The 57,671-nt window shown below is 34.9% G+C and carries 47 protein-coding genes and 1 pseudogene; 16 read left to right on the plus strand and 32 right to left on the minus strand.

Going from position 1 to position 57,671, the window contains the following annotated elements; translation table 11 throughout:
* Positions 1-444: 444 nt before the first annotated feature.
* The gene (locus tag Q0K76_RS07895; RefSeq protein WP_294613976.1) at positions 445-2,427 is read right to left on the minus strand and encodes a TonB-dependent receptor; all 1,983 of its coding nucleotides are present in this window, start codon (positions 2,425-2,427) and stop codon (positions 445-447) included.
* 171 nt (positions 2,428-2,598) lie between these two features.
* Here Q0K76_RS07895 and Q0K76_RS07900 point away from each other — a divergent pair, with 171 nt between their 5' ends.
* A complete protein-coding gene (locus Q0K76_RS07900; protein ID WP_294613979.1) occupies positions 2,599-3,525 on the plus strand; it encodes an ABC transporter substrate-binding protein in 927 nt (308 codons plus the stop codon).
* A gap of 96 nt (positions 3,526-3,621) precedes the next feature.
* On the opposite strand, the gene Q0K76_RS07905 is transcribed toward Q0K76_RS07900, so the two are convergent.
* Positions 3,622-4,698 (minus strand): SEL1-like repeat protein, encoded by a 1,077-nt coding sequence (locus tag Q0K76_RS07905; protein ID WP_294613982.1) that lies wholly within the window; start codon positions 4,696-4,698, stop codon positions 3,622-3,624.
* 190 nt (positions 4,699-4,888) lie between these two features.
* On the opposite strand from Q0K76_RS07905, the gene rimO reads away from it, so the two are divergent.
* Positions 4,889-6,211, plus strand: a complete 1,323-nt coding sequence (gene rimO, locus Q0K76_RS07910) for a 30S ribosomal protein S12 methylthiotransferase RimO (protein WP_294613985.1) — start codon at positions 4,889-4,891, stop codon at positions 6,209-6,211.
* A complete protein-coding gene (locus Q0K76_RS07915) occupies positions 6,177-7,610 on the plus strand; it encodes an MATE family efflux transporter (RefSeq protein ID WP_294613987.1) in 1,434 nt (477 codons plus the stop codon). Before rimO ends, Q0K76_RS07915 begins: the two co-directional genes overlap by 35 nt.
* A 135-nt stretch (positions 7,611-7,745) precedes the next feature.
* Here Q0K76_RS07915 and Q0K76_RS07920 read toward each other — a convergent pair.
* The 4 genes and pseudogenes from Q0K76_RS07920 to Q0K76_RS07935 all read right to left on the minus strand — a co-directional run.
* Positions 7,746-7,862, minus strand: a pseudogene (locus tag Q0K76_RS07920) (IS30 family transposase); the annotation flags it as partial.
* Between the two features lie 145 nt (positions 7,863-8,007).
* Positions 8,008-9,339, minus strand: a complete 1,332-nt coding sequence (locus Q0K76_RS07925) for an MFS transporter (protein WP_294613990.1) — start codon at positions 9,337-9,339, stop codon at positions 8,008-8,010.
* 127 nt (positions 9,340-9,466) lie between these two features.
* Positions 9,467-10,714 carry an enolase C-terminal domain-like protein gene (locus Q0K76_RS07930; protein WP_294613993.1) on the minus strand — a complete coding sequence of 416 codons (1,248 nt, stop codon included), beginning with the start codon at positions 10,712-10,714 and terminating at the stop codon, positions 9,467-9,469.
* Positions 10,715-10,833: 119 nt separating this feature from the next.
* Positions 10,834-11,538, minus strand: a complete 705-nt coding sequence (locus tag Q0K76_RS07935; protein ID WP_363322439.1) for a FadR/GntR family transcriptional regulator — start codon at positions 11,536-11,538, stop codon at positions 10,834-10,836.
* Between the two features lie 264 nt (positions 11,539-11,802).
* Here Q0K76_RS07935 and Q0K76_RS07940 point away from each other — a divergent pair, with 264 nt between their 5' ends.
* Positions 11,803-12,570, plus strand: a complete 768-nt coding sequence (locus Q0K76_RS07940) for an SDR family oxidoreductase (RefSeq protein ID WP_294613997.1) — start codon at positions 11,803-11,805, stop codon at positions 12,568-12,570.
* 16 nt (positions 12,571-12,586) lie between these two features.
* Complete coding sequence (gene idnD / locus Q0K76_RS07945) at positions 12,587-13,639, plus strand: L-idonate 5-dehydrogenase (protein WP_294614000.1); 1,053 nt, start codon at positions 12,587-12,589, stop codon at positions 13,637-13,639.
* 299 nt (positions 13,640-13,938) lie between these two features.
* Here idnD and tkt read toward each other — a convergent pair whose 3' ends face one another.
* From tkt to Q0K76_RS07985, 8 genes are all read right to left on the minus strand, one after another.
* Positions 13,939-15,945 (minus strand): transketolase, encoded by a 2,007-nt coding sequence (tkt, locus tag Q0K76_RS07950; protein ID WP_294614002.1) that lies wholly within the window; start codon positions 15,943-15,945, stop codon positions 13,939-13,941.
* Between the two features lie 131 nt (positions 15,946-16,076).
* A complete protein-coding gene (gene tal, locus Q0K76_RS07955; RefSeq protein WP_294614005.1) occupies positions 16,077-17,027 on the minus strand; it encodes a transaldolase in 951 nt (316 codons plus the stop codon).
* 550 nt (positions 17,028-17,577) lie between these two features.
* The gene (locus tag Q0K76_RS07960; RefSeq protein WP_294614008.1) at positions 17,578-17,811 is read right to left on the minus strand and encodes a FeoC-like transcriptional regulator; all 234 of its coding nucleotides are present in this window, start codon (positions 17,809-17,811) and stop codon (positions 17,578-17,580) included.
* A 68-nt stretch (positions 17,812-17,879) separates the two neighbouring features.
* Positions 17,880-20,201: a Fe(2+) transporter permease subunit FeoB gene (gene feoB, locus Q0K76_RS07965; RefSeq protein ID WP_294614010.1), complete on the minus strand. Its 2,322-nt coding sequence runs from the start codon at positions 20,199-20,201 to the stop codon at positions 17,880-17,882.
* Positions 20,198-20,440 (minus strand): FeoA family protein, encoded by a 243-nt coding sequence (locus Q0K76_RS07970; RefSeq protein ID WP_294614013.1) that lies wholly within the window; start codon positions 20,438-20,440, stop codon positions 20,198-20,200. Before Q0K76_RS07970 ends, feoB begins: the two co-directional genes overlap by 4 nt.
* A 684-nt stretch (positions 20,441-21,124) precedes the next feature.
* The gene (locus Q0K76_RS07975) at positions 21,125-21,430 is read right to left on the minus strand and encodes a hypothetical protein (RefSeq protein WP_294614015.1); all 306 of its coding nucleotides are present in this window, start codon (positions 21,428-21,430) and stop codon (positions 21,125-21,127) included.
* Positions 21,431-21,574: 144 nt separating this feature from the next.
* Positions 21,575-21,877: a hypothetical protein gene (locus Q0K76_RS07980; protein WP_294614017.1), complete on the minus strand. Its 303-nt coding sequence runs from the start codon at positions 21,875-21,877 to the stop codon at positions 21,575-21,577.
* A gap of 285 nt (positions 21,878-22,162) precedes the next feature.
* Positions 22,163-22,456, minus strand: a complete 294-nt coding sequence (locus tag Q0K76_RS07985) for a hypothetical protein (protein ID WP_294614020.1) — start codon at positions 22,454-22,456, stop codon at positions 22,163-22,165.
* Positions 22,457-22,679: 223 nt separating this feature from the next.
* Between Q0K76_RS07985 and Q0K76_RS07990 the strand changes: the two genes are divergently transcribed.
* The 3 genes from Q0K76_RS07990 (at position 22,680) to Q0K76_RS08000 (ending at position 24,490) form a co-directional block, all read left to right on the plus strand.
* Positions 22,680-23,036 carry an ArsC family reductase gene (locus Q0K76_RS07990; RefSeq protein WP_294614023.1) on the plus strand — a complete coding sequence of 119 codons (357 nt, stop codon included), beginning with the start codon at positions 22,680-22,682 and terminating at the stop codon, positions 23,034-23,036.
* Between the two features lie 14 nt (positions 23,037-23,050).
* On the plus strand, positions 23,051-24,190 hold the full coding sequence (dapE, locus tag Q0K76_RS07995; RefSeq protein ID WP_294614025.1) for a succinyl-diaminopimelate desuccinylase: 1,140 nt from the start codon (positions 23,051-23,053) through the stop codon (positions 24,188-24,190).
* A gap of 108 nt (positions 24,191-24,298) precedes the next feature.
* Positions 24,299-24,490: a hypothetical protein gene (locus tag Q0K76_RS08000; protein ID WP_294614028.1), complete on the plus strand. Its 192-nt coding sequence runs from the start codon at positions 24,299-24,301 to the stop codon at positions 24,488-24,490.
* Positions 24,491-24,492: 2 nt separating this feature from the next.
* On the opposite strand, the gene cysZ is transcribed toward Q0K76_RS08000, so the two are convergent.
* The 7 genes from cysZ to Q0K76_RS08035 form a co-directional block, all read right to left on the minus strand.
* Positions 24,493-25,296, minus strand: a complete 804-nt coding sequence (gene cysZ, locus Q0K76_RS08005; protein ID WP_294614112.1) for a sulfate transporter CysZ — start codon at positions 25,294-25,296, stop codon at positions 24,493-24,495.
* A gap of 140 nt (positions 25,297-25,436) precedes the next feature.
* Positions 25,437-27,374 carry a GNAT family N-acetyltransferase gene (locus tag Q0K76_RS08010; RefSeq protein WP_294614031.1) on the minus strand — a complete coding sequence of 646 codons (1,938 nt, stop codon included), beginning with the start codon at positions 27,372-27,374 and terminating at the stop codon, positions 25,437-25,439.
* Positions 27,375-27,377: 3 nt separating this feature from the next.
* Positions 27,378-27,833 carry a DUF441 domain-containing protein gene (locus tag Q0K76_RS08015; protein WP_294614034.1) on the minus strand — a complete coding sequence of 152 codons (456 nt, stop codon included), beginning with the start codon at positions 27,831-27,833 and terminating at the stop codon, positions 27,378-27,380.
* Entirely contained in the window at positions 27,833-28,543 is a 711-nt protein-coding gene (gene purC, locus Q0K76_RS08020) for a phosphoribosylaminoimidazolesuccinocarboxamide synthase (protein WP_294614037.1), read from the minus strand. The genes Q0K76_RS08015 and purC overlap by 1 nt, the downstream gene beginning before the upstream one ends.
* A 230-nt stretch (positions 28,544-28,773) precedes the next feature.
* Positions 28,774-29,508, minus strand: coding sequence for an outer membrane protein assembly factor BamC (bamC, locus tag Q0K76_RS08025; protein WP_294614040.1), 735 nt, complete (start codon positions 29,506-29,508; stop codon positions 28,774-28,776).
* A 39-nt stretch (positions 29,509-29,547) separates the two neighbouring features.
* A complete protein-coding gene (dapA, locus tag Q0K76_RS08030; protein ID WP_294614043.1) occupies positions 29,548-30,426 on the minus strand; it encodes a 4-hydroxy-tetrahydrodipicolinate synthase in 879 nt (292 codons plus the stop codon).
* Positions 30,427-30,523: 97 nt separating this feature from the next.
* A complete protein-coding gene (locus Q0K76_RS08035) occupies positions 30,524-31,282 on the minus strand; it encodes a Nif3-like dinuclear metal center hexameric protein (RefSeq protein WP_294614047.1) in 759 nt (252 codons plus the stop codon).
* Positions 31,283-31,922: 640 nt separating this feature from the next.
* Between Q0K76_RS08035 and Q0K76_RS08040 the strand changes: the two genes are divergently transcribed.
* Both Q0K76_RS08040 and rnt read left to right on the plus strand, forming a co-directional pair.
* Complete coding sequence (locus Q0K76_RS08040; protein WP_294614050.1) at positions 31,923-32,681, plus strand: tetratricopeptide repeat protein; 759 nt, start codon at positions 31,923-31,925, stop codon at positions 32,679-32,681.
* Positions 32,682-32,803: 122 nt separating this feature from the next.
* A complete protein-coding gene (rnt, locus tag Q0K76_RS08045) occupies positions 32,804-33,439 on the plus strand; it encodes a ribonuclease T (RefSeq protein ID WP_363322440.1) in 636 nt (211 codons plus the stop codon).
* 86 nt (positions 33,440-33,525) lie between these two features.
* On the opposite strand, the gene Q0K76_RS08050 is transcribed toward rnt, so the two are convergent.
* On the minus strand, positions 33,526-33,852 hold the full coding sequence (locus tag Q0K76_RS08050) for a Grx4 family monothiol glutaredoxin (protein WP_294614115.1): 327 nt from the start codon (positions 33,850-33,852) through the stop codon (positions 33,526-33,528).
* Positions 33,853-34,119: 267 nt separating this feature from the next.
* Here Q0K76_RS08050 and yccS point away from each other — a divergent pair, with 267 nt between their 5' ends.
* The gene (yccS, locus tag Q0K76_RS08055; RefSeq protein WP_294614056.1) at positions 34,120-36,264 is read left to right on the plus strand and encodes a YccS family putative transporter; all 2,145 of its coding nucleotides are present in this window, start codon (positions 34,120-34,122) and stop codon (positions 36,262-36,264) included.
* A gap of 30 nt (positions 36,265-36,294) precedes the next feature.
* On the opposite strand, the gene nfo is transcribed toward yccS, so the two are convergent.
* The gene (gene nfo, locus Q0K76_RS08060; protein WP_294614059.1) at positions 36,295-37,140 is read right to left on the minus strand and encodes a deoxyribonuclease IV; all 846 of its coding nucleotides are present in this window, start codon (positions 37,138-37,140) and stop codon (positions 36,295-36,297) included.
* A gap of 21 nt (positions 37,141-37,161) precedes the next feature.
* Entirely contained in the window at positions 37,162-38,166 is a 1,005-nt protein-coding gene (gene yejK / locus Q0K76_RS08065; RefSeq protein WP_294614062.1) for a nucleoid-associated protein YejK, read from the minus strand.
* A 181-nt stretch (positions 38,167-38,347) separates the two neighbouring features.
* On the opposite strand from yejK, the gene Q0K76_RS08070 reads away from it, so the two are divergent.
* Positions 38,348-39,724, plus strand: coding sequence for an MATE family efflux transporter (locus Q0K76_RS08070; RefSeq protein WP_294614065.1), 1,377 nt, complete (start codon positions 38,348-38,350; stop codon positions 39,722-39,724).
* Between the two features lie 127 nt (positions 39,725-39,851).
* On the opposite strand, the gene Q0K76_RS08075 is transcribed toward Q0K76_RS08070, so the two are convergent.
* From Q0K76_RS08075 to Q0K76_RS08095, 5 genes are all read right to left on the minus strand, one after another.
* Entirely contained in the window at positions 39,852-41,396 is a 1,545-nt protein-coding gene (locus Q0K76_RS08075) for a tetratricopeptide repeat protein (protein WP_294614067.1), read from the minus strand.
* A gap of 130 nt (positions 41,397-41,526) precedes the next feature.
* A complete protein-coding gene (locus tag Q0K76_RS08080; RefSeq protein WP_294614069.1) occupies positions 41,527-44,799 on the minus strand; it encodes an SEL1-like repeat protein in 3,273 nt (1,090 codons plus the stop codon).
* Positions 44,800-45,003: 204 nt separating this feature from the next.
* On the minus strand, positions 45,004-46,212 hold the full coding sequence (locus Q0K76_RS08085) for a sel1 repeat family protein (RefSeq protein WP_294614071.1): 1,209 nt from the start codon (positions 46,210-46,212) through the stop codon (positions 45,004-45,006).
* Between the two features lie 824 nt (positions 46,213-47,036).
* On the minus strand, positions 47,037-47,930 hold the full coding sequence (locus tag Q0K76_RS08090; RefSeq protein ID WP_294614074.1) for an EamA family transporter: 894 nt from the start codon (positions 47,928-47,930) through the stop codon (positions 47,037-47,039).
* Positions 47,931-47,932: 2 nt separating this feature from the next.
* A complete protein-coding gene (locus Q0K76_RS08095) occupies positions 47,933-48,799 on the minus strand; it encodes a YicC/YloC family endoribonuclease (RefSeq protein WP_294614077.1) in 867 nt (288 codons plus the stop codon).
* A 158-nt stretch (positions 48,800-48,957) separates the two neighbouring features.
* Here Q0K76_RS08095 and rph point away from each other — a divergent pair, with 158 nt between their 5' ends.
* Together rph and pyrE are read left to right on the plus strand one after the other, a co-directional pair.
* Positions 48,958-49,674, plus strand: a complete 717-nt coding sequence (gene rph, locus Q0K76_RS08100; RefSeq protein ID WP_294614080.1) for a ribonuclease PH — start codon at positions 48,958-48,960, stop codon at positions 49,672-49,674.
* A gap of 13 nt (positions 49,675-49,687) precedes the next feature.
* Positions 49,688-50,335, plus strand: coding sequence for an orotate phosphoribosyltransferase (gene pyrE / locus Q0K76_RS08105; RefSeq protein WP_294614083.1), 648 nt, complete (start codon positions 49,688-49,690; stop codon positions 50,333-50,335).
* A 74-nt stretch (positions 50,336-50,409) separates the two neighbouring features.
* On the opposite strand, the gene Q0K76_RS08110 is transcribed toward pyrE, so the two are convergent.
* On the minus strand, positions 50,410-51,114 hold the full coding sequence (locus tag Q0K76_RS08110; RefSeq protein ID WP_294614086.1) for a GntR family transcriptional regulator: 705 nt from the start codon (positions 51,112-51,114) through the stop codon (positions 50,410-50,412).
* Between the two features lie 177 nt (positions 51,115-51,291).
* Here Q0K76_RS08110 and Q0K76_RS08115 point away from each other — a divergent pair, with 177 nt between their 5' ends.
* Together Q0K76_RS08115 and Q0K76_RS08120 are read left to right on the plus strand one after the other, a co-directional pair.
* Positions 51,292-53,160 (plus strand): glucose PTS transporter subunit IIA, encoded by a 1,869-nt coding sequence (locus Q0K76_RS08115; RefSeq protein WP_294614090.1) that lies wholly within the window; start codon positions 51,292-51,294, stop codon positions 53,158-53,160.
* Positions 53,161-53,176: 16 nt separating this feature from the next.
* Positions 53,177-54,613 carry a 6-phospho-beta-glucosidase gene (locus Q0K76_RS08120; protein WP_294614093.1) on the plus strand — a complete coding sequence of 479 codons (1,437 nt, stop codon included), beginning with the start codon at positions 53,177-53,179 and terminating at the stop codon, positions 54,611-54,613.
* Between the two features lie 57 nt (positions 54,614-54,670).
* Here Q0K76_RS08120 and dinB read toward each other — a convergent pair whose 3' ends face one another.
* A complete protein-coding gene (dinB, locus tag Q0K76_RS08125; RefSeq protein ID WP_294614096.1) occupies positions 54,671-55,726 on the minus strand; it encodes a DNA polymerase IV in 1,056 nt (351 codons plus the stop codon).
* A gap of 83 nt (positions 55,727-55,809) precedes the next feature.
* Complete coding sequence (gene cptA / locus Q0K76_RS08130; protein WP_294614100.1) at positions 55,810-57,516, minus strand: phosphoethanolamine transferase CptA; 1,707 nt, start codon at positions 57,514-57,516, stop codon at positions 55,810-55,812.
* Positions 57,517-57,671: the final 155 nt, after the last annotated feature.

The raw sequence follows: 57,671 nt of genomic DNA on the forward strand, positions 1-57,671 counted from the left end.
AGACGCTTTATAATATCGCCGAAAAATTAGTAAACGAGAAAGCTAAAACCAGGGGGTTTCGTAATATGTCTCTTGAACAATACTGCAACGCATATAATAAGGCTATTTAAGTTATTATAATTGATTGAAAAACATCTAAATTACAATATCAAAGCCAATATTGTTAACCATATAGACGTTAATTCAAATAGAAATTAGAAACCAATCATTACTTCACTAAACAATTGAAACTCAGTCAATATTAATTATTTTCCAATGAATTCTTAAATTTAAATATTTAGTACGAATTTTAATAAAATTATAGTGATAATAAAAAAAATAAAACAATAAAAGGAAAATTGCGATAATAAGGTGACCACTCAAATTGTCACCTTATTATAAAAGCAAAATTACCGAAAATTTGTTATAAAATTCATAAACTAATGTTATTAAAATCTAATGTTATTAAAAATTAATTTCAGTACCAACAAAATAACGTCGCCCTTCAAGGGTTTTACCAAAATCTTCGTTATTTACATCTTTGTCAAATAAATTGTAAATACCAGCATAAACTTTAGCTTGCTTATTAATCTTGTAAGAAGCACCTACATCCCAAAACGTATAGCCAGCATAAGTGACATATTTAGTCTTTTTGCCATCTCGTTTAGTCGCATTTTCTTGACCATAATATTCCACTTTGGTCCATAAATCCCAATTTTGGTTTAACAAACAGTCCAGTTGAGTGTTAAATTTTTGCTTAGGGGTTCGGTTCAAGGCTTTACCTTTATGTTCACCACTTTTTTGCTCTGTTTTTGTCCAAGCATAATTTGTCGTTAATAAGAAATTAGTAAATAATGGTGCTTTTAATGCAAGTTCAATACCTTTTAGATCTGCTTTATCAACATTTTCACGCGTTTGAACTAAATCATATTTTTTCTTAACACTAGCTACTTCACATTTTTTACTACCTGGGGCTCCTTGACAAATAGTTTGTGCCTGAATTTTATCTTTATATTTAGTATAAAAAGCGGTAGCTGAGGCATCAATTCCATAATCATTAGTATAGCCAAGACCAATTTCAAAGTTATTTGATTTTTCAGGTTTTAAATTAGGATTCCCCAAAACTATACCATCATACTTCCATCCACCAGTACCTTGTCCCCAGTCTGATACCACTGACCGTAAATTTGGTGTAGCATAACCAGTTGAATAACCACCTTTTAGAGTAAAGTTATCATCGATATTCCATACACTATAAACTCTTGGATTCCAGTTACTACCATAATTCTCATCTTTGTTATAACGTAAACCCAAAGTTAATGTCCAGTTTTCTAATATTCTCAACTCGTCTTCACTAAATAGCGCATAATTCCAGCGATCGATTTTGGTTATACCTTTTTCAAGTTTATTACCTTTATCATGTAATTCTTGATAATTATATTTGCCACCAACTGTAAGCATATTAATGCTAAATGGAATGGTTACTCGGGTATCCACATCGGTATTTCTAATCTTCATTTTACGGTCTGGATTGTTATTTTCCTCATAGGCAACAAAAGAGGTAGTAGATACATCGTTAAATAGCCCATTATGAGTTAATGCAAATGAATTACGATGATTATCTCGTTCGTAGACTCCTTGTTTAACAGTACGAGTCTTATCTGGGCTTGCTTTACTGTTTTGTAAAGCTCGTCCAAAATCAAAATCAAATTTTTGTGTTTCAGTAGCATTTAGAGATAATTTACCATTTAAACTACGTAATTTTTGTGCAGCATGACCATTTAAAAACTCATCTTCATGGCGATTAGAATACTGACCATAAAGTTGAATACCAAGAATATCATCAATAATTGGGCCTAAAGTAGAAAAACTCGTAGTATAGGTATTTTTTTCATTAGAGCGATATGGCATAACCGATTCAACCCGGATACCACTATGCCATTTATCTGTTACTTTTTTAGTAATAATATTAATTACCCCGCCCATCGCATCTGAACCATATAATGAGGACATAGGTCCCCTAACAACTTCAATACGTTCTATTGCGGTTAACGGTGGCAACCAGCCTTGTTCAAAACCTGAACCATCACTGTTTGGTCTTGTTTCACGAGTACTAACCTTTTTACCATCAATTAGTATCAATGTGTATTTAGCATCCATACCACGAATACTAATATCTGTCGAATCACCACCGCCAGTAATCGTTACACCTGGTATATCTTTTAATGCATCAGTCACATCCCGATAAGGTTTATTGTTAATTTCTTCTGGGGTAATCACTGAAATTGTAGCTGGAGCTTCTTTAATTTGTTGTGAAAATCCTGAAGCTGTTATCACCATGGTATCAATATCCGGATTAGATGCAGCCATCGCTGTTGTAGATAACGAAAGTAGAATGCTTGAATTAAGCACATATTTTGCTAATTTTAATTTTCTATTTTGTATCATTTACTATAACCTTATTATTTATATTGATATTTATCAAATTAACGGGGCAAGCAACAGTACACCATATGAGAATAATTATCAATATCTTTACTTGATATTATTTATTACTAGACAATTATTAATCAATAAATAATAATTATTATCATTTAGTGCAGGGAGTAAGAAAACCGTATGAATAAGCAGAAAAAATTATTACTAAGTAGCTTAGCGGCATTAATATTAGGTTTAACTGGATGTCAATCAACTAATACGATGACAGTAACCACAGAAAGTCAAACTGTTGTGGTACCTAAAGTGCCGAACAAAGTGGTAGTGATGAATTATGGTGCCTTAGATACGTTAGATGCCCTAGGTAAAGGTTCGATAGTTGTAGGTACCCCATTATCTGTTATTCCTTCATATTTGCAGCAATATAGCAAAGCTCATATTACCGATACAGGAAATATGAAAGAACCTAATATTGATGCCATAAAACAAGCTAAACCTGATTTAATCATAATTGATGGGCGCCAAGCTAAAAGAACCGAAGAGCTATCTAAAATTGCGCCAGTACTTAATTTAAGTGTTGATACTAAAAATTATCTGGCTTCAACTAAAAATCATATCAATATATTGGCTAATATGACAGGAACAGATAAAGTTGCAACTGACTTGATTCAATCACTTGAAACAAAAATTAATAATACACAAGTTTTAGCTCAGGCTAGTAATAAAAAAGCGATTGTCGCAATTCACAATAATGGAAAAATGATCCTAATTAATACCAGTTCTAGTGCAGTACTTATTCATGAGGTATTAAAAGTCAAACGGGCTGTACCAGTAGTAGCAACAATAAATCCTGATCCAAAAGTAAGACCTAAACCAGTATTTATTGATAGTCAATTTATCAATAAACTCAAGCCTGATATTATTTATATTGTGGATCGCAGTAAAGCCATTGGTCAACAAGCCATGGTAACGAATTATTTTGATCAAAAACTATTAAAGAAAAATAAAACACATATAGTTTATTTAACACCAGATCTTTGGTATTTATCTGGAGGTGGTGCGGAAAGCTTAGATCGTCAAATCGATGAAGTTATTAATTCATTAAAATAATGTAATTGTAATAACCATTAAGTTTAATTTATTATTTTTGAGCCCTATTAATTAATAAGGGCTTTTTATTTTCAATCAAATTTAAAACTATAAATTTTATTTATTCTCAGCAAGATATTCTAATGCTTCCTCTTCACCTTGTTCTGCGGCAAGTTTATACCAATAATTTGCCTGTTGGATATTTTTATCGACGCCTTCACCATTGAGATATAAATACCCTAACCAAGCTTGGGCTTTGGCATCACCTTGCTGAGCTGATTGATTAAAGCCATTAAAAGCTTGGATAAAGTCTTCAAAACAATAATAGTAAACTTCAGCTAAATATAATTGCCCCTTTTTATCACCTTGCTCTGCTGCCAGTTTTGCCCAATATAATGCTTGATCGGCGTTTTCTTCAATTCCATAACCTATCATATAGCAATGAGATAAAAAACATTGGGCTAACGAATGTCCATTTTTAGCTGACTTCTTTGCCCACATAATAGCTAATTCCATATTAACATCAAGACCACCGAGTCCATTTCGGTAAAAATCAATTCCTAAGAAAAACTGTGCATAAGCATTATTTTGCTGAGCCGCTCGTTCAAACCAATGAATAGCTTTGGTTAAGTCAACTTCTAACAAATCAGTTCCATTCCAATATGACAAAGCAAGATCTAATTGAGCATCAACATTACCCCTTTCTGCACTTACCTCTGTCCAGTAGAGTGATTTTCGGCTATTTTTTTCAACACCATAACCTTCTTCATAAAAGCACGCCATTTTATATTGAAAATAGCTATTGCCTTGTTCAGCCAGCTTCAAACACCAGTAAACAGACTCAATAATTTGATTTTTACAACGATAAAGTTCGACTAAATTCATTTGTGCAGTGTCATTACCTTGTTCAGCGGCCTTTTTATACCAAAAAATAGCGTGGTCATCATTTTTTGCTATTTCAGTATTTCCATCGAAGTAGATATGACCTAATTGGAGCTGAGAATAAACATTGCCCTTTTTAGCTGCTTTTAAATAAAATTTGAATGCCAACTGATGGGCATTTTGTTTAGTATAATTATCTGCTATTTCGTTCAGTGCTTTTACTTTGTTTTTTTTTCGCTGGGCAAATTGTCTAGTCAATTCAACAGATATTTGTTTATATATGGATTGGATTAGGTAAGTAACACGTCTCATAATAAATAAAAAATAACTTATGTGAGTAAAATTATATCATTATATTTTTTAGAATTAAGAAATTTAAAATCTATATCTCAACCTCTTTTAAATATGATAAAATGCTCACCTGAAGTAATCCTTAACAAATTAAAATTAATTGATTTCTCAAACTATACCTCTTTTACTATAAAACACTATTATAAATAATATGAATATATCATCCCCAACAATTGGATTTGTGAGCCTTGGTTGTCCTAAAAATTTAGTTGACTCTGAACGAATTTTAACTGAGCTGCGTACTCAAGGTTATCAAGTAGTATCAAATTATGATAATGCTGATCTTGTAATTGTTAATACTTGTGGTTTTATTGACAGTGCTGTACAAGAATCGCTTGAGGCTATTGGTGAAGCATTAAACGAAAATGGCAAGGTAATTGTGACCGGTTGCCTTGGTGCTAAAGAAGATCAAATTCGTAATGTACATCCCAAAGTACTTGAAATTTCAGGACCCCATAGCTACGAAACTGTACTTACCCACGTTAATAAATATGCACCAAAACCAGCTTATAACCCTTATACCAGTTTAGTGCCTGAGCAAGGGGTAAAATTAACACCTAAACATTATGCTTATTTAAAAATATCGGAAGGTTGCAATCATCGCTGTACATTTTGTATTATACCCTCTTTACGAGGTGACATGAGTAGCCGCCCTATCGGTAATGTGCTTGATGAAGCTAAACGCTTAGCTGATAGCGGAGTAAAAGAGTTATTAGTTATTGCACAAGACACCTCTGCCTATGGCATAGATATTAAAAATCGCACTAATTTTTGGAATGGTATACCTTTAAAAACTAATATCCAGACACTTTGTGAACAATTAGCGACTTTAGGTATTTGGGTTAGGCTACACTATATGTATCCTTATCCTAGTGTGGATGACTTGATACCATTAATGGCGGAAGGAAAAATCCTGCCTTATTTAGATGTGCCATTACAACATGCAAGCCCAGCGGTTTTAAAATCAATGAAACGACCTGGTACCATTGAACGGACGCTCGAACGAATTCACAAATGGCGTGAAATTTGTCCAAATATCACCTTACGTTCAACCTTTATTGTAGGTTATCCTGGTGAATCGGAACACGATTTTGAAATATTACTCGATTTTTTATCACAAGCACAATTAGATCGTGTTGGCTGTTTTCCATATAGTCCGGTTGAAGGTGCAGCAGCAAATCAACTTGCTAACCAAATTCCTGAGAAGATCAAACAACAACGTTTTGATCGTTTTATGCAATTACAACAAACTATTTCAACCCAAAAATTACAAGCAAAAATCGGTAAAACCTTATCTGTCATTATTGATGAAGTTGATGAAGAAGGTGCCATTGGTCGTAGTATGGCCGATGCACCAGAAATAGACGGTGTAGTTTATCTAAATGGGGAAAAAGAAGTTAAAGTTGGTGATATTGTGCAAGTAAATATCGAACATTCCGATGAATATGATTTATGGGGAACTGTTAAACAGTAATTACACACCAATGAAATTACATTATCAACGAGAAGTTAAAAATATTATCAAGTTAGCTGTTCCTGTGATTCTTGCGCAAATATCACAAACAGCTATTACCTTTGTTGACACTATAATGGCAGGGCACTATAGTGCCACAGCTTTGTCTGGAGTTGCAATTGCCGTATCTATTTGGTTACCGACTATTTTATTTGGTCAAGGCCTACTTAGTGTATTAACCCCAATTATTTCCAATTTAAATGGCGCAGCAAAACGAGATCAAATCGCTGATCACACACGCCAAGGAATGGTAATTGCCACTATATTATCTATTATTATGATAATATTTTTATATCATGCTGATGTTTTGATTAATTTAAGAAGTACTGCTGAGCATCCAATAGATTCGGAAATGGTAGAGGTGGCAGTAAACTTCTTACGAGCCATTATGTGGGGAGCGCCCGGATTTTTGTACTTTTTAGTCTACCGTAATCAATGTGAGGGTCTATCAAATACTAAACCAGCTATGGTGATCATGTTTATTGCTTTATTGGCTAATATTCCAATTAATTATGTTTTGATTTATGGAAAATTAGGATTACCAGCCTTTGGTGGAGTAGGTTGTGGTATTACCGCAGCTATCATTTTTTGGTTAATGTTTGCTTTGATCAAAATATTTACACTAACTACACGCACTCAAAGTGATATTCGCCAAACGCCAATCACACAAATCATAAATGTTGTTGTGATTAAACGAATTTTTGTACTCGGCACGCCTCTAGCTCTGGCTTATTTTTTTGAAATCAGTTTATTTGCAGTTGTGGCTTTGCTAATTGCGCCTCTAGGTCAAACAACAGTAGCAGCTCATCAAATAATTTTTACCATCAGTAGTATGGCTTTTGCTATTCCACTATCACTTGGTGTTGCAACTAGTATTCGAGTTGGTTATTTACTTGGTAACAATAAACCTATTCTTGCCAAACAAACTGCTTATGTTAGTTTAGCCATTTCATTAACTGCAGCAATTATTGTGGCATTACTGTTACTTTTATTTAAATCTTTCATTCTTATGCTTTTCACAACTGAGGATAGTGTTACGGTAATTGGTCTGCAATTAATTATTTTATTGGCTATTTATCAAGTTTCTGACTATATACAAGTTGTAGCTAGTAATGTGCTTCGTGGTTATAAAGATACCAAAAGTATTTTATATATTACTCTGATTTCTTATTGGGTATTTGGTTTACCTGTTGGTTATATTCTAGGATTAACCAATATTGTTATCGAACCTTTAGGTGTAGCTGGATTCTGGATTGGTTTTATTTCTGGTCTTTCAATTGCTGCACTATTACTAATTAGTCGGATGATATATATACAAAGACAACCAATTAAAACAATTTTAAAACGCGCATCAAGTTAAAGTAACAGTAGTATTTTGTAAAGAAGTTTCAGGTTAACCATACGTTTAAGTATAAGATAGGATTGCAGGTTCAAAAGCCAAGTGTGAATCGAGCTGGTAAATAAGGCGTTTTATACTTAAGCGTTTGCTTGAAGGATGATTTAGCCGGTGTTCAACCGCTATAATATCTTCATCACTGATGCTATCAAATACCATTCTCTTTGGAAAGTATTGTCTGATTAATCCATTTAAATTCTCATTACTTCCTTGCCAATTAACTATACGTATAGGCATAATAGCGTTAGATATTTTCATAAAAATATCTAACACTTTGTCGTCATGATCATTTTCTATTATAAGTTAAATTAATTTTCATTCACCAATATAATAACTAAACTCGTCATTTTTAGAATATCAATTATTTTTCAGCAGCATCTTTAGGATCTTCTAAATTACGATCAGCTACCTCAGGCATAATAATTGCTGATATTAAACCGATTCCTGAATAGAAAATAATCATTGCCACAATAGGCCACCAAGAATCAGCAAGTTTACAGAAAATCCCTGCAAATAAAGGGCCTAATCCTACTGCTAATAATCCCCCTATTTCATTTGCTACAGCCATAGAAGCAAATCGACTTCGCGACCCAAACATTTCAGCCATGGTTATTGCCTCTATAGCCGCTTGTCCTAATACTGCTATATTATGGATAATAATTAAACATAACATAATAGTCGTTGGTTGATAACTTTTATCTAAAATAATGGATAACATTGGGTAGGCAAGAATAATTGAAGCAATATTTAATAAAATATAAATAACTTTGCGTCCAAATTTATCTGACAGCCAACCTGACAATGGGATAATCAAAAATCCGATAAATGAACTAATAAGCATCGCATCTGTTGGAATCGCTTTACTAAATAATAAGGTCTGAACCATATAACCAGCTAAAAAAGTCTGAATTAATCCAGAATTTCCTGCTTGACCAAACCTTAATCCTGTGGCTAACCAAAACGATTTACCACTGAATATTTCAAAATATGATTTATTTTCAACTACCTCTTTGCCTTCATTAATACCTGCAAATACAGGGCTTTCTTTTAAATTTAAACGTAACCAAATAGCAAATAACATCACTACTGCACTTGCTAAAAATGGAATTCTCCAGCCCCAAGCTAATAATTGTTGATTATCAAAAACAAAAAACATAATAGCCCAAATAGCTGTTGCCGATAGTGTGCCACAATTGGTTCCCATCGCCACTAATGAAGCGATAATACCTTTTCGCCCTTTTGGAGCATATTCTGCCAGCATCGTTCTGGCACCTGAAATCTCAGCACCTGCACCTATCCCTTGAACTATTCTTAATAAAACTAGTAATAAAGGTGCTAAGATACCTACTTGCGCATAAGTTGGTAAAACACCAATTAGTGTGGTACAAAGTCCCATTAAAGTAATAGTGATAAAAAGTATTTTTTTTCTGCCTATTTTATCGCCCATGCGACCAAACAGAAATGCACCAACGATTCGTGCTACATAACCTGCACCATAAGTCCCCATAGCGAGGATTAATGCCATTGCTGCTGATTGTTCAGGGAAGAAAACTTGATGAAATACTAAAGCTGCACCAAGTGAATATAGTTGAAAATCCATAAATTCTAAAGCGGTACCTAGCCATCCTGACATAGCTGCCCTGACTAAATCCGCAGTGTTCCTTTCCGTATTTAGCATTATTGATCTGTTCATACTGTGTTACCTTTCGTTATGGTATTTTTGGATATCTTTTACAAGGATTAACTGTATTTTTCAGCAATTGTTTGTCGTCAATATTCACAAACATCCAATTAGCAAAAAATGTGTTAATCCTTATTAATTATGGACGGGCTGCTGTTCCATCTGGCGTACGAGCATTTGTCCATGATGGTAAACCACCTGCTACTGGGAATTTCTTAGCTTTTAGTTCATCAAGATCAATACCAAGACCAGGTTTATCATTAAGATAAGCATAACCTTGTTCGATTTCTGGACAGCCAGGAAATACCTCTCTCAATTCATCATTCATTGGTGTATATTCTTGAATACCTAAATTGGTAATACTCAAATCAATATGCATATTAGCTACAACGCCAATCGGTGAAATATCACCAGGGCCATGCCAAGCAGTACGAACACCATGAAGTTCACAAAGGGCCGCGAGCTTTTTAGCCGGTGTAATACCACCAATCATACTGATATGACAACGAATGAAATCAATTAAGTGTTGGGTGATTAAATGTTTATATTCTGCGAGATGCACAAACAATTCGCCCATTGCAATTGGGGTTGATGTTTGATGTCGTATAATAGTTAAGAAATCGACATTTTCTGGCGCGACAGGATCTTCAAGATAAAATAATCGATAATCTTCAAGACTTTTGGCCATTTGTAAGGCAGTAATTGGTTGAACTCTTTCATGAATGTCATGAATAAACTCAATATCAAAACCGATTTTATTACGTAAATGTTCAAAGAACTTAGGAATACTACGTGCATAGGCCTCAGGATCAAAATAGATACCTGAGGTTTTATTACGCGGGGAACGTTTAGGATGAATATTTTTAGCTTTATCATACTGAGTATTAATTAATTTAAGATCCTCAGTACCGACGCCACCATACATACCCATTTGACAGCGAACATATTGATAGCCTTCTTCAATAGCTGCACGAATATTGTCTTCGGCAGCAATTGCATCGCTACCATCACAATGACGGTAAAGTGGAATTCCATCACGGCATTTACCACCAAGTAATTCATACACCGGCATGTTAGCCATTTTGCCTTTAATATCCCATAAAGCCATATCCATTGCCGATATAGCATTATTTATTACAGGACCATTGCGCCAATAACCACTGACAACAGCTGACTGCCAAAGATCTTCAATACGGCAAGGATTTTTGCCAATTAAGAAAGGTTTTATATAATCATTTATTGCGGCTTGAACGGCGAAAATACGTTGGGTGAAAGTTGCACAGCCTAAACCATAGAGGCCATCTTGATTAGTTTCAATCTTAACAACAACCAGATCAATACCACCTGGTGCTGTCAAAATCGTTTTGACATTTGTTATTTTTATCATGGAATTCTCCGATGTATACTAGTGTTTTTGAATAAACATAGTTGTATGACATCGTATTTCGCCAGATCAAAATAACATTATTTGAATAAACTAGGCAAGCTTTTTTTCGAAATTAAAATTTATAATTCTTCTTTTAATTTGTTTATGGCTATGGTATTGGTTTTCATTGCGTTATTTAATGATAATTTTGCCGTTTCAACATCGTGCTCTTTGATAGCCATAAAAACTTTAATATGTGCATCAATACTTTCAAGTGTAGGGCCAAACACCCGATTGAGTTCTTCAAGATAATAATAATAAATATCTTTAATGCCATGAATAATATTAATAAATATTTTATTATGTGATGCTTTTATTATTGAGATATGAAAATCTAAATCAGCCTGTGAGTATTTTTTATAGTCATTTTTATTAATTAACATACGATTAAGTGCATCTTCAATTGCCAGAATATCATCTTCATTAGCATTGGTTGTAGCAAGTTCTATACATTTAAATTCAACTGTTTGCCGAAATACCATCATATCGATAAATTCTTCTTGGCTCAAATGCATAATGGGTTGATTCATGCTGATAATTCGACTTTTATCCAAATTTTTAGAAACAAAAGAACCCATACCATGTTTCGTGTAAATAATGCCTAAATCCCTAAGTTTTTGCACAGCACTACGAATACTTGTACGACTGACATTAAACAGATCGGTTAGTTCAAATTCGGACGGCAATTTACTCTCTTGCGGCCAGCTATTATCAAGTATTTTTTCCAACATTTGCTCATAAACCGCATCAACAATATTATTTTTAGGAATCGATTTAATCATTATTTTTAATCATCGTTAAATTAATACTTATCATATTACAACTTATCTTATCTATTTTATCAATGTCTTTAATAATTTAGTTTCAATATAAATTGCAACAATTTTTGTTGCGTAGATCACAAAATTAAACATTAGTTATTGCTCAATACCTCAAAAAAGTGCATTTTACCCAGTATCTTGTAGGTTGTATTACAAGTTATTGTATGACAATGTATTTCGCCAAAATTATTAAATACACTAACTTTGATTCTAATAGGATTTTATATTATGCATAAACTATTTGATTTAACAGGAAAAACAGCATTAATCACCGGTTCTGCCCGTGGTTTAGGATTTTCCTATGCTGAAGGATTAGCTTCAGCAGGGGCTAATATTGTTTTAAGTGACATTAACCAACAAAACCTTGATGAAGCCGTAAATAAATTAAAAAACAAAGGCTATCAAGTTACCGGAATTGTCATTGATGTTTCTAAAGAAAAACAAATTATTGATGCTTTTGACCAATTGGATAATCAGAATATTCATATAGATATAGTCATTAATAATGCTGGAATTCAACACCGTCAAGCGTTGGTTGAACTCGAATTAAAAGATTGGCAACGAGTAGTCGATATCCATTTAACCGGCACTTTTTTAGTTTCACGGGAAGCTGCAAAACGAATGATAGCTCGTAATTCAGGCGGCAAGTTTATTAATATTTGTTCATTAACCAGTGAGCAAGCTCGCCCTACTGTCGCACCTTATACCGCAGCGAAAGGCGGAATTAAAATGTTAACCAAATCCATGGCTGCCGAATGGGGACAATTTAATATTCAAGCTAATGCCATTGGTCCTGGCTATATTCTTACTGATATGAATGAAGCATTAATTAAGGATCAAACATTTGATACTTGGGTAAAAAATAGTAATCCAGCTAAACGTTGGGGAAAAACAGAAGAGTTAATTGGTACAGCTATTTTCCTTTCTGCTCCATCATCTAATTATATTAATGGTCAAGTAATTTATGTCGATGGTGGTTGGTTAGCTGTTTTGTAAATATATGGAGTTAAATATGAGTCAAAAATTAACGTGCAAAGCATGCTTTGCTCATAGCAAAAAAGATATTCGAGTCGAAGATCGTGAATTAACTTACAACGATAATGAGGTAATAGTCAAAGTTGAAGCAGGAGGAATTTGTGGCTCAGATATCCATTATTATCAAGAAGGGCATGCTGGATTATCTATATTAAAACATCCTATGGTTATTGGTCATGAGTTTGCTGGTCGGGTATATAAAGCGCCTACTAATTCCAAACTAAAAATAGGCCAAAAAGTCGCTGTTAATCCTTCCCAGCCTTGTAATCATTGTGAATTTTGTCTTAAAGGTAAACAAAATGAGTGTCCAAACATGCGATTTATGGGAAGTGCTCAATTCAATCCTCATGTACACGGTGGATTTTCCCAATATGTTGTGGTTTCAGAACAACAATGTTTTCCTTATGATGACAACATTCCTGCTCAAATTATGGCTTTTAGTGAACCAACTAGCGTTGCTATCCATGCCATTAATGTTGCGGGTTCATTAGTAGGTAAAAAAGTAATGGTTATTGGCGCCGGACCAATTGGTGGATTAATTATTGCTGCCGCAAAAGCATCAGGTGCCATTGAAATTATTGCCTCAGACATTAGTGAACGATGTCAGCAAATAGCATTAGAAATGGGCGCAGACCAAGCCGTAAGTCCGTTGCATGACGAGATCTACCAAAAGTTTGCTGATAACAAAGGCTATTTTGATGTTACTTTTGAAGCCAGTGGTGCAACAGCTGCTATTGAATCAACCGTTGCAATCACCAAAGCAAATGGTACGATGGTACAAGTCGGAATGGGACCTAGTCCAATCAACTATCCAGTTGCTCAAATGTTAGCTAAAGAGCTATCATGGAAAGGATCATTTAGATTTATCAATGAATTCGCAGTAGCTGTGAGTTGGTTAGAAAAAGGATTAATTAACCCAAAACCACTTATTTCAAGTGAATTTGATTATCAAAAAATAGAACAGGCTTTAATCACCGCTACGGATAAAAATATATCTTCAAAAGTTATCGTGACGTTTTTTGATAAATAAATATATGCTATGTGTTAACACAAACTAATTATCATCTCGATTACTTATTCATCGAGATGATTTTACTAAAAGTCAAAATTTAACTAATAAGCTATTAGTCATAATATATTCAATAAATAAAATATCTTGCAAGTTGGTAATTGACCTTATAATTATTGACTCATTATATTAATTCATCATTTGAAATAACATCAACAATGAAAAGGAAATATATTGGTTGACTCATGTACTACCTAAAACAAAATAACAAAACTCCATCAATAAAAACTGACGGAGTTTTGTTTGTTGCACATGCATTATTAGTTTAATAAGCTTTTAGCTTGTGCTAATACATTTTCTAATGTAAAACCATATTCCTTAAATAATTGTTCTGCCGGACCTGACTGCCCAAACGTTGTCATACCAATTACTTTACCATTTAACCCAACATATTTATACCAATAATCGCTAATACCTGCTTCGATGGCAATTCGAGCAGAAACAGACGATGGTAATACTGATTCTTTATAAGTGTCATCTTGTTTATCGAAGGTATCAGTTGATGGCATCGAAACCACTCGAACCTTTTTACCTGCTTGTGTTAGTTGTTGAAAAGCTTCAACCGCTAATTCAACTTCAGAACCTGTCGCAATGAAAATAAGTTCTGGCATACCTATGCAATCATTTAAAATATAACCACCACGATAAACATTAGCCAATTGCTCATTGGTACGGTCTTGTTGTTTAAGATTTTGTCTGGAAAAGATGAGTGCTGTTGGACCATCTTTACGTTCAATTGCATATTGCCAAGCAATAGCAGACTCAACTTGGTCACATGGGCGCCAAGTACTAACATTTGGTGTAACTCTTAAACTGGCCATTTGTTCTACTGGTTGATGAGTAGGCCCATCTTCACCTAATCCAATTGAATCGTGAGTATAAACAAATATTGAGCGAATTTGCATTAATGCTGCCATACGAATTGCATTACGTGCATATTCCATGAACATTAAGAAAGTAGCACCATAAGGAATAAAACCTCCATGCAAAGCAATACCATTCATAATTGCTGACATACCAAATTCACGAACACCATAATGAATATAATTACCATCTGGATTGGCTAAGATCTCTTTTGAACCTGACCACATAGTTAAATTACTTGGAGCTAAATCAGCAGATCCCCCTAAAAATTCAGGTAGGGCTGGTGCAAAAGCTTCAATTGCATTTTGTGATGCTTTACGCGTTGCAATTGTAGCTGGATTGGCTTGCAATTTTTCAACAATTGATTTGGCTGTTGATAACCAATTTGCCGGTAAATCGCCATCAATACGACGTTTAAACTCTTTAGCTAATTCTGGATAAGCTTTTGCATAAGCAGCAAAACGAATATTCCACTCAGCTTCGATCTGTTTACCTTGCTCTTTAGCATCCCACGCATCATAATATGCTTTCGGGATTTCAAACGCTGGCGATGTCCAGCCTAATGCTTGGCGGGTTGCGGCAATTTCAGCATCACCTAAAGGCGCTCCATGGCTTTCATGACTACCTGCTTTATTAGGTGAACCAAAACCAATCACTGTTTTGCACATTAGTAAAGATGGCTTATCAGTTACTGCTTGCGCTTGTTCAATGGCATATTTTAAAGCTTGTGCGTCATGACCATCAATATCACGAATAACATGCCAGCCATAAGCTTCAAAGCGTTTAGCTGTATCATCAGTAAACCAACCTTCAACTTCACCATCAATTGAGATGCCATTATCATCATAAAATGTAATTAGTTTACCTAATTTAAGAGTCCCTGCTAATGAGCAGACTTCGTGTGAAATCCCTTCCATCATACAGCCATCACCCATAAATACATAAGTGTAGTGATCGACAATTGTATGTCCAGGCTTATTGAATTGTGCGGCTAAGGTTTTTTCAGCAATTGCCATACCCACTGCATTAGCGATTCCTTGCCCTAGTGGACCTGTTGTGGTTTCGACGCCCGGTACATGACCATATTCAGGATGACCGGCTGTTTTTGATTGCAATTGACGAAAATTTTTCAAATCATCAATTGTCAAAGCATAACCTGTAAGGTGTAATAAACTATACATCAACATAGAAGCATGACCATTTGATAACACAAAACGATCACGATCTGCCCAAAGTGGATTAGTTGGATTATGTTTTAAAAAACCTCGCCATAGTACTTCAGCCATATCTGCCATACCCATTGGCGCACCAGGATGACCTGATTTTGCTTTTTGTACACCATCCATGCTTAATGCTCTTATCGCATTCGCCAGTTCGCGGTGAGATAGTGTTGTTGCATTCATATTGTTATCTCCAGAATTATTTCCAATTAATCATTTTTTTATCCACAAATATTTTCAATATGTAGATTTCGATAGTTAAACTAACGACAAAAATACAAAATAGTAAAAAGGGAGCATCGCTCCCTGTAATGTTATAGTAAGGTACCAATCATCTCTTCTAATTTACCTTGATCGACAGCGAATGCACGGATACCTTCAGCTAGTTTTTCAACAGCCATCGCATCGCTATTATGTTGCCATCTAAATTCGGCTTCGGTCATCAATGCTGGGCGAGCCACTATAGTTTGATTTGGATTGAGTTTTTGTGCCACTGAAGCATTTGATTGTTGCATTTCGGCTAACAAATTAGGGGAAATAGTTAATCTATCACAACCAGCTAATGCTAAAATCTGATCGATTTTACGGAAACTTGCTCCCATAACAATGGTTTTATAACCATGTTGTTTGTAATAGTTATAGATATTACGCACTGAAACTACACCAGGATCTTGATCTGCTACATAAGGTTCAATTGGTTTTTTAGCTTGATACCAATCATAAATACGCCCAACAAATGGAGAGATTAAAAATGCATTCACTTCAGCACATGCACGGGCTTGTGCAAAGGAAAACAATAGCGTCAAATTACAATTAATGCCTTCTTTCTCTAATACTTCAGCTGCTTTAATCCCTTCCCAAGTGGAAGCAATTTTGATTAGAATTCTTGATTTATCAATACCTTTATCTTTATAAAGCGCAATAATACGACGTGCTTTTTCAATACAACCTTGTTTATCAAAAGATAAACGCGCATCAACTTCGGTTGAAATTCTTCCCGGTACCGTTTTTAAAATTTCAGCACCAATATTCACGGCAACTTGATCACAAGCATTAACTAACTGTTGTTCTTTACTTCCACCCAATTTTTTGGCAGTTTCAACAGCAGAATCAATTAAATAACGATATTGAGGAAGTTGGGCAGCTTTTAAAACAAGAGAGGGATTGGTGGTTGCGTCTTCTGGTGAAAATTGTTTAATGGAATCGATATCACCTGTATCAGCGACTACAACGGTTAATTTTTTAAATTCATCTAATTGACTCATACTTCTTCTTCCTTAACAACTATAGATTAACTTTGACTTATAATAACATTTATTCAAAAATAAAACGACTTTGGCATTAAGGTAGTTAACATATAATCTTTATAATAAAAACCTTAAAAACTTATTTAATATAGCAGAAAATCTAAACAGTAAATATATTTAATCAAAAAAACACAAGGAAATAATAGATTATTCATAACTAACATCGATAATCGGTGATTAAATGAAGTTAGTCATCTTACAATTTAGTCGATTGTCAATACACTAATAACTGGAGCAAGAAATATCTTTAATTTAGGTATTGATGACAAATAAGCTAAACCACAATTACCAATAGAAGCCACCTTTTGCTCTGAAAACACAACTAATATTAGTGTAATTAATACCAATAATTAACCTACGGATTAATAACATAAAATTAATTATATTATTTGCTTCGCTTATTAAATGACTCATGATCTACCAGATAGTAATTTACATTGCCACCTTAGCAATAATTATGGCTGGATTCAATGATATACAATAAAGTCAAATATTAATTTATTATCAATTATAACCAAGCATAAATAACTGTAGACATTATATGACAATCACTACAACTAGTGCATTTCTTCTGTCGACACATACCCTCATCCAAAGTTATACGCTTGATAATACCTTTGCTCACCCAAAAACTTAACATTTGAGTAACCGCGCTTTCAGGCAAGCAAAAATGACGAGCAATATTTTGTAAATCAACTCGTCCTTTTAATTGAATATAATCACGTAGTGAAGTCATTAACATAAATTGTACATGAGCAGTAAGGTTATCCTGCTACTTTCTCTTACTTTTAAATATAAAAAAATTAAACTTTAGTCACAGCATTTTGACTTAGTAACAGTGGATTTTTGGCTGGCAATGGTTTGATTAAACAGCAAATAACGAGTTAATAATCGCATCAAACCTAACAAAACAACGATTGATATTGCACACAGTATTAACCAATAACTTGCCGAACTTGATTGCCTTAATAAAGTAAATTGATAAAAAATAGTAGCCGTTAGCCATGCCACAATAAAAGTCCAAACTGCGACAAATATCATCCATTTATAACCTGCTTCACGGTAAATAGTACCTAACGCCGCAACACAAGGTGTATATAGCAAAATAAAAATCACATAAGCTAGTGCTGCACTTGCGGTCACAAATGAAATTCTTATTTGCGAAATCGTCACCGAATCAACAACCAAATCAGATTGTAACGAGCTAGTATTTTTATTAACAGTTGTCAGTCCAAGTGGATCTAAAACAGCATCAACCAAGCCACTTAAATTTTGGGGTATTGTAGCTAATGCCTCGAACATACCTTTAGTTAAACTAAAAGGCTCACTATGCTGATCATCGCTCATTGAATAAAGTGAATTCAACGTAGCAATCACTGATTCTTTAGCAAACATACCAGTAAAAATCCCAACTGTAGCAGGCCAGTTTTGTTGATTAATTCCCATAGGTTCAAAAATAGGTGTAATTTTCTGGCTAACCGCTGACAAGACTGAGCTATTAGAATTATCATGACCAAATGAACCATCTGTACCCCATGAATTGAGCACACTTAATAATGTAACCATTATCACAATCGCTTTACCGGCTTTGAAAATAAAACTCTTTAACCGTTGCCAAGTTAATGTAAGCATGTTAGTTAAAGTAGGGATGCGGTAAACTGGCATTTCCATGATAAATGGTGTTAATTGACCTTGCAATAACGTGAATTTTAAAATAAAACCAGTAATTATAGCTACCAAAATCCCTAATAAATACAAGCCAAAAACCACCATAGAAGCATGCTTAGGGAAGAATATAACCGCAAATAATGTATACGCTGGTAACCTAGCACTACAAGACATAAATGGAATCATACAAATGGTCATTATCCTATCACGGGAACTTTCTAATGTACGAGTACCCATAATGGCTGGAACACCACAACCAAAGCCAACTAGCATGGGCACAAAGGCTTTACCCGGTAAACCGATACAACGCATACCACGATCCACCACCATTGCCGCTCGAGCCAAATAGCCCGAATCTTCCAAAAAAGAAAGGCAAAAAAACATCATCGCAATAACCGGAATAAAGGTTGAAACGGTTTTAATACCCGTACCTATGCCATTAGCTAAAATAGCTCTCAACCAATCAGGGCTATTTAACAATTGCAAAACATGTGATAGCCCATTGACAAAAAGGGTGCCACAAAGCATATCAAAAAAATCAATAAATACTGAGCCAAAATTAATAGCCACCATAAACATGGCATACATTACTAGTAAAAACAACGGAATACCTGTTATGCGTCCAAGGGCAATTTTGTCAAGTTTTTCAGATTTACCCTCGCTGATTTCGCGGGGTTTATCGATCACCTTTTGACAAATTTGATCGATTGTTTCATAACGGGCACTAACCAATGCCACATCAATTTCATTATCACATTCAGTAGCTAATAATATACGGCAAGCAGTTAGCTTTTCTAATTCAAGTTGATTAAATGAATAGTGGGAATCATCCAGTAAAGCTTCGATTATTTGCCAACGATTGAAGTCGCGTAACCTACTTTCTGTAGGTAACTGATTAATATAACGATCAATTACTGCTTGCTGATCGGCACCTAACGTATCTATCGACGGTTTAGCAATAGACCGCGTTAATACTGCCTGTGCAATTTGTTGATAAAGATTATTGATTCCTATTTTTTTACTTGCTGACACGCCAATTACCGCACAACCGAGTAAGTGAGCCAATGCTTGTTGATTAATCACTTCACCAAGGGACTTAACCGTATCAATCATATTAAGTACCACAATCATCGGCACTTGCAAATCGATTAGTTGCATGGTGAGGTACAAACTACGTTGCAAATTAGTTGCATCAATAATATTAATGATCAGGTTGTCTTTTTCAGTTAACACAAACTCACGAGTGATCAACTCATCTTGAGATACCGACAGCGGATCGATCTCAATTGAATAGGTACCGGGTAAATCAATAATTTCATATTGAATATTTTGATAACAAAAAATACCGGTTTTACGCTCAACCGTCACCCCTGGCCAATTCCCCACACGCTGCTTAGCACCAGTAAGTAAGTTAAATAAAGTCGTTTTACCACAATTAGGGTTACCAATTAATGCAATCTTCACGCAATTATCTCCAAAATTTCGATCGATGCAGCTTCGCTCCTTCGTAAACAAAGACGAAATCCGCGAATTTTGATTTCAAGCGGGTCGCCAAATGGAGCAAACCGCACTACAGAAACCTTACAACCGGGTGTAATGCCCATAGCGAGTAATTTGCGACGGAAAGGTAACGATTCGGGTAATAAACGTGCAATAACCGCCTCATGACCTAAAGGTAGGTGATTAAGTGTGTTAAATGACATTATGCTTCCAAAATATTGCTTACTAAATTTATGGTTTATATTATAAAAACACGCAATACTATCACATATTGACTTTTTAAATGCGAATAATTTGATATTATTATATGTAATTAAACAAAAACACATTATAATAACAATTATTAAGCATAAAAACGCTTATTTTATAAAGATTTTCGATTATTTTTAACAAATTTACTTTGTAAATTTAAAAAATTTGCCTAATGTGCTAATCATTTGATTAGCACATTTTGATAAACATAAACCCTATACGCTCATTCTCTTTATAAAATAATTTATCTATTTTAATGAGACTGAGATAGTGTTAAGTGAGAAGACATAAACTTAAGATTCAAATCTGTCGTACAAATAGACAAATAAGAGAAGAAAACTAATCATTAATTGATTGACGCATGATTTTAAATCATTAAACAAATGTCTTATAAACCATGATTAAATTAACGCATAGCCTTAATACATTAATACGATAATGCTGTTAACTAAGTACTAAAACAAACGAACAATTATTATATTAAAAGAAAATAGTCTGAATAGATTGTTTTTACTCGATTCAATATTTATCACACTATTGTAAAAGGACTAACTAATTATCCAGCCATATTGTTTCTGTTATCTGTTACAATAAAAGAACGGGTAAAACCATTGAGATTATTTCCGGATTTTTCGTTAAATAACTTCAACAATAGCAACAAACTTTGGGCCTTCATAAACTTTTAAAGAAAAGCCTTTTACCAGTAATTTAGATGGTGCATCTTCAACCAAAAAATAGGCTTTCCCTATTCCAACTCTTTTTATATCTTTTTCATCATTAGTATCTATTTCTAATACCAGGCTCCAGCGAATTTCTTCATTTGATAAGCCTTTGAAAGGATCGGTGATTACATAATATGGAACATTGATTGGCAAATTAGTTTTACCGCCATCATCTATATTTACCCAATAAACAATAACACTAATTTTTGACTTTTCCATATTATTACCCATTTTATACGATACGGCGATTCCAATTGGGTATTAACTTGAACTAGTTAAAATCATCGTTCTTAATATATCAAGCATTACCTAGATTGGCTTTCATCTAATCTGCATCGGCTATATTATCAGCAGCTTTATTTATTATTCTAAAGTTGAATAGATCTCATCTTTCAATAGATCATTTTTTGATAACGTTTCTAGCTTCCTAATATCATTTATTATTCTACCTAAAGCACTATAAATGCCTTCCAATTCATTGATATTGAAGTCATAAACCGTTGCATTATCTATTTTTTCAAATAAATTCTTAGCTTTATCATTTAAATAGAGCATTATTTCTTTCTTATAATCAGGTAGTTTTATCCTGCATGAAACTCCACCAAAAGCAGTTTTTCCGTTAATTTCACCAAATAAATAGAGCCCTGTATAAATTTGTTTTGGCATATTTCACTCCATAACACGTATATTTTTTATATTAATTACAAGTAGATCAGACGAAAGCAGGCAAGCCCTTCATCATTAAACTTAATGGCTGACTATATTATTACCACACTGCAGGATTTGCGCAAACTGTGATTTTTAATGCAGATACTCAGCAAGCACCCGTTTGATGAACACTCCACCGTCCACTGGCTGACACAGTTTTCCGGTGGCATCGATATAACGGGTAGATAAGGACGATAAAAATGGGAAGGATGGTGATATTAAGATCGCTTCCGGCTTTATTTATTACTCTAACAATGAGAAAGCAGTATAAAACTCTTCATTTTTTAATAAATCTTGTATTGTTTTATTTATTATATTTTCATCTAAACTTTCAACAATAATCATATCTGATGCCCAAAAATATAAGCCATTACAGCATTCTTTTGTTTTTTTATAACGGTCCAAAATAGAAATTATATTTTCAATAGTAAAAAATGTTGCAGCATATCGTTTTCCATTGTCTAAAAGAACTTCAACATCAACATTATCATTTATCAGATTAAGTTCTTCACTACCTTTGAAGATTGTAATATTCATGGCTATTAACTCCCTCATCCAAATACCTTAAAAATTGAATAACGACAAATGCCACTTAGAAGCAATAAGTAGCAAACTTAAACTATTGTAAAGATGTTTCAGGAATACTATACGTTTTAGTATTTGAATTTACCCACCACTCATCCACATTTAACACTTAATTGCTGACATTAATCGTTAACTGTTATAATTAGCTACTATAGACTAAATTGGAATCGTCATTATGTATATTATTTATGGCATTAAAAATTGCGATACGATGAAAAAAGCCTTGGCATGGCTTGATGAGCATCAGGTTAAGTATCAGTTTCATAATTATAAAACTGATGGTATTTCAGATGATCTGTTGCGTTCTTTTTTGCAATTAGTTGATTGGCAAAATTTGCTTAATACGCGTGGCACTACTTGGCGCAAACTGGATGAATCGGTGCGTGCTCAAATTAATAATCAAGATGCCGCGATAAAAATTATGTTAGCTAATCCATCTATTATAAAACGCCCTCTATTAATCGAGAATGATAGAGCTTTGTTAGGATTTTCAGACCAAAGTTATGCCCAATTTATTACACACCAACAATGAGATCGAGAACCATTATGACTGACCCCGTAATTGCCTTAACTACCGCATTGATTGCCGAAAAATCAATAAGTCCTGATGATAAAAACTGCCAACAAATGATTATTGAACGATTAGCATCGCTAGGTTTTACTATTGAAGCTGTCAATATTGGTCAAACTAAAAATCTATGGGCTTACCATGGTGATCCAAATAGCAAAACCTTGATGTTTGCCGGGCACACAGATGTGGTTCCGGCTGGCGATGAAAGCCAATGGCAATACCCCCCATTTACCGCTACCATTGATAAACATGGTATGCTTTTTGGGCGTGGAGCTGCGGATATGAAAAGTGGCGTAGCCGCCATGGTATGTGCTGCCGAGGACTTTGTTAAAAATAATCCCAACCATACTGGGCGAGTGGCTTTGCTAATTACCTCCGATGAGGAAGCTGACGCTAGTGATGGTACCGTCAAAGTGGTAGATATGCTAATTAACCGCCAAGAACGTGTTGATTATTGTATTGTTGGTGAACCTTCCAGCAATGAAGTACTTGGTGATCAAATCAAAAACGGCCGTCGTGGTTCGCTAACCGCCAATTTAGTCGTACACGGGGTTCAAGGTCATGTGGCTTACCCTCACCTTGCCGATAATCCGGTACATCGTTTTGCCCCAGCTTTACATGAATTGGTGAACACGGTTTGGGATCATGGCAATCAATACTTCCCTCCCACTTCTATGCAAGTTGCAAATATCAATGGTGGAACGGGGGCTGAAAATGTAATCCCTGCTGATTTAAAGGTGCAATTTAACTTTCGTTATAGTAGTGAGCTTACCGATGCTATGATTAAAGCACGAGTTGAGCAAATATTGCAAAAATATAACTTGCGCTACACCTTAAATTGGCGGCTTTCCGGTCATCCATTTTTAACACCACAAGGGGATTTAACCACTGCTGCCATTAGCACCATTAAAGAGTTAACCCAAGTTGACACACAATTATCGACCAGTGGTGGTACCTCTGATGGTCGCTTTATTGCTAAAATGGGCTGTCAGGTAATTGAACTTGGTGTATTGAACAAGACTATTCATAAAATTAATGAAAATGCCAGCTGTCAGGATATTATTAAACTAAAACAGATCTTCCAACGAATTTTAGAAAAATTATTACTGGTATAAAGTAATTATATATACAAAGACGGAATAAGTCACAGGCAGTTAATATAGACTAATGTAATTAAGTATAGCTTATTAACTCACTTAAACTAACAATTAGCGAGAATTAACATGGAATGGCTTAAAGATTATTGGTGGGTAATTGTTATTATTCTTATTGGGATTTTTATTAATACCATTAAAGCGTTAAATAAACTTAACTACAAATCTTACCTTGAAAAAAAGAAAGGGATTAAACCCATCCCTTACAACGATGATGAGGATGATGATTGGCCATCTAATCCCCCTAAAAATAACGCTTAATATTAATTAAAATTGTGACGACTACTCGTGAATAATGCTTGATGACGATAACGATCCACCCACATTGCCGTTGAACCACAAACAGCAATTGGCATAATAATTAAGTTAAGTAATGGCACCATTGTGAACAAACTAACTAAAATACCATAAGTTAGATTATCAACTTTATCTTGTTTGAGTAGTACACGCATATTATGAAAACTGATTTTGTGATTATCAAAGGCATAATCAGCATATTGAATATTAATTTGCCAGGCCGTAAATAAAAACCAAACAATTGGTGTAACAAATTGCCCTATAATGGGAATAAAATAAGTGAGTAAGATTGGGATTGCCCATAACAGATAGTTAAGCAATTTTTGCATTTCCCGACCAAATATTCTGGGTAAATCTTTAATCAAACTCATCCAACTGGTGTCGGGTGCGGGTATGCCAGTCAATTGAGCTTCAACTTGTTCGGCTAATAAGCCATTAAAGGGAGCAGCAATGATGTTAGTTACCGTACTAAAAAAGTAACAAAATAAAATAACCAATGTCAGGACAATGATAAAACTAATAATATAACCAAGCCACTGGAGCCAGTTAGGCACAAAAGCTAATCCCCAATCAACCATACCGGTTATCATTGAGAAAAACCAATAAAATAATGCCGACATAATGACAACATTAGCAACTAATGGTAAAAATACAAACCGCTTAATACCCGGATTAAATGCCAACGACCAGCCTTTCATAAAATACTCAATACCGTTTGCAGATCGATTTTGATGTGAGCCATTGTTGTTATTGGATTGGTGGTGGTTTATACCCTTATAATTCACAATTGTTTCCTTTTTAAATCAACCTATATATTACCTAAGCATGTAGCTAGATATTACAATTAGCTACTTAATTAATGTAATGCACTCACCCTTAATTATTGCGTCAATTTATTTTATTTGCATGCTTATTTTTTAGCCGAATACCAATTCGCAAACCACTTAGCCAATTCTTGTTTTAGCGCTTGCATTAAAGCGTTCTTACCGGTTAATGGCAACGTTGGTATTACCGGTAATTCATTAGTGTTATTGGCCAATAATGCACTTAAAATGGGTAAGTCTAAATGCACCGCTTGAGACCGATTATAGCAATTTAATCGACAAAGTGCGGCATAGGTGGCCTCATAAGGTCGGTGATAGTAGCAAAAGCCACGTAATTCTTCAATATCTGCATTGGTTAAGCGTTGATCAGAGTCACTTGTCACAAGTTGGGCAAATGGTAGATCGATGATTTGCTTTAACCAATAGCTATTACGTTGTAATTTATGTTGCAATTTTGCAACTAAGGTATGCCCTGACTGGCTAATAGCTTTGATCGCCATCACCGAATAACTACCACTACTGGCTTCTTTACGACTAGCAATGTGGACTAGGCTAAAACCACAGGCTAACCAAAAACGATAATTATCGTCACTAAAGGCAAAACTTACTGATACAAAATCCTTTTCCTGTCCAATGGCATAATTTGTTATGGATTGGACCAGTTTTTTTGCAATATGTTGACGACGGTACAACTCCATTACCGCGATGCGGTTAATGCGCAGCGATTGTAATTTGGCAGCTAATTTTTCACCGGCATGAGCCACCAGCGATTGTGCCACCAAATTACCTTTAGGCCGACGCGTGCCTTTCCAGATTTCATCAATTAATGCTTCAGTTAAATTGCCCTCATTAATGGTTATTGCTGCCGCAATACGTTGATCGCCAATTTTAGCTTGCCACACCAGTAGATTTTGCGCATCAAACAGTCGCCGTAAATCAACTAAAGTGGTTTGATAGTGAGCAATTTTTAATAAATAATAAATCTGTTTGAGTGCCTGAATATCATGACGATCAACCTGCGAATAATTAATAGGTTGATTCACCTTTGGTATTTGCGTATCGAACGGTAATATACCATTTAACAATAAACGATCACTAAATTGTTCAAGTTGGTCATCAGCATGCCAACGAATTGGTTGTTGCAGATAGAAAAAATCGCAAGATTGGTTTACTAATAATTTTAATAAAAATCCCTGCCCAGTTCCTTCATAACCTTCAACAGTTGTGGTTAACAAAATTTGACTGTGCTTTGAGATCGCCAGTTGTATTAATTTAGTTAAGATGTGGAGTGGGATCATAGCCGCTTCATCAATAATTAAATATTCAGGAACAGGATCAATATTAGCAACAATTAATTCATCGGGAGCATAAAATGGCGTTGTAGCTTTAGCAAAACGGAAAAAAGTTGTCAGTGAATTTTTGTTCGGTGCAGTGACTATGCAATGATGATAATGACTAAATTGACCGGCTAAAGCTGATTTACCACGCCCACGTTTGGCTATCACTACCTTAATAATCTTAGTGCTTTGTAGTAATTGTTTTAATACATTTTGTTGTTCGTGTAGATTGCAAAATGTGTTATCTAAATTAGTAAATGGATAATTGGTAGCATTATTGTATTGAGCCAAAACTTGTGTTAAATGTGCAATAAAATTGGGTACCATAATAGGATAAGGATTTTCGTTCCAACGCAAACTATCATGATCGTGCCAGTGAGTAAAATGCTCTGGTAATAATAAAATTAAAACACTACCTTTAACCAGTGTACCCATTAACATGGCTAATGCATCTAAATTAAATGCTTCAGTCGCATCGAAAATGGCATGTTTAAATTCTTGACCTAATAAACGTTTAGTATGATTTGGGGTTATAACGTTCAACCCAGCAGTAGCTAAATTAGCTTGGTTAGTAACTGTGATCCAATCACCTTGGTTTTGCTCAATAATGTCAGTCAATTTGGTAGATAAAACTGTTATATCGCCGTGTAAAACCCATAGCTTTCGAGTGCTATCAGCAATATGCATAAACTAACTTTTTCCAATAAGTAACGAGAGTATTCCCGCAGCAATAAGCGGACCAACCGGAATACCTTTGAAAAAAGCCACACCAATTAATGTGCCAATAATTAAACCATTAACAATTGTTGGGTGAGCGCCAATTAATGATACCCCCCTAGTCCCCAGCCAAGAAACTAAAATCCCAACCAATATGGCTAGTAATGATTGCCAAGTTGTAAAGGATTTGAAGATATCTTTAATATTTAACGAACCATCAGCGAGTGGCACCATCATCGCAGCAGTTAAAATCACAATACCAATTGTAAGACCGTATTGATTCAAAAACGGGAAATATGTTGCTAATGGGGTTAATTTGAATAATAACAGCAGCAATACCGCAAACGTTACTGTGTTATTGTGAGTCAAATAACACAGTGCCGCTAGTGCTAATAATACAAAAAATGAAATGTCAAACTGAGCAAACATTATAATGGTACACCAATTCGCTTGGCGACTTCCTCGTATGCTTCGATCACTCCACCTAAACCTTGACGGAAACGGTCTTTATCCATTTTTTTCAAGGTGTCTTGTTCCCACAAACGGCAACCATCTGGTGAAAATTCATCACCTAAAGTGATTTCACCTTTAAATAAGCCAAATTCAAGTTTGTAATCCACTAAAATCAAACCAGCTTTAGCAAACAAGTCAGTTAAAATAGTGTTGATGTTAAAGCTGAGTTCTTTCATTCTGGTAAGTTGTGCATCCGTTGCCCAGCCAAAAGCTTTACAGTGAGATTCGTTAACCATTGGGTCATGCAAGGCATCATTTTTAAGGAATAATTCAAAAGTAGGCGGATTTAGAATCTTACCTTCTTCCACACCCAAACGCTTAACCAATGATCCTGCCGCACGATTACGTACCACACACTCCACAGGAACCATATCGAGTTTTTTGACTAACACTTCGTTATTTGATAATAAGGACTCAATTTGAGTGGGAATGCCAGCATCACGTAATTTAGTCATAATAAAATAATTAAATTTATTATTTACCATGCCTTTACGATCTAATTGCTCAATATGTAAGCCATCAAACGCTGAGGTATCATTACGAAATTCAAGTATTAATAAATCAGGATTTTCGGTGGAATAAACGGTTTTTGCTTTACCCCGATAAAGTTCAGCTAACTTTTTCATGTTTATAACCTTATGTCAAATTACTAATAAATAATTAAGGAGCTAAACGCTCCTTAGGTTCAAAACTCATTGTTGTTATTGTTTTACTATTGTTATTAATATGCCAATAGCAACATTAACAAACTTTGCGACCTGAAATTGGGTTAGATAAACTCATTTCTTGCCTGTTGTAACTAAGAATTCGCTGAACTTTAGACTCAACAAAATTAGGTATTATTAAATCAAGCAACCTAATTATCTTTTAAATCTTTGAGCAATTCTGATGCGCTATTAGTTTCTTCTTGCTTTTCATTACCTTTCAATTCATTGGTAGGTATTCGTGCTGATGGTGGTGCTGCATCATCCATTATGGCATTAAACAAAGTAACAACATAACGTTGCACTTCTAATGGATTAGATGAAAGATCCTCTGCGCCACGAGTTAATGAGTTTAGAGCCACAGTAATAGTTTCAGCTCCACCTATAGTATGGCGTTGAATTACATAGGATGCTTGCACAGTTTGTTGTTCATCATCACTTAAAATAAAGGCATTAGCGGTGCGAATAGTATTATTGTCGCTACTACTAATTGGGATATTTTTTCGATTTAAAGTAGTTGTAATACTACTCCACACACCACTATTGGCTGGTGCATTTAACGTCGCAACACCATTACTATAATTTGCATAAGCATCAACTATAGTTGGAATTGGTAATAATGGGGGACGAATATCGACTAATTTGCCAACAGCCCCTTTTGTTTCCACAGGATAAACATAAAAATCAGCAGCTTCTGTTGGTATATTAATACCTTGTGGGATTACTAATGGTTTTAGGGATGGCGAATTTAAATAATCTTCATTACCGTCGATTTCTCGCTTATAATTCTGATCATTACCACACCCTACAAGAAAGAAAGAAGTAATAACTGTCATAATAACAGTTATTTTAAGGACAGCACATTTACATACAGTTTTATTAAACATAGATATCTGCTTATAAATTAATGGTTAGATAAAAATAAATCACAGTAAATTAGCATCTTTTAATGCTTTTTCAACCGCAGGGATTGAAGCATCAGTCAACGAAACCATTGGTAAACGGATAGTCGCAGTTGCCATTAAACCTATTCTAGTACAGGCCCATTTCACTGGCGTAGGATTCGGCTCAATAAATAAATAATTATGTAAAGCCAATAAATTGTCATTAACGGCTCGAGCTTCTTGAATTTGATTATTAGCAGCAAGCTCACAAATTGTTGCAACTTGTTTAGCGGCAACATTAGCAGTAACAGAAATGACACCATCACCACCTAAAATCATAAAATCTAAAAAAGTAGCGTCATCGCCACTTAATAATTTGAAATCACTACCTACTAATTTACGAGTTTTATATACTCTGGATAAGTCACCTGTAGCATCCTTTAAAGCAACTATATTTTTAATTTTGGATAACCGTCCTACGGTTTCTGGTTTAATATCACTACTGGTACGACCGGGTACATTATAAAGGATTTGCGGTAATTGAGTACTTTCAGCTATAGCCTTAAAATGTTGATACATGCCTTCTTGAGTCGGTTTATTATAATATGGCGCAACGGTTAAACATCCAACAACACCAATATTTTCAACTCTGCGCGTTAATTCAATCGCTTCTTTAGTGGCATTAGCACCTGTTCCAGCAATGATATTTATACGCCCATCGGCATAATCGATGGTACGTTTAATGACATCGATATGCTCGTTATGATCAAGCGTTGCTGATTCACCGGTGGTGCCCACTGAAACAATACCTGAAGTGCCATTAGCAATATGATATTCGACCAATTTCTTTAAGCTTACATGATCCACTTTTCCTTTAGTATCCATGGGAGTAACGAGTGCGACCAGACTTCCTGTAAACATAAAATGCCCTCTCATATTATCTATTTATAAAACAATTCAAAAGAATAAAAAATCTGCTAACAAGTATGCGATATTTCCTAAGTAAATTCAACTTTTGTTATGCAGGATTATCAATATCAATAAAAATAACATCTAACTTATACTGTGTTGCCAACCATTCACCTAGTTTTTTAATACCATAACGTTCAGTAGCATGGTGACCTGCCGCATAAAAATTAATGCCATATTCACGAGCGATATGAATAGTTCGCTCTGACACTTCACCGGTAAAAAAAGCGTCAAAACCTTGCTCGGCTGCACTTTCAAGAAAATCCTGACCGCCACCACTACACCATGCAATACGCTTTATCACGGTAGGTGCATTATCACCACAAAATAACACTGGCCGTTCGCCATTATGTAATTGTTGCTCAAGTTGTTGTTTAAATTGCAACGCAGTAATTGGTTGTTTCAAGGTTCCTTTAAACAGTAGATCAGTGTCATCCTCACGTTTATCGACCGTTATATTTAATAAGTTAGCAAGCTGCACATTATTACCTAATACCGGATGTCCATCCAAAGGTAGATGATAGCCTAATAAGTTAATATCATGCTGTAATAATGTCTTAATACGTTGATATTTTATTCCGGTGATTGTTTGTGGCTCATTTTTCCAGAAATAGCCATGATGAACAAGTATGGCATCGGCTTGCAATGCTACAGCTTGATCGAGTAAAAGCTGGCAAGCTGTAACACCGGTGACAATTTTTTTTATTTCACTACGACCTTGTATTTGTAGTCCATTAGGTGCATAGTCACGGTAACGTATTATTTGCAATTCATTATTAATGATCTGCTCAAGTTCGATATTTTGCACAGTTCCTCCTGCTTATTTATACTAAAACGTATGCTTAACCTGAAACATCTTTACAGAAAATTTTATCTTAAATTAATCCAATTTTTGTCACAATAAAGATTAATTTGTTAGCGTATAATTATAGTCGTTTTTGCTATTATCTCATTTATATGGCCTATATTACAGCTTCAGATCGGTTTGGTATTGAGTGTTAACTTCTTAATTACCTTTGGTACAACAATCTGATAAATAATCTATCTATTAGTGAACATACTTAGTGAATTTGTTGTTGAATAACTGGCTGAATTTACCACTGTTACAAACAAACTAACTTCACTTTTTTTTGACAATTAAATCCAGAGTAAAAACACAAATGGTAAAATTACCCAAGCAAGATTGAGATTTGCTGTAAAAATGATGAATCCAAAATGTAAGGTAAAAGATAATAATTATTCCCCCTCAACTGCCAATGTATAAACGCTGGGCGTAATTAATTTACCTATTGATTAGGTAGATTAAATTAAATAGCTTATTTGCACCAATCAATTGATGAAAAATTCAAAATCACTATTTTATAATTCATGACTTAGATACCGATATTTATTTTGCTCGTTTTTTATGTTAAATTTGCCCGATTCTTTATCAATAGCGGGTTATTATTGTGCCTATTTTTGGAGTTGGATTAAGTACTGCCATAGCGATCTTTTTTGCAGTTCATGCAATTCGATCACAGCAAGATCGATACTGGTTGTATATTTTATTTATTTTTCCTTTTTTAGGTAGTTTGGTCTATTTATTCGCAATTTTTTTACCAGAAATGCGCTATACCCATACTGGTTATCAAATTGAATCTAAATTACGCAAAGCGCTTGATCCTCAGCGTGAACTACGTGAAGCACAAAACCAATACGATCTATCCCCCACAGTTGATGCACAAATCAACTTAGCCAAGGCATTGGTTGATAATAATCGCGCCAACGAAGCGTTAACTTATTACCGCCAGGCACTAACGGGTATTTATAAATCTGCACCAGATATATTATTGCAATATGCTAATGCCCTTTATGAAGATAAGCAATTTAGCCAAGCCAAAGCTACGCTTGATTATCTCCGTGAAAAAAATCCAAATTACAACTCAGATGAGGGGCATTTGCTTTATACTAAAATTCTGGTTTCGCTAAACGATAAAGAGCAAGCTAAAGAAGAGTTTGATGCTTTAATTAGCTATTACCCAAGTTTAGAAGCAATTTCGTATTACCTACAAACTTTAATTGCATGGAATCAAATTGATATTGCAAAACAAGTATCACAAACTATTGAACAACGTTTAAAACATATGCCAAAACATGCTAAACGTTTAAATGCCCAATGGATTAAAGAAATCGAGCAATCAAAACATAAATTAAATCAATTAGATTAATTAAGCAAAATTGATTTATGTGATGCTAAATTCTTGTGTGTTTGGGTTTAATCAAGGTAAAACTAGGCGAACCGTTGAAAAACTGGCATAATGAGCCTCATTTTTGCCAGATAAGATGAGTTATTGTGACCAACGCTAAATTATGTGACCGTTTCCGCGGTTTTTTTCCGGTTGTAATTGATATTGAAACCTCAGGTTTTGATCCTAAACTCAATGCCATTTTAGAAATCGCCGCCATTACCTTAAAAATGGACGATAATGGTTGGCTAGAACTAGATGAAACTTTACAATTTCATGTTCAGCCGTTTGCTAATGCAATTTTAGAGCCAACAGCTTTAGCCTTTAATGGCATCGACCCAGCAAATCCCTTACGAAGCGCAGTTGATGAAAAATTTGCATTAGAGGAAATATTTAAAATGGTGCGAACCGGAATTAAAACTAATGATTGTAATCGTGCTGTTATTGTCGCGCATAACGCCCATTTTGATCACAGCTTTTTAATGACCGCCGCCGAGCGTGCGAGCATTAAGCGCAATCCCTTTCACCCTTTTGCTACCTTTGATACTGCTTCACTTAGTGGCTTAGTTTTTGGACAAACCGTATTGGCAAAAGCCTGCGAAACAGCGCAAATTCCGTTTGATCACAAACAAGCCCATTCTGCCTTGTATGATACGGAAAAAACAGCCATTTTATTTTGTGAAATGGTTAATCGTTTTAAACGCTTAGGTGGCTGGCCATTGGCAAATGTCAGTCAGTAATGAATAATTAGTGGTAAGACTTAAGCTTTTAAGCATAGTAAGAGAGTGATTAACTCACTCTCTTACATCAAGAAATTATATTAGATTTAGGCTTTATGCTTAGCGGCTGTTTGTTTTATTAACGTTTGTAGTTCACCTGCTTGAAACATCTCTAACATAATATCACAACCACCAATCAACTCGCCTTCAACCCATAATTGCGGAAAAGTTGGCCAATTAGCAAATTTGGGTAATTCTGCCCGAATATCAGGATTTTGTAAAATATCAACATAAGCAAAAGGCTCACCACACTGTGACAAAACCTGCACAGCTTGTGCTGAAAAGCCACAACTTGGCAATTTTGGCGAACCTTTCATATATAAAATAATTGGATTTTCAGCTATTTGTTGTTTAATTTTATCAAGAGTGGTCATTTCAGTAGTCATACACTTTATTCCTTTGTAATTTATCACAAGATTAGAGGTTATTTTATCGTAAAATCGATAGGTAACCTAACGTAAGACGGTTTTATTTAATATATTAATACTATTGGAGAGATCAAGTTATAACTTTATATAAAATCAACATTACTCTGCAATTAAAAAATGTTGCTAACATTTATTCTGGTTTAGTTTTTTGTTAACAATTAAGCTATAATGACCTGAATCTAACAATTAAAATAAGACATTATCTGAAAGATCGTGCACGCTTTTATCTTAACTTTACGTAAAGTTTTTTATAGCAGTAATCTACTTTTCAGCATCCGTATATTAATCAGCTTAACAGGTTCAACTTTGGTGCCTTGGTATTTGGGTTATGTTTCATTAGTGATCCCGTTAACATTAGGTGTGGTTGCTGCAGGATTAAGCGAGATTGATACTCGTTTATTAAGTCGCTGTATTAATATCGTACTTACCCTAACTTGTTTTGCTATTGCTACCTTTTCAGTGGAATTATTATTTGATTATCCTGCTTTTTTTATTATAGGATTAGTCGGTTCTACCTTTATTTTTATAATGCTTGGCGCGCTTGGGCAACGTTACAGTGTAATTGCTTTTGGTTCGTTATTAATTGCTGCTTATACCATGCTAGGGCATAATTTATATACGGATAATTATACTTTACCTGTTTTTTTATTAGTGGGGGCGCTTTGGTATAATTTAGTGTCATTAATTGAGTCAATTGTTCAACCCATTCGCACTACTCAACAAACGTTATCCAACTGTTTTATAAAATTAGCTCAATATTTGGATGCCAAAGCTGCGATGTTCGATCCAGATGAGTCAGATGGTTTTAGCAAGCAAACACTACAAATTACTGATAGTAATAATCAATTAATCACTGCTTTTAATCAAACTAAGCGATCGTTATTTAATCGTTTAAAAAGCTATCGCGGCCAAACCTATATTAAAAAGATGTTAAGTTACTATTTTGTGGCACAAGATATTCATGAACGAGCAAGTTCTGCACATGGTGATTATCAAGCATTAAGTCAGCATTTTAAACATAGTGATATTTTGTTTCGCTTTGCTCGAATTTTGAATTTACAAGCAAAAGCATGTGCTAAATTAGCCTTATCCATTAAGTTAAATCAAACTTACCAGCATGATCCGTTATTTTCACGCTATTTTAGTTATTTAGAAGAAGCGATAAATCAGTATCAAAGTACCGATAAGGCGACAGTGTTATTGATAAAATCATTGCAAAATCTCCATCAAAATCTTCTAGCTATCGATTTGTTGCTAGCTAATATTGATACAGAACAACACTTGTCACAACAACAAGAAAATAACCAGTTAATTGATGAAGAGTTAACCGGCATTTATGATCTTTTCATTAAAATCAAATGGAATTTAACAATTAAATCAGCTTTATTTCGCCATGCTATTCGCATGAGTATCGTATTGTCTGTGGGATATATGATTATCGATTTTTCGTCACTTGCCCATGGTTATTGGATTATTTTAACCAGCTTATTTGTTTGCCAACCCAATTATGTCACCACTAAATATCGCTTAACTTTACGAGTACTGGGCACTATATTAGGAATTATGGTCGGAATACCGCTGACTTATTTATTCCCAACTATTGAAGCACAGCTAATTTTAATTACTTTAAGTGGCTGGTTATTTTTTCTATTTAAAAATTCACAATATGCTTATGCCACAGCATTTATTACTCTATTAGTATTTTTTAGCTTTAGTTTAATTGGTGAAAGTAGCATTGCTGTGGCTATTTCACGCATTATCGCCACTTTAATTGGTTGTTTTATTGCTTGGTTGGCGGTGAGTTTTATCTGGCCTGACTGGAAGTTTAGAAATTTAGCTAAATTAGTTGATCGCATTTGCCATGATAATAGTCATTATTTAGCCTTAATTGGTCATCAGTACTTATCAGGAAAATCTAACGATCCTCAATATCGAGTAGCAAGACGAGCTACGCATGATAGTAATGCCGATTTATCTTCACTAATTAGTTTGATGACCAAAGAACCACATATAAATCCTGACTTGATTAATCAAGGATTTCGGTTGTTAACCCTGAATCATACTCTTATTAGTTACTTATCCACCTTAGGGGCGCATCGTGACAAGATTATCACTAATCAAACAATTGAGTTATTTGATGATCTTTCGGTATATATTATCAATATATTAAATGATAAAAAAATCACTGCGGATTTTCAATCCATTAAAAAATCAGTAACCGATTATATCGAAACACTACCTACCAATGATGCACAAGCTAATAATGATCTATTAGTTATGCAACAATTAGCTTTAATTTTGGAAATTTTACCCGAGTTGGTTTCGCTTGCTAGTGAACTGGATAATAAAACAGCCTAAATTAAAATGAAAAATATATTATTTCGTTATTCATTTGTTCATCTGTTGTTTTAACCATGCAATTTCTTGCGCCCAAATATCTGGATTGATGGTTTCAAGTATCATTGGGATTTCATCGATTCTCGGATCACGCATAATATATTTAAAGGCGATTTCACCAATATTACCTTTCCCTAGACTATCATGACGATCGACATGGCTAGCTAACTCGCTTTTAGCATCATTTAAATGCATACCGCGTAAATATTTAAAACCAACTATTTTGTCAAACTGATCAAAAGTTTGCTGACAAGCCTTTTCAGTACGTAAATCATAACCAGCAGCAAAGGCATGGCAAGTATCAATGCAAACACCAACGCGACTTTTATCTTCAACTTGGTCAATAATCGTGGCTAAATGTTCAAATTGATAACCTAAATTAGAACCCTGCCCGGCAGTATTTTCTATTACGGCTACCACATTTTTCGTTTTATCTAAAGTAATATTAATTGATTCAGCAATGCGGGTTAAACACGCATCTACCGTTATTTGTTGTAAGTGGCTACCGGGATGAAAATTGAGTAAGGTTAGTCCTAGCTGTTCACAGCGTTGCATTTCGTCTAAAAACGCCGTACGTGATTTATTCAGTAGTTCACTATCAGGATGACCTAAATTAATTAGATAGCTGTCATGCGGTAAGATCTGCTTGCTAGTAAAGCCATATTTTTCACAACGTTTATGAAAACTGTCAATAATTGCTGGTTCAAGCGATTTAGCATGCCATTGTCGTTGATTTTTGGTAAATAAAGCAAAGGCTGTTGCACCAATTTGATAAGCGTTAATCGGCGCATTATCAACTCCACCAGCAGCACTCACATGTGCACCAATGTATTTCATTTATTTTGGCTCCCGTTAATATTAATTTGAACCACTATTACGTTGTAGCTGGTCACGTAAATTAGGTGGTACCCCTTTAATGACTAATGAGTCAGTTTGTGGATCCCATTTGACACGTTCGCCTAATAGATCGGAATCAAAACTTAAGGTTAATCCACCCCCACTACCAGAGAATTTTTTCAGCTGCCGCAAGGCACTTCGATCAATAGGAAAGGTTTCTTCCAGGTCATAATCATTATTTTTTACAAAATCAATGAAATTATTATCCGTACTAGATGGCAGTTCGTTAGCGAGATTTCTTAATTCGATCTCTTCACCTGCTTGCAGTTGTGTTTGACAATAATTATAGACATTGTCACGCGCCATAGTTTTATCTTGTTTATCAAATTGCATTTGTTGGCAATATTCATCAACTGCTTTAACCAGTGTTTTATTTTGCACTTTTGCATCTAAACCTTCACTAGCACCTAAATAGTCCATGAAAAAGTCAGATACTTTTCGCCCGACTCGACCTTTTAAAAAGGTTAAATAACGTTTTGAATTGGCATCAGTTTCCCATTCGGTGATATCAATCCGCGCAATGATATCAGCATGATCAATATCTAAATATTGAGTTTCATTGATATCAAGTTGATCATTTACCAACATACTTAAACAGCTATTTAAAACAGCTATAATTAAATATTCAACGGCTAAGTAACGGTAATGGCAAAATATAACTGTTCCACCTTCAGCAAAGGGATATTTTGCCAACTCATTGCGCAATTGTTTAGTTGATTCTTGACTAAAATGCAAAAAATCTTGGTTCCCCAAACGCAGTTCTTTAAGAGATTGTTCAAACAAACTTTCACTATTAAATAGCCCATAAGCCTTGCTTTTATTGTTATAGACGCGATTAATATCTTCAATTAAGTTAACCACTGCTTGTTGATTGCCTAGTATTGAATCCCGGAGTTGTAGTTCAATTTCAGTGTCGCTTTTTCTAATTAATTTATGTAAAATAACCTCTTGTATTTGTACGCTCATTAGGCATTCCTGTTTGAATCACAATAATAAATTGTAAGCTATTTTATCAAAGTACCGAAAAAGTGCTATCGACAATTCATAAGTCTGTTAAACTAACAAACAATAAACAGTCAATATTCATACTCAAACGTATGCCTAACCTGAAACATTTTTACAACATCTAACAGTGGGAATAACAAACATGACAAACTCTCACGATATTTATAACGATTTCAAAAATAAAAAAATTAGTGCATTATTTTGGCAATATGCTCTACCTGCGGTAATTGGTACTATCGTTAACACGCTTTATAATATCATTGATGGTATATTCATCGGGCATTGGATTGGACGTGAGGCACTAAGTGCTGCCGGTCTTATTTTACCGGTTATGAATTTAGCGGCCGCCATAGGTATGCTTGTTGGTATTGGCTCCGCTAGTCGTATCTCTATCTTTTTAGGCCGAGGAGAACAAGATAAAGCCGAAAAAGTGGCAGGTACCTCGTTTATGCTGACTCTAGTATTAAGCGGCATAACTCTATTATCATTGCTTTATTTTGTCGATCCTGTTTTATATTTTGTTGGTTCTAGTCCTGTTAACCACAGTTATGCTAAAGAATTTTTGCAAATATTTTTGCCTGGTAGCATCTTTTTAACCTTAACGTTTAATTACAATAATATGATGCGGGCTAGTGGTTATCCATTTAAAGCAATGGTGACTATGTTTATCAGTGTTATTGCCAATATTATTTTAGCACCTATTTTTATCATTAGTTTGGGCTGGGGAATGCGAGGTGCTGCTTTTGCAACAACACTGTCAATGTTCATTAGTTTCATATTTGTGATGCAACATTTTTTAAGTAAAAACAGTAACATTAAATTATATCGGCGTAATTTCAAGCTCAATTTTACGTTTATCAAAGCCATTTTATCTATTGGTATGTCACCTTTTGCGATGCAAATTGCCGCCTCAGTTGTAGTAGTTTTTATTAACTGGCAACTGAACCATTATGCTCCCTTAGCTAAGATATCTGGCGATGATGCAATTGCGGCATATTCTAACGCTAACCGTCTAATCACCTTGATTATTATGATTGTCATTGGCATCAATCAAGGTATGCAACCAATTATTGGTTATAATTATGGTGCGAAGAACTTTATACGTGTTAAAGCGACTTTTATTTATGCCGTCAAAATTGCCACGGTTATTACAAGTTTAGGTTTTATACTTGGATTTTTTATTCCTGATACTTTAGTTCGAGCATTTAGTTCTGAAGAAGATTTAGTCGCTATTTCAGCAATAGCGTTGCGGTATACTACACTGGCTTTTGTTTTTGTTGGTTTTCAAATGGTAACAACTAGTTTCTTCCAATGTATTGGTATGGCCAGAATATCGATTATGTTAAGCCTTTCAAGGCAAATTTTGATCTTATTGCCAACACTTTATATTATGCCACTATTTTTTGGCTTTAATGGCGTGTGGTTATCTTCACCAACTGCGGATTTATTAGCCTCCGGCATAGCATATGCAGTACTGTATTGGTACTTCAAATCGATTAAACATAGGCATTATTGTTAATACTTGCTATCTTGCTATAATAGTTTAGTTGTTTAATTAATCATTATGAGGAGCTCTACGTTTGCTCCTTCTGGTTAGGCAAAAATAAATTGTTTATTTTCAATATAATTTGCTTTGCTGGTTTTGTTCAAATACCAACTTTACGCTGATAACCATTTTCACTAGCTTGTTGATAAAAATTTTGGGCAATAATCATATTTTGCTCTACGCCTAACCCATGTTCATACATGAGCCCCAAATTATATTGAGCTTTTGCATAACCTAGCATAGCTGCTTTTTCAAAGCACTCTTTAGCTTTAGTGTAATCTTGCGCTGTACCATTTCCTTCAAAATACAATAACCCTAAATTATATATAGCAACGACTTCACCTTGCTTCGCCGCTTTTTCAATCCATTCCTTGGCTTTAATGTAATTCTGCTTTACTCCCTCGCCTACATAATACATGTTACCTAAAATAGTTTGAACATCTGCATAACCTTGCATCGCCGCTTTTTCAAACCATTGCTTGGCTTTAAGGTAATTCTGCTCTACTCCCTCGCCTATATAATACATGTTACCTAAAATAGCTTGAGCATCTGCAAAACCTAGTATCGCCGCTTTTTCAAACCACTGTTTAGCTTTAATAAAATCTTGCGTTACACCATTTCCATCAAAATACAATAACCCTAACTTATACATAGCTGCGGCTTCACCTTGCTCTACCGTTTTTTCATACCAGTACTTAGCTTTGATATAATCTTGTTCGACTCCATTACCATGTTCATACATAACACCCAAATTAAATTGAGCAATAGCAGAACCTAGCATAGCCGCTTTTTCAAACCACTGTTTAGCTTTAATAAAATCTTGCGTTACACCATTTCCATCAAAATACAATAACCCTAACTTATACATAGCTGCGGCTTCACCTTGCTCTACCGTTTTTTCATACCAGTACTTAGCTTTAATATAATCTTGTTCAATTCCATTACCATGTTCATACATAGCACCTAAGTTATATTGACCACAAGCATCGCCTTGCTTAGCGGCTTTTTCATACCATTGCTTAGCCTTGATATAATCTTGTTCAACTCCATTACCCTGACTAGACATTACGCCTAAGCTATTTTGAGCACTTGCTGATCCTTGAAGGATGGCTTTTTCATACCATTTTTTGGCTTTAGCATAATTTAGTTTGACCCCTTTACCTTGATAATACATGTCACCTAAAATAACTTGAGCAATTGCCATGCCTTGCCTAGCGGCTTTTTCAATCCACTTTTTAGCTTTAATATAATCTTGCTCAACGCCATTACCATTGTCATACATTACTCCCAAATTATATTGGGCATTAGCATTTCCTTGCCTGGCGGCTTTTTCATACCACTGCTTAGCTTTAATGTAATCTTGCTTAACGCCATTACCATTGTCATACAACATTGCTAACGCCAATTGTGCTATTGGATTATTTTGTAGTGCTGATTTTTCATACCATTGCGCTGCTTTAATATAATCTTGTTCAACTTCATTACCCTTTTCATAAAAAACACCTAGATATAGTTGAGCTTTTGCATTATTTCGTTCTGTTGCTAGTTTATAAATCTCATTGAAATTCATATTTTCTATTAGTTTAGAGCCATTTGAACTAACTCCAAATAAAGATGATAAGAATATTGAAAGTAACTTTTTCATGTTAAAAATCATCCTAAATTTCCTTTTATATCAACTATTCTACTAAAATAGTCCTACATCCAATCTGTCAGTTAGAATATTTAGCCTACCTATAACAACTTAATTATAAAGTCGGGGGAAAGGGGGAAGATTAATCATAATCTTCCAGTTCAAGTCCATTTTCAACAGCTTTCTGATACCATTGTTCGGCATTTATCATATTTTGTTCTATCCCTAATCCATGTTCATACATTATTCCCAAATTATATTGCGCATTTGCCAAATCTTGCATGGCGGCTTGTTCAAACCACTGTTTAGCTTTAACGTAATCTTGTGTTACACCATAACCTTGCGCATACATCAGTCCCAAATTATATTGCGCATTTGCTTCACCTTGTATGGCAGCTTTTTCATACCACTGTTTAGCAATAGCATAATCTTGTTTTATACCCTCTCCATTATTATACATTACCCCTAAATTATATTGAGCATCGGCATTTCCTTGCGTGGCGGCTTGTTCAAACCACTCTTTAGCTTTAATATAATCTTGCGCTACACCATAACCATTTAAATATATTATTCCCAAATTATATTGGGCATCGGCATTTCCCTGCATGGCAGCTTTTTCAAACCACTCTTTAGCTTTAATATAATCTTGTGTAATACCATTACCATCTAAATACATTACCGCTAAATTGTACTGAGCAGATGTATCCGATTGCATTGCCGCTTGTTCATACCACTGCGCCGCTTTAATATAATCTTGCGCTACACCATAACCGTGATAATAAAGTAAAGCCAAATTATATTGTGCATTTACTTCACCTTGCATCGCCGCTTGTTCATACCACTGTTTAGCTTTAGTATAATCTTGCGTTACCCCATAACCTTTTTCATACATTACTCCCAAATTGCATTGAGCAATTGCTTCACCTTGCATCGCCGCTTGTTCATACCACTGTTTAGCTTTAGTATAATCTTGCGTTACCCCATAACCTTTTTCATACATTATACCTAAATAACATTGAGCATTGGCCAAACCTTGTTGTGCCGCTTTTTCATACCACTGTTTGGCTTTAGTATAATTTTGCTTTATTCCATAACCATGATAATAAAACATACCTAAATTAAATTGAGCATCAGCATCGCCTTGCGTTGCCACTTTTTCAAACCATTTCTTCGCTTTAATATAGTTTTGTTCTATTCCAATACCTTCATAGTACATTACTGCCAAATTATATTGAGCATCAGCATTTCCTTGCACGGCAGCCATTTCATACCACTGCTTAGCTTTGGTATAATTCTGTTCCACTCCATTACCATCATAGTACATGAAACCTAAGTTAGTTTGAGCAATTGACAAACCTAGTTCGGCAGCTTTTTCATACCACTCTATAGCTTTGATATAATCTTGTTTTATACCTTTGCCTTTATCATACATAACGCCTAAGTTTAGTTGAGCTAAAGCATAGTCTTGCTGTGCCGATTTTTCATACCACTGCTTAGCTTTAGTATAATTTTGTTCTACTCCCTCACCATCATCATACATTACTGCCAAATTATATTGGGCTTTTGCATCACCTTGCATCGCCGCTTTTTCAAACCACTGTTTGGCTTCTATATAATCTTGCGCTACGCCATTTCCTTTATAATACAATAATCCCAAACCAAACTGTGCTGTTGCGTAATCTTGAATTGCTGCCTGTTCATACCACTGTTTGGCTTTAGCATAATCTTGCTCAACTCCATAACCTTGATAATAAAACATACCTAAATTAAATTGAGCATCAGCATCGCCATGCGTTGCCACTTTTTCAAACCATTGTTTGGCTTTGATATAATCTTGTTCTACACCTATTCCTTTGTAATACATTACTCCCATATTGTATTGAGCCATTGCATCATCTTGCATGGCCGCTTTCTCATACCACTGCATTGCTTTAGTGTAGTCTTGTTCTACTCCTGTTCCATCTTCATACATAACACCCAATCTAAATTGGGCAGAAGCATAGCCTTGTTGTGCCGATTGTTCATACCACTGTTTAGCCATAGCATAATCTTGTTTTACGCCTTCGCCATCATCATACATTACCCCCAAATTATATTGGGCTTTTGCATCGCCTTGTGTGGCAACTTTTTCAAGCCACTGCACCGCTTTAATATAATCTTGCTCTACGCCATTACCATTTAAATACATCATTCCCAAATTGTATTGGGCTTTTGCATTGCCTTGTATGGCAGCTTTTTCAAACCATGCTTGAGCTATAATATAATCTTGTGCAACACCTTTACCTTTGTAATACAATAATCCCAAACCAAATTGCGCTGTTGCGCAATTTTGTAGGGCGGCCTGTTCATACCATTGTTTGGCTTTAGCATAATCTTGCTCAACACCATAACCTTGATAATAAAACATACCTAAATTAAATTGGGCATCAGCATCGCCTTGTGTTGCCACTTTTTCAAACCATTGTTTGGCTTTAATATAATCTTGCTCTACGCCATTACCATTTAAATACATTACCCCTAAGTTATATTGAGCATCAATATCGCCTTGCATCGCCGCTTGTTCATACCACTGCTTAGCTTTAGTGTAATCTTGTTTTACTCCTGTTCCATCCTCATACATAAGCCCCAATCTAAATTGAGCAGAAGCATAACCTTGCTGTGCCGATTGTTCATACCACTGCGCAGCTGTAATATAATCTTTTGCTATACCCTTTCCATTTTCATACATAACGCCTAATTTAAATTGAGCGGAAGCATTGTCTTGCTGTGCCGATTGTTCATACCATTGTTTAGCCATAGCATAGTCTTGTTTTATACCCTCTCCATCATCATACATTAAGCCTAAATTATATTGCGCTTTTGCTTCACCTTGCTTCGCGGCTTGTTCATACCACTGTGCAGCTTTAATATAATCTTGCTTAACACCATAACCTTGATAATAAAACATACCTAAATTAAATTGGGCATCAGCATCACCTTTGCTTGCCACTTTTTCAAACCATTGCTTGGCCTTAATATAATCTTGCTCTACGCCATTGCCATTTGAATACATTACCCCTAAATTATATTGAGCATCAATATCGCCTTGAATTGCCGCTTTTTCATACCATTGTTTAGCAATAGCATAATCTTGTTCTACACCTTCGCCATCATCATACATTAAACCTAAATTATATTGCGCTTCTGCCTCACCTTGTATGGCAGCTTTTTCATACCACTCTCTAGCTTTATTAAAATCTTGCCCGACTTCTTTACCCATTGCATAGATAGTTGCTAGATAAAATTGAGCTTTTGGATTATTTTGTTCGGTTGCTAATTTATAAAGCTCCTTAAGATCCATATTTTCTAATGCCTTAGCGCTATTCGAATTAGCTACAAATAAAAATGGCAAGCGTGTTACAAATAATTTTTTCATTTTAAAATTTTCCTAAGTTTCCTTTTAAATTAATTATTCTTTAAAGTAGTTTTAAATTGCTACTTAATTTTGTAAATATTCCTACCTATCAGCCCATCCAAGTTTTGATAGCTTTATCCTAGCGTTAATGATATTTCAAAGGACTTAAAGCGCCCCTGTTAACATTTTACTTACAAGATCATTGAAGATCGTTCTATTACAAACTTAATGCTTAAATCCATTTTCATAAGCTTTATGATACCATTGTTTAGCATTAATCATATTTTGCTTTACGCCTAATCCATCTTCATACATTACAGCCAAATTATATTGGGCTTCAGCAATGCCTTGCAGCGCCGATTTTTCAAACCACTGCATAGCTTTAATATAATCTTGTTCTACGCCACTACCTACAAAATACATTGCACCCAATCTAAATTGAGCATAAGCATTGCCTTGCATGGCGGCTTTTTCATACCATTGTGCAGCTTTAGTATAATTTTGTTCTACGCCCTCACCAATATCATACATTTCCCCCAAACAATATTGGGCTTCAACCATGCCTTGCACCGCCGCTTTTTCATACCACTGCGCGGCTTTAATATAATCTCGCGTTACTCCTTTACCATCATAATACATAAAACCTAAGTTAGCTTGAGCACTTTCTAGACCTTGTTCGGCTGCCTTTTCATACCACTGCGCCGCTTTAATATAATCTTGTGCTACACCTTTACCTTCGAAATACATTAACCCCAAATTGTATTGGGATTTAGCATAGCCCTGCATCGCCCCTTTTTCAAACCACTGCGCCGCTTTAATATAATCTTGTGCTACGCCTTTACCTTCAAAATACATAAAACCTAAGTTAGTTTGAGCATTTGCCACCCCTTGTTGTGCCGCTTGTTCATACCACTGCGCGGCTTTGATATAATCTTGTGCTACGCCTTTACCATTTATATACATTAGTGCCAAATAAAATTGAGATTTTGCTTCACCTTGCTTCGCAGCTTGTTCATACCACTGTGCAGCTTTAATATAATCTTGTGCTACTCCTTTGCCATTATAAAACATAACACCTAATTTAAATTGAGCAGAAGCATCGCCCTGCTGTGCCGCTTGTTCATACCACTGCTTAGCTTTGGTATAATCTTGCTCTACACCTGTTCCATCCTCATATATAACGCCCAACCTAAATCGAGCATAAGCATCGCCTTGCTGTGCCGATTTTTCAAACCACTGTTTAGCTTTAATGTAATCTTGTTCTACTCCATTACCTTCAAAATACATCATTCCCAAATCACATTGAGCTCTTGCATCATTTTGCTCAATTGCTAATTTATAAAGCTCATTAAAATCCATATTTCCTATTTCTTTAGCACTACTCGAATTAGCTATAAACAAAAATGCTAAGAGTTTTGCAAATAATTTTTTCATTTTAAAATTTTCCTAGCGTTTCTTTTTAAATTAATTATTCCTCAAAATAGTCTTAAATCGCTGTTTAGTTAGGTAACTATTCCTATTTTATATGCTCATTTATGTTTTGATAGCTTGATCATAATATTAATGACGTTTTAAGGAATATAGCACTTGTTGTTAACATTTTACTAACCAGATTATTAAAATTTGTTCAATCCCAAATTTCATACTTAAGTCCATTTTTACAAGTTTACTGATCCCATTGGTTTGCATCAGTAATGCTTTATGAAATTCCCCCCTTTTATTTTCAAACATCTTCCCGATATAATATTGAGCATTTTCATCGTTTGGTTGTATCGCTTTTTCTTAATCCCTTTCGGTTTTAATATAATTTGGATTATTATCAATAATAACTATATTAAAACATAACATTTTGTTTTATTGAAAATAATAATTAATAGTTTTTGATATTTATAAAATCCCTCTAATTTTTAGTATTGGCTCATGAATAAAATATTACTACTATCGATAATCAATAGTAGTATGTTTATTATTAGTATTGTTATCAAAATATTACAAAAAGATTATTTTTTATGCAAAAAGCTAAATACAAAATTAATCGTATTGTTTGTTGATGATAAAAAGTGGTTAAGAAATTAGTAGAGGGTAAAATAGTTTTTCACTGCTATAAATACTGGTTATTTTAATTTTGATATCACTTTGTTTAATTAATATCTAAACAATAATATCAAAACATGACTTTTAATTGCCTTAATAACATAGTTACCTTTTGAAAAAAGAAGATTGCTATTTTGGAAAAATGGTAAAGCACTTCAAATTATTCATTGTTGTTTTTTTGGCATAGTGATAAAAATCAGACAAATAATAATCAATAAAATACCTAACCAACCAATTAATGATAATGATTCACCTACAATAAGTATGGCTAAAATAGTAGCAATGACGGGTTCTAAAAGTGTAATGGCGGTAGCTGTACTGGCAGGGATGTTTGCTAGGCCAAAACCATAACATAGGTAACCAAGAAACATGGGGATGGTGGCCATATAGGCAGCAACAGCTAGATGAGTAAATGAATCAAATAATGACGCTCCCATCACCATTATAATTGGCATTAACAATAAACCACCACAACCAAAAGTTGCGCCCATAGCGGATTTGGTCGAAATACCTTTTAACATCAATTGGCGAGCAGACCAAGAATATAAAGCGTAAGTTAATCCTGCAACAATACCTAAAAATATACCCATTATGAGATGTTCATAGACAAGATATTCCGTATTATTATCGGAAAATGACAATAACAGTATGCCTAATAAACCTAAAATTGCTCCAATTAGCCACTGTTTAGTTAAGCGAAAATCACGATTGAAATATTCTATTATCACAGATAGTATTGGTGCTGAGCCAATAGAAACCACCGTACCAATAGTGACACCAGACCAACGCATTGAAGTGTAGAAAGCTAACGGATAAATGGCTACCGCCACTGCGCCTAAAATTAGAAGGTTATAATATTTGATTAATAAATGGCGTTGTGCAACTATTTGGGTAAAAGCCAATAAACATTGCAAGATTCCACCAATACCCATGGCAACCGCCCCAACGAGTAAAGGTGAAAGTGATGGAGCAAATGTAGCTGCAGTGCCAGTAGTACCCCATAAGATAGATGCTAATATTACCGCAAGTACACCTAAAATTCTTGGTATGGGTTGCATCACTACTCTATATTTTGGACTTGCTCTCGAATTTGTTCGATTAACACTTTGAGTTCAATCGCACTGGCTGTTACATCGGCGTTAATCGATTTGGAAGCAATGGTATTAGATTCGCGATTGAATTCTTGCATCATAAAATCAAGTCGGCGCCCTACAGCTTCATTTTTTTTCAATATTGAATAGGTTTCTTTAACGTGAGTCATTAGGCGATCAAGTTCTTCTGCTACATCAAGGCGCTGTGCCACTATGACAATTTCTTGCTCAAAACGAGAATTATCCAGTTCAATATCGGCTTCTGCTAATTTACCTTTGAGTCGTTCTTTTTGCCATTCAAGAATTTGTGGCATCGAATTACGTATTTTTGTAACTTCTTCGGTAATTCCTTCTAAACGCTGGACAATTAAATCACTCAGCGCTTGACCTTCACGTTCACGTACCACAATAAATTCATCTATCGTGGTTTCAAGTAGAGCTAAGATCTCTTGCGAAATGCTATCTAGATTTTGTTCTTTGGCAGACATGACTCCCGGCCAACGCAGCACATCTATAGGGTTGATTTCACCCGCTTGATATTCAGTTCGAATCCAGTCAGCAGCATTTAATACTTGTTGTGCTAGCTCTATATTTAATGATAACTGTTGATGTTGAGCTGCTGGATCTAATTCAAAACGTAAATTACATTCAATTTTGCCGCGAGTTAAGCGATTACGTAGTCGCTCACGAATAATGGGTTCAAGGGAGCGGAATTGCTCAGGCAAACGTATATATGTTTCTAAGTAACGTTGGTTAACTGAACGAAGTTCCCAAGAGGCAGTTCCCCATGGTTGATTTAACTCTTTTCTTGCATAGGCGGTCATGCTGGAAATCATAATAGCATCCTAAAATTATAAAAACTTGCTGGGCATTGTATCACAAATTCTGTATAATGCGCTCTTAGCTTAGGCTAAACATCAACACGATCTTATTGATGTCCTCCTAAATGATTAGCTCAAAACATATTGTTAAATTGAAACTGTTGGAGAAATGCATGCGCCCATCTGGTCGTTCTGCGGAGCAAATCCGCCCTATCAAAATAACTCGTAATTATACTAAGCATGCAGAAGGCTCTGTATTAGTTGAATTTGGTGAAACCAAGGTACTTTGTAATGCAACGGTGGATGAAAGTGTCCCGCGTTTTTTAAAAGGTCAAAATCAAGGTTGGGTGACAGCTGAATATGGAATGTTGCCACGCGCCACTAATTCTAGAACCCAGCGTGAAGCAGCCAAAGGTAAACAAACAGGCCGCACAATGGAAATTCAACGACTCATAGCCCGCTCACTACGCGCCATGATTGATTTGAAATTACTTGGTGAATTTACTATCACTCTTGATTGTGATGTCATTCAAGCCGATGGCGGTACTCGCACGGCATCTATTACCGGAGCTTGCGTTGCCCTTAATGATGCTATCAATAAAATGTTAGCCAATGGTCAAATTAAACAAAACCCAATTAAATCTTTAGTTGCAGCAGTATCAGTTGGTATTGTTGAGGGTGAAGCCGTTTGTGATTTGGAATATATTGAAGATTCTAACGCCGAAACCGATATGAATGTTGTCATGACTGATGATGGTCGAATTATAGAAGTGCAAGGCACTGCTGAAGGGGAACCATTTAGCCACGATGAACTATTAAAACTATTAGAATTAGCAAAAAATGGAATAACGACTATTATTGAAGCTCAAAAACAAGCCTTAAACGATTAATTGGAGAAAGTCGATGAAATCATACAAAAGTGAATTTATTGAATTTGCTTTAAATAGGCAAGCATTAAAATTTGGTGAATTCACCTTAAAGTCAGGGCGTAAAAGTCCCTACTTTTTTAATGCTGGATTATTCAATACTGGCAAAGATTTAGCTTCATTAGGTCGTTTTTATGCTGCGGCATTAATGGATGCCAATTTACAATATGATGTGATTTTCGGCCCTGCTTATAAAGGTATTCCTATTGTGTCATCCACTGTGGTAGCACTCTCTGAACACTACAATGTCGATGTGCCTTATTGTTTTAATCGTAAAGAAGCCAAGGATCATGGTGAGGGTGGCAATTTAGTTGGCAGTTCGATCCATGAACAACGCGTTATGCTGGTCGATGATGTTATTACTGCTGGTACCGCTATTCGTGAATCCATGCGCATTTTACAAGATAATCAATCCAAGCTAGCGGGTGTGTTAATTTGTTTAGATCGTCAGGAAAAAGGTCGTGGCGAGTTATCTGCCATCCAAGAGATCAAACAAACTTATCATTGTGAGGTAATATCAATTATCACCTTAGATGATTTAATTCAATACCTCTACCAAGATAACTCCCGCAAAGACCAAATAGGTCAAGTTGAGGCTTACCGAGCACAATATGGAATAAAGTAAAACTAAGTTATTACTACTATAAAAATAAAAAAGCGCTTTAAAGGCGCTTTTTGTCTATGATTCATTGTGCTAACTTACTTCGAATGACTCTGAACATAAAATTTGGCATTTTCATAATGATAAACAATTTGTGAAAAATCGAAGGGCTCACCAGACGTGGTATAAAAAATTTCTTCAACGCATAGTGCCGGATCTCCTGCTTGTAGACCTAGATATGGTGCTATTTCCGCATCGAGCTTTATAGCTTTAAAATATTTATCTGAAAAACCAATATTAATTTTACACACTTCTTGTACATAGCTAAAAATAGAGTTTTCAGCAATTTCCTTGTTTAAATATGAAACTAGCTTTTTGCGATAATATGACTGCTCAAAACCATATACTTTGCCATCAGCATAGCGTAACCGTTTAATATAATAAACTTGCTCATTATCATCACATTGCAAATTCTCTTTAACTTTTACGTTTGGTTGCATGAGATCAACATTAAATACTTGTGATGAACCAGGCAAATCATTTAAATCGACACTAAATCCATGGCTTTCCAAAAAATTAAGATAACTTACCTTTTTAGGCTGGCGCACAAAAATTCCACTACCTTGTACTTGATAAATAACACCATGCCGTTCAAGACGATTTAGTGCTTTTATAATAGTTGTACGGCTCACTTGATACTGATTTATCAACCCTTCAATATTAGGCAACTGTGTACCTTTAGGCATACTTTGTTGATAGATCATTTGTTTTATTTTTTCTGCTACATCTTCGTATTTAAGCATCGGTTTTTCTGTAATGATTCTGTATTTAACTAACATATATTGTATATAGGAAATTTTAAGTTAAAAACAAAACGATTCAAAAGTTAGATCTAGATCACAAACAATATAATTGGTAATTAACAATTTTTAATTTAGCGTTAAGATAAGCTATCTTAATTATTTAAGGAGTTAAAATCGATGTCGTCAACAATTAGAGACTATAATAAATTGGCAGTTGATATTTTGAATGAATTAGGAGGTGATAGCAATATTGTAACTGTTGCTCGCTGTACCACACGATTACGTATAGTTACACAAAACACACCTGATCAGGCTAAAGAGAACATTGCCAAATTTCCGGGAGTAATTACTGTTGTTGAAAAAGGTGGCCAAATCCAGATCGTTATCGGCACTAATGTAGATAAAGTTTACAACGCATTCATCCAATTAATTAATACTGAAAGTAAAGTAGCAACAAATGATCATGCGAGTGTTTTAAATCGAATTATTGCTACTATGTCAGCAGTTTTTGCCCCATTTGTTTATATTTTAGCAGCTTCAGGGATTTTACAAGGTATTTTAATTTTAATTAAATTAGCTTTCCCCGCCTTTGCTAAGACAGGTACTTGTCAAGTATTTGACTTTATTTCTTGGGCACCATTTGCATTTTTACCGATTTTTATTGCCATAACAGCTTCCCAGCATTTCCGTTGTAACATATATATTGCTGTTGCTTGTTGTGCCGCCCTGCTATCACCAACTTGGGCTGAGTTAGCTGCATTAATTAAATCTGGACAAGAAATTAATTTATTTGGGCTAGCATTATCTGAAACAACTTACACTTCAACAGTGCTCCCACCTTTATTTTTGGTTTGGTTACTGTCTTATTTAGAACGATTTTTAGAGCCACGGTTACATAGCATTATTAAACCTCTGCTATTACCACTATTTAGCTTGGTTATTATGGTACCTTTAACACTATTAGTTGTTGGTCCATTAACAGCTAATGGTGCTCATTATATTGCTAACGGTTATAACTGGGTTGTTAATTTAGCGCCTTCTTTCGCTGGTGCTATTATTGGTGCGGTTTGGCAAGTTTTTGTAATATTTGGCGTTCACTGGGGGATTACACCAGTTATTGTTGAGAACTTTAAGCAATTTGGTCACGATTCATTCCAAGCATTCCAAACTATTGCCGTCATAGGTCAAGTGGGTGCAGCTTTAGGATTTTATTTAAAAACCAAAACTCAAGAAATGAAAGGAGTTTCATTATCTGCTTTTGTTACTGGGCTATTTGGTATTACTGAACCTGCAATTTATGGTGTGAATTTACGCTTTAAAAAACCATTTATTTATGGATGTGTTTGTGCTGCTATCGGTGGGATTGTTGCTGGCTTCTTCTCTCCTTATTATTACGCTTATGCAGCTTTACCTGGCCCGCTTACCATTATCAATGCCATAAACTCAGATCACCCAGGTTCGTTTATTGGGGTAGCTGTTGGTTCTGCAATTGCACTTTTAGGTCCAGTTGTATTGATTCAAATATTAGGTACTGGTGAACAAAAACAAAATACAGTTAAAGTTGAAGATGATACACCAAAAATCTTACTTGAGGAGGTTGATATCACTAGCCCAATGACAGGCACTGCTTTACCGCTTAGTGAAGTTCCTGATCCAGCTTTTGCACAAAAATTAATGGGTGAAGGCATTGCCATTGAACCAACTGATAATCATGTTTATGCACCTTTTGATGCAGAAGTTACTGCTGTTTTTGAAAGTTCAAAACATGCTATTGGTTTAACGTTAGACAATGGTGTAGAACTGTTAATTCATGTTGGTATTGATACAGTAAATCTAACCAATAATGAATTTAGTTATCACATACAATTACATCAAAAAGTGAAAAAAGGTGATTTACTCATTAGTTTCGATGCTGAGGCGATTAAACAAGCGGGTTACCCATTAATCACGCCAATTATTATTGTTAATACTGATCAGTATCAACAAATTACCGTAACTAATAAATCACAAGTTACACCAAATGATATCATATTTAAAATTGAGTAATAACAAGGATAATTATATGCAACAAAAACCATTTTTATGGGGCGGTGCTTTAGCTGCCCATCAATTTGAAGGCGGTTGGAACGAAGGTGGCAAAGGGCCAAGCGTTGTTGATGTCATGACAGCAGGCGCGCATGGCGTACCCAGACAAATAACCCAAAATATTGAAGCCGATAAATTTTATCCTAATCATACTGCAATTGATTTTTATCATAATTATAAAGAAGATATCAAACTATTTGCTGAATTGGGCTTGAAATGTCTACGTACTTCAATTGCTTGGACACGTATTTATCCTAAAGGTGATGAATTAGAACCCAACGAAGAAGGTTTACGTTTTTATGATGCCGTTTTTGATGAATTAATTGCGCATGGTATAGAACCGGTAATTACTTTGTCACATTTTGAAATACCATTACACCTAGCTCGCGAATATGGTGGCTTTCGTAATCGTAAAACAGTTGAATTTTTTGAACGATTTGCTATAACTTGTTTTGAACGTTATAAAAACAAAGTAAAATATTGGATGACGTTTAATGAAATTAATAATCAAATGGATACGAGTAATCCTATCTTCTTTTGGACTAATTCTGGCGTTAAAGTTAATCCAGGCGAAAATCCGCAAGAAGTACTTTATCAAGTTGCCCATTATGAACTTTTAGCCAGTGCTAAAGCGGTCATTGCCGGTAAAAAAATCAATCCAGATTTTCAAATTGGTTGTATGGTGTCACATGTACCAATTTATCCTTATTCATGCAATCCTGATGATATGATGGCAGCTGAAATCGCTATGCATCAACGCTTCTTCTTTCCAGATGTGCATGTGCGTGGCTATTATCCGGCTTATGCGTTAAAAGAATTTGAACGGGAAGGTTATAAATTAGATATAACAAAAGAGGATTTGGCTTGTTTAAAACAAGGTACAGTTGACTATATCGGTTTTAGTTATTATATGTCAACCGTAGTTAAAGCGGATGTTAAAAATGACAATCGCGATAATATTGTCAATGGTGCTTTACCAAATGCAGTTGAAAATCCATATATTAAAAGTAGTGATTGGGGATGGCCAATTGACCCAGAAGGTTTACGCTACGTTCTAAATCGCTTATATGATCGTTATCAATTACCATTGTTTATCGTTGAAAATGGCTTTGGTGCTATTGACCAGTTAGAAAATGGCAATCAAATTCATGACAAACCACGCATCGAATACCTTGGTGCGCACATTAAAGCAATGTTAACCGCCATGAATTATGATGGTGTTGCTGTCATTGGCTATACTGCTTGGGGCATTATTGATGTGGTGTCATTTACCACCGGTGAAATGAAAAAACGTTATGGTGTAATTTATGTTGACCGTGATAATGAAGGTAATGGTAGCATGAAACGTTATAAAAAGGATTCATTTGCATGGTATAAACAGGTAATTAGTACCAATGGTGCGAATTTAAAATAACTATTTATAACCAAAGAGCTAAAATTATGGGGATATCAAATTTTAATATCCCCGTGATTAAAACTTGAAGATTAACTGCTTATCTAATTGTGGATCAATTAAGGTAACATGAAATCCAATTAGTCTAACACCACGATCATTGCGTCTTTCATGCCAAACTTTAAAGGCCTGTTCAATCAAATCCGCTTTATCTAATTTTGACCAAACGTGTTCTTGCGTAGTTAACTGAAAATCATCAAATTTAAATTTTACTCCTTGCCTAGCAATTGACAAATCGGCACGAACTTTACTTAATCGTTTTTCCAGTTCATCAAAAAGTGGATCTAACTGCGTTAAACATTCTTCCCAACTGTAGATATCGTCAATTAAGGTACGTTCAACCCCTACCGATTTACGTTGGCGGTCATTACATACTTCACGTTCATCAATGCCTTGACAACGTTCATACAAAATCCGTCCAAATTTTCCAAATTGATTTAGCAATTTTGCAAGATCGTACTTCACCACATCTTGGCACTGATATAAACCTAACTCAGCTAGCTTTTTTTCAGTAACCTTACCTACCCCAGGGATTTTATTAAGCGGTAATTGCTCTATAAACGAACTCACTTGTTCTGGCCTAATTACATATTGACCATTAGGCTTATTCATATCCGATGCGATTTTGGCTAAAAATTTTAACGGCGCAACTCCTGCTGATGCCGTTAAACCAAGTTCTTTGAAAATTGCTTGACGAATATCTTGAGCTATCAGAGTTGCTGACCCATGACAGAGTTGGCACTCGGTTACATCTAAATAAGCCTCATCCAACGATAAAGCCTCAATCGCTTGAGTATAGCGATGAAATATTTGGTGGATTTGGTTGGAGACTTCTTTATAAACAGCATGTCGACCTGGGATAACCTTAAGATTCGGGCATAATTTTAGTGCTTGTGACATAGACATCGCGCTATGTACACCATATTGACGAGCTAAATAATTTGCAGTAGCAACGACCCCACGTTTGCGAGGATCGCCCCCGACCGCTATAGGCAAATTACGATAACGGGGATTATCCCGCATTTCAACTGCGGCATAAAAACAATCCATATCAACATGAATAATTTTTCGCATAACCTAATTTCGTTGCATTTAAAAAATAACTGTATAAATATACAATATCACAGCTTAAATGCCTATGCAAACATTGTAACTACTCAGTTGGGTAGTTTATCATAATCAATTAAACCATTTTTATCATATGGATCACCAATCCATCGAGTGGTTTGTTTAAAATTAGGATTGACGATACTCTTTTCTGGTTGATAGCGTTCATAGGTTAACCCAGCTAGATCTGACCATGTATGAATTAAATCTTGGGTACTATATTTACGAGCAACGTAGTTTTGATAGTGATTAGGATGAGTTTGTTCCCATTGTGGTGATTGCCAAAGTATAAATGGCACTGTGTACATCGTTCTAGTTGGTGCTTTTTCATTGCGACCTAGCACATCATGAGGCGGCGTTTCATAGACATCCTCGCCATGATCAGAAAAATAAAGGATAAAACCATTATTTTTACTATCTTTAAATAGATTAAACAGTGTTGCTATCACATAATCATTATAACTTATCGCATTATCATAATTGTTATAACGTGTTAATAGATCATTTTCAAGATTAAATAAAACGCCTGTATTATCTTTAAACTGATCATAGACACTATTTTTAGGATAACGATATTCATATTTCATATGCGTACCAAGTAAGTGAATAATAATAAATTTCTTGTCAGCCGAATCGGTTAATACGGTTTTAAATGGTACGAAAACAGATTCATCGTAGCTCCTTGAATTCTGGTTACGATTATTATTCATATAATACTGTTCATCGGCCTGCTTAGAAAACATAGTCAACATGGTATTACGTTCTGTCATGGTTTGCTGATTGGTGATCCAAAATGTTTTATAACCAGCTTGCCGCATAAGATGAATTAATGATGGCGTTTTGGTATATAAATCAGGATGTAATTCATCAGCAAAAGTTAATGCTTGTTGTAAAATTTCGATAGTATAAGGTCTGGATGACACCACATCATTAAATACCAATAAATTAGGGTTATCTTTTTTGAACTGTTCAATTTGCGGCGTAGTATTACGCTGGTAACCATATATACCCATTCTATTACGAGTGGTGGATTCGCCAATAACCAATACCAAAGTTCTTGGCATATTACCATTGGCATCACTTAAATTTTTCAACGGTGGCAATATCTCATAATTAGCTAAAATAGCTTCCATATTCGACAATTGGGATCGATAAGCAAGAAAATTATTTATTAATTGCCAAGGAACGGTGGTTTCCATCCGCGATAATAAATGAGAACCCGCTTTTTCAAAAGAAGCCTTTTTTACCGTCAAACTTATAACCATCGGCATCAAAGCATAAATGATAATTAATATAGATATAATCCATTTGGTAGTGCTTTTTACATATACAGGCCTTACTTGCTTCCAGAGAATTATTGCTAGCAAAATATAAAGACAAAGCACGACAACTAACTTAATACTCAAATATTGCTGAATAAATTCGTGAGATTCATTAAAATTGGATTCAGCCATGACAAAAAAAACACTCTGTGAAAACTCTTGTTGATAAATCACAAAATAACCGACAGAAACCAATGATAACCCACCAATAATGATCCCCCAAAAAGCAGTTATTTTCCGAGTATAATTTGGGAACATCAGAACTGGAATTAACCAGATCAAACTATAAATAAATGCATCGCGTAAACCATTAATATTAGAATGACCAGAAAGAAAAATAAATAGCTGTAAAGCACAGGAAAAATAAGCAAAAAATAAAATAACAAAGATTAGTGCAGACCAACTAAATATTTGGTTTTCTTTTAACTTTTGCATAATTACCTATCAACCATAATCATAAATTGTTGATAGAATAGTCTGTATAAATTAATAAAACCTTAAGCGTTGACTAATTAAATTTGTTAAATAAATTGATGTATCGAACAATGATAAAAAATAAATTAACATAAGCAATATCGATATATAATGTA

This window comes from uncultured Gilliamella sp., assembly GCA_945271295.1.
Taxonomy (GTDB): domain Bacteria; phylum Pseudomonadota; class Gammaproteobacteria; order Enterobacterales; family Orbaceae; genus Gilliamella.

Bases quoted from the DNA above. Each gene is read 5' to 3' on its own strand.
- Q0K76_RS07895 (WP_294613976.1), bottom strand. From the start codon at position 2,427: ATGATACAAAATAGAAAATTAAAATTAGCAAAATATGTGCTTAATTCA.
- Q0K76_RS07900 (WP_294613979.1), top strand. From the start codon at position 2,599: ATGAATAAGCAGAAAAAATTATTACTAAGTAGCTTAGCGGCATTAATA.
- Q0K76_RS07905 (WP_294613982.1), bottom strand. From the start codon at position 4,698: ATGAGACGTGTTACTTACCTAATCCAATCCATATATAAACAAATATCT.
- rimO (WP_294613985.1), top strand. From the start codon at position 4,889: ATGAATATATCATCCCCAACAATTGGATTTGTGAGCCTTGGTTGTCCT.
- Q0K76_RS07915 (WP_294613987.1), top strand. From the start codon at position 6,177: ATGAATATGATTTATGGGGAACTGTTAAACAGTAATTACACACCAATG.
- Q0K76_RS07925 (WP_294613990.1), bottom strand. From the start codon at position 9,339: ATGAACAGATCAATAATGCTAAATACGGAAAGGAACACTGCGGATTTA.
- Q0K76_RS07930 (WP_294613993.1), bottom strand. From the start codon at position 10,714: ATGATAAAAATAACAAATGTCAAAACGATTTTGACAGCACCAGGTGGT.
- Q0K76_RS07940 (WP_294613997.1), top strand. From the start codon at position 11,803: ATGCATAAACTATTTGATTTAACAGGAAAAACAGCATTAATCACCGGT.
- idnD (WP_294614000.1), top strand. From the start codon at position 12,587: ATGAGTCAAAAATTAACGTGCAAAGCATGCTTTGCTCATAGCAAAAAA.
- tkt (WP_294614002.1), bottom strand. From the start codon at position 15,945: ATGAATGCAACAACACTATCTCACCGCGAACTGGCGAATGCGATAAGA.
- tal (WP_294614005.1), bottom strand. From the start codon at position 17,027: ATGAGTCAATTAGATGAATTTAAAAAATTAACCGTTGTAGTCGCTGAT.
- Q0K76_RS07960 (WP_294614008.1), bottom strand. From the start codon at position 17,811: ATGTTAATGACTTCACTACGTGATTATATTCAATTAAAAGGACGAGTT.
- Q0K76_RS07970 (WP_294614013.1), bottom strand. From the start codon at position 20,440: ATGTCATTTAACACACTTAATCACCTACCTTTAGGTCATGAGGCGGTT.
- Q0K76_RS07975 (WP_294614015.1), bottom strand. From the start codon at position 21,430: ATGGAAAAGTCAAAAATTAGTGTTATTGTTTATTGGGTAAATATAGAT.
- Q0K76_RS07980 (WP_294614017.1), bottom strand. From the start codon at position 21,877: ATGCCAAAACAAATTTATACAGGGCTCTATTTATTTGGTGAAATTAAC.
- Q0K76_RS07985 (WP_294614020.1), bottom strand. From the start codon at position 22,456: ATGAATATTACAATCTTCAAAGGTAGTGAAGAACTTAATCTGATAAAT.
- Q0K76_RS07990 (WP_294614023.1), top strand. From the start codon at position 22,680: ATGTATATTATTTATGGCATTAAAAATTGCGATACGATGAAAAAAGCC.
- dapE (WP_294614025.1), top strand. From the start codon at position 23,051: ATGACTGACCCCGTAATTGCCTTAACTACCGCATTGATTGCCGAAAAA.
- Q0K76_RS08000 (WP_294614028.1), top strand. From the start codon at position 24,299: ATGGAATGGCTTAAAGATTATTGGTGGGTAATTGTTATTATTCTTATT.
- Q0K76_RS08010 (WP_294614031.1), bottom strand. From the start codon at position 27,374: ATGCATATTGCTGATAGCACTCGAAAGCTATGGGTTTTACACGGCGAT.
- Q0K76_RS08015 (WP_294614034.1), bottom strand. From the start codon at position 27,833: ATGTTTGCTCAGTTTGACATTTCATTTTTTGTATTATTAGCACTAGCG.
- purC (WP_294614037.1), bottom strand. From the start codon at position 28,543: ATGAAAAAGTTAGCTGAACTTTATCGGGGTAAAGCAAAAACCGTTTAT.
- bamC (WP_294614040.1), bottom strand. From the start codon at position 29,508: ATGTTTAATAAAACTGTATGTAAATGTGCTGTCCTTAAAATAACTGTT.
- dapA (WP_294614043.1), bottom strand. From the start codon at position 30,426: ATGTTTACAGGAAGTCTGGTCGCACTCGTTACTCCCATGGATACTAAA.
- Q0K76_RS08050 (WP_294614115.1), bottom strand. From the start codon at position 33,852: ATGACCACTCTTGATAAAATTAAACAACAAATAGCTGAAAATCCAATT.
- nfo (WP_294614059.1), bottom strand. From the start codon at position 37,140: ATGAAATACATTGGTGCACATGTGAGTGCTGCTGGTGGAGTTGATAAT.
- yejK (WP_294614062.1), bottom strand. From the start codon at position 38,166: ATGAGCGTACAAATACAAGAGGTTATTTTACATAAATTAATTAGAAAA.
- Q0K76_RS08070 (WP_294614065.1), top strand. From the start codon at position 38,348: ATGACAAACTCTCACGATATTTATAACGATTTCAAAAATAAAAAAATT.
- Q0K76_RS08075 (WP_294614067.1), bottom strand. From the start codon at position 41,396: ATGAAAAAGTTACTTTCAATATTCTTATCATCTTTATTTGGAGTTAGT.
- Q0K76_RS08080 (WP_294614069.1), bottom strand. From the start codon at position 44,799: ATGAAAAAATTATTTGTAACACGCTTGCCATTTTTATTTGTAGCTAAT.
- Q0K76_RS08085 (WP_294614071.1), bottom strand. From the start codon at position 46,212: ATGAAAAAATTATTTGCAAAACTCTTAGCATTTTTGTTTATAGCTAAT.
- Q0K76_RS08090 (WP_294614074.1), bottom strand. From the start codon at position 47,930: ATGCAACCCATACCAAGAATTTTAGGTGTACTTGCGGTAATATTAGCA.
- Q0K76_RS08095 (WP_294614077.1), bottom strand. From the start codon at position 48,799: ATGATTTCCAGCATGACCGCCTATGCAAGAAAAGAGTTAAATCAACCA.
- rph (WP_294614080.1), top strand. From the start codon at position 48,958: ATGCGCCCATCTGGTCGTTCTGCGGAGCAAATCCGCCCTATCAAAATA.
- pyrE (WP_294614083.1), top strand. From the start codon at position 49,688: ATGAAATCATACAAAAGTGAATTTATTGAATTTGCTTTAAATAGGCAA.
- Q0K76_RS08110 (WP_294614086.1), bottom strand. From the start codon at position 51,114: ATGCTTAAATACGAAGATGTAGCAGAAAAAATAAAACAAATGATCTAT.
- Q0K76_RS08115 (WP_294614090.1), top strand. From the start codon at position 51,292: ATGTCGTCAACAATTAGAGACTATAATAAATTGGCAGTTGATATTTTG.
- Q0K76_RS08120 (WP_294614093.1), top strand. From the start codon at position 53,177: ATGCAACAAAAACCATTTTTATGGGGCGGTGCTTTAGCTGCCCATCAA.
- dinB (WP_294614096.1), bottom strand. From the start codon at position 55,726: ATGCGAAAAATTATTCATGTTGATATGGATTGTTTTTATGCCGCAGTT.
- cptA (WP_294614100.1), bottom strand. From the start codon at position 57,516: ATGCAAAAGTTAAAAGAAAACCAAATATTTAGTTGGTCTGCACTAATC.